The sequence below is a fragment of the Actinomadura sp. KC06 genome, from assembly GCF_004348735.1.
Lineage (GTDB): Bacteria > Actinomycetota > Actinomycetes > Streptosporangiales > Streptosporangiaceae > Spirillospora.
This window is the reverse complement of record NZ_SMKT01000056.1, coordinates 1-48,683: the sequence shown is the minus strand read 5'-3', so window position 1 is coordinate 48,683 and position 48,683 is coordinate 1. Positions and strand designations below refer to the sequence as shown.

41 protein-coding genes are annotated in these 48,683 nt (G+C 71.4%); 16 read left to right on the top strand and 25 right to left on the bottom strand.

The features are described 5' to 3' along the window. Positions 1-27: 27 nt before the first annotated feature. On the bottom strand, positions 28-1,665 hold the full coding sequence (gene mtrB / locus E1287_RS19525; protein WP_131966412.1) for an MtrAB system histidine kinase MtrB: 1,638 nt from the start codon (positions 1,663-1,665) through the stop codon (positions 28-30). Between the two features lie 159 nt (positions 1,666-1,824). Next, entirely contained in the window at positions 1,825-2,502 is a 678-nt protein-coding gene (gene mtrA, locus E1287_RS19520) for an MtrAB system response regulator MtrA (protein ID WP_117357433.1), read from the bottom strand. Between the two features lie 531 nt (positions 2,503-3,033). Between mtrA and E1287_RS19515 the strand changes: the two genes are divergently transcribed. The 5 genes from E1287_RS19515 (at position 3,034) to E1287_RS19495 (ending at position 8,348) form a co-directional block, all read left to right on the top strand. Next, positions 3,034-4,080, top strand: a complete 1,047-nt coding sequence (locus E1287_RS19515) for a glycerophosphoryl diester phosphodiesterase membrane domain-containing protein (RefSeq protein WP_131966411.1) — start codon at positions 3,034-3,036, stop codon at positions 4,078-4,080. Further along, positions 4,077-4,784 (top strand): DUF4129 domain-containing protein, encoded by a 708-nt coding sequence (locus E1287_RS19510; protein ID WP_243719210.1) that lies wholly within the window; start codon positions 4,077-4,079, stop codon positions 4,782-4,784. The genes E1287_RS19515 and E1287_RS19510 overlap by 4 nt, the downstream gene beginning before the upstream one ends. After that, positions 4,778-6,019: a DUF4350 domain-containing protein gene (locus E1287_RS19505; RefSeq protein ID WP_131966409.1), complete on the top strand. Its 1,242-nt coding sequence runs from the start codon at positions 4,778-4,780 to the stop codon at positions 6,017-6,019. Before E1287_RS19510 ends, E1287_RS19505 begins: the two co-directional genes overlap by 7 nt. Positions 6,020-6,087: 68 nt before the next feature. Next, entirely contained in the window at positions 6,088-7,056 is a 969-nt protein-coding gene (locus E1287_RS19500; protein WP_243719217.1) for a MoxR family ATPase, read from the top strand. Next, positions 7,056-8,348 carry a DUF58 domain-containing protein gene (locus E1287_RS19495; protein ID WP_131966405.1) on the top strand — a complete coding sequence of 431 codons (1,293 nt, stop codon included), beginning with the start codon at positions 7,056-7,058 and terminating at the stop codon, positions 8,346-8,348. The genes E1287_RS19500 and E1287_RS19495 overlap by 1 nt, the downstream gene beginning before the upstream one ends. A gap of 195 nt (positions 8,349-8,543) precedes the next feature. Here the strand turns inward: E1287_RS19495 and E1287_RS19490 are convergent, their stop codons facing one another. Beyond that, positions 8,544-9,539 (bottom strand): stage II sporulation protein M, encoded by a 996-nt coding sequence (locus E1287_RS19490; RefSeq protein ID WP_131966404.1) that lies wholly within the window; start codon positions 9,537-9,539, stop codon positions 8,544-8,546. Between the two features lie 74 nt (positions 9,540-9,613). Here E1287_RS19490 and E1287_RS19485 point away from each other — a divergent pair, with 74 nt between their 5' ends. Further along, complete coding sequence (locus tag E1287_RS19485) at positions 9,614-10,708, top strand: RDD family protein (protein WP_131966402.1); 1,095 nt, start codon at positions 9,614-9,616, stop codon at positions 10,706-10,708. A 37-nt stretch (positions 10,709-10,745) separates the two neighbouring features. Here the strand turns inward: E1287_RS19485 and E1287_RS19480 are convergent, their stop codons facing one another. The 3 genes from E1287_RS19480 to ahcY (E1287_RS19470) all read right to left on the bottom strand — a co-directional run bounded on the left by E1287_RS19480 (position 10,746) and on the right by ahcY (E1287_RS19470) (position 14,270). Then, positions 10,746-11,324, bottom strand: coding sequence for a hypothetical protein (locus E1287_RS19480; protein ID WP_131966401.1), 579 nt, complete (start codon positions 11,322-11,324; stop codon positions 10,746-10,748). 3 nt (positions 11,325-11,327) lie between these two features. Continuing rightward, positions 11,328-12,584 carry an adenosylhomocysteinase gene (gene ahcY, locus E1287_RS19475; RefSeq protein ID WP_131966399.1) on the bottom strand — a complete coding sequence of 419 codons (1,257 nt, stop codon included), beginning with the start codon at positions 12,582-12,584 and terminating at the stop codon, positions 11,328-11,330. Between the two features lie 255 nt (positions 12,585-12,839). Further along, complete coding sequence (gene ahcY / locus E1287_RS19470; RefSeq protein WP_131966397.1) at positions 12,840-14,270, bottom strand: adenosylhomocysteinase; 1,431 nt, start codon at positions 14,268-14,270, stop codon at positions 12,840-12,842. A gap of 132 nt (positions 14,271-14,402) precedes the next feature. On the opposite strand from ahcY (E1287_RS19470), the gene E1287_RS19465 reads away from it, so the two are divergent. Further along, on the top strand, positions 14,403-14,756 hold the full coding sequence (locus E1287_RS19465; RefSeq protein ID WP_067905708.1) for a MerR family transcriptional regulator: 354 nt from the start codon (positions 14,403-14,405) through the stop codon (positions 14,754-14,756). 30 nt (positions 14,757-14,786) lie between these two features. On the opposite strand, the gene E1287_RS19460 is transcribed toward E1287_RS19465, so the two are convergent. The 7 genes from E1287_RS19460 to E1287_RS19430 all read right to left on the bottom strand — a co-directional run bounded on the left by E1287_RS19460 (position 14,787) and on the right by E1287_RS19430 (position 21,843). Further along, positions 14,787-15,461: a response regulator transcription factor gene (locus E1287_RS19460; protein ID WP_131966396.1), complete on the bottom strand. Its 675-nt coding sequence runs from the start codon at positions 15,459-15,461 to the stop codon at positions 14,787-14,789. A 48-nt stretch (positions 15,462-15,509) separates the two neighbouring features. Then, positions 15,510-17,132, bottom strand: a complete 1,623-nt coding sequence (locus E1287_RS45735) for a histidine kinase (RefSeq protein ID WP_243719208.1) — start codon at positions 17,130-17,132, stop codon at positions 15,510-15,512. Positions 17,133-17,556: 424 nt separating this feature from the next. Next, positions 17,557-18,516 (bottom strand): cation diffusion facilitator family transporter, encoded by a 960-nt coding sequence (locus tag E1287_RS19450; protein ID WP_131966394.1) that lies wholly within the window; start codon positions 18,514-18,516, stop codon positions 17,557-17,559. A gap of 2 nt (positions 18,517-18,518) precedes the next feature. Continuing rightward, positions 18,519-19,670, bottom strand: a complete 1,152-nt coding sequence (locus E1287_RS19445; RefSeq protein WP_131966392.1) for an SIS domain-containing protein — start codon at positions 19,668-19,670, stop codon at positions 18,519-18,521. 22 nt (positions 19,671-19,692) lie between these two features. Beyond that, a complete protein-coding gene (locus E1287_RS19440) occupies positions 19,693-19,875 on the bottom strand; it encodes a Trm112 family protein (RefSeq protein ID WP_131966390.1) in 183 nt (60 codons plus the stop codon). Positions 19,876-19,974: 99 nt separating this feature from the next. Next, positions 19,975-21,330 carry a phosphomannomutase/phosphoglucomutase gene (locus E1287_RS19435; RefSeq protein WP_131966389.1) on the bottom strand — a complete coding sequence of 452 codons (1,356 nt, stop codon included), beginning with the start codon at positions 21,328-21,330 and terminating at the stop codon, positions 19,975-19,977. A 132-nt stretch (positions 21,331-21,462) separates the two neighbouring features. Next, entirely contained in the window at positions 21,463-21,843 is a 381-nt protein-coding gene (locus E1287_RS19430; RefSeq protein WP_131966387.1) for a DUF3499 domain-containing protein, read from the bottom strand. A 166-nt stretch (positions 21,844-22,009) separates the two neighbouring features. Between E1287_RS19430 and E1287_RS19425 the strand changes: the two genes are divergently transcribed. After that, positions 22,010-22,438: a metallopeptidase family protein gene (locus E1287_RS19425; RefSeq protein ID WP_243719206.1), complete on the top strand. Its 429-nt coding sequence runs from the start codon at positions 22,010-22,012 to the stop codon at positions 22,436-22,438. 16 nt (positions 22,439-22,454) lie between these two features. Here the strand turns inward: E1287_RS19425 and E1287_RS19420 are convergent, their stop codons facing one another. The 4 genes from E1287_RS19420 to E1287_RS19405 form a co-directional block, all read right to left on the bottom strand. After that, positions 22,455-24,017: a DUF5719 family protein gene (locus tag E1287_RS19420; RefSeq protein WP_131966386.1), complete on the bottom strand. Its 1,563-nt coding sequence runs from the start codon at positions 24,015-24,017 to the stop codon at positions 22,455-22,457. Beyond that, positions 24,014-27,316, bottom strand: a complete 3,303-nt coding sequence (locus E1287_RS19415) for a glycosyltransferase family 2 protein (RefSeq protein WP_131966385.1) — start codon at positions 27,314-27,316, stop codon at positions 24,014-24,016. Before E1287_RS19415 ends, E1287_RS19420 begins: the two co-directional genes overlap by 4 nt. Positions 27,317-27,515: 199 nt before the next feature. Then, positions 27,516-27,785, bottom strand: a complete 270-nt coding sequence (locus E1287_RS19410) for a WhiB family transcriptional regulator (RefSeq protein ID WP_131966384.1) — start codon at positions 27,783-27,785, stop codon at positions 27,516-27,518. A gap of 219 nt (positions 27,786-28,004) precedes the next feature. Continuing rightward, positions 28,005-29,009 carry a hypothetical protein gene (locus tag E1287_RS19405; protein WP_131966383.1) on the bottom strand — a complete coding sequence of 335 codons (1,005 nt, stop codon included), beginning with the start codon at positions 29,007-29,009 and terminating at the stop codon, positions 28,005-28,007. 137 nt (positions 29,010-29,146) lie between these two features. Between E1287_RS19405 and cofD the strand changes: the two genes are divergently transcribed. The 3 genes from cofD to E1287_RS19390 all read left to right on the top strand — a co-directional run bounded on the left by cofD (position 29,147) and on the right by E1287_RS19390 (position 34,035). Further along, complete coding sequence (gene cofD, locus E1287_RS19400; RefSeq protein ID WP_131966382.1) at positions 29,147-30,100, top strand: 2-phospho-L-lactate transferase; 954 nt, start codon at positions 29,147-29,149, stop codon at positions 30,098-30,100. Further along, positions 30,097-31,383, top strand: coding sequence for a coenzyme F420-0:L-glutamate ligase (locus E1287_RS19395; protein ID WP_131966381.1), 1,287 nt, complete (start codon positions 30,097-30,099; stop codon positions 31,381-31,383). The genes cofD and E1287_RS19395 overlap by 4 nt, the downstream gene beginning before the upstream one ends. 102 nt (positions 31,384-31,485) lie before the next feature. Beyond that, positions 31,486-34,035 (top strand): bifunctional FO biosynthesis protein CofGH, encoded by a 2,550-nt coding sequence (locus tag E1287_RS19390; RefSeq protein WP_131966380.1) that lies wholly within the window; start codon positions 31,486-31,488, stop codon positions 34,033-34,035. On the opposite strand, the gene E1287_RS19385 is transcribed toward E1287_RS19390, so the two are convergent. The 5 genes from E1287_RS19385 to E1287_RS19365 form a co-directional block, all read right to left on the bottom strand. After that, the gene (locus E1287_RS19385) at positions 34,036-34,980 is read right to left on the bottom strand and encodes a LysR family transcriptional regulator (RefSeq protein WP_131966379.1); all 945 of its coding nucleotides are present in this window, start codon (positions 34,978-34,980) and stop codon (positions 34,036-34,038) included. Between the two features lie 288 nt (positions 34,981-35,268). Further along, positions 35,269-35,970, bottom strand: coding sequence for a DNA-3-methyladenine glycosylase 2 family protein (locus tag E1287_RS19380; RefSeq protein WP_243719205.1), 702 nt, complete (start codon positions 35,968-35,970; stop codon positions 35,269-35,271). 251 nt (positions 35,971-36,221) lie between these two features. Beyond that, positions 36,222-37,289, bottom strand: a complete 1,068-nt coding sequence (locus tag E1287_RS19375; protein WP_131966377.1) for an NDP-sugar synthase — start codon at positions 37,287-37,289, stop codon at positions 36,222-36,224. A 28-nt stretch (positions 37,290-37,317) separates the two neighbouring features. Then, positions 37,318-38,451 (bottom strand): glycosyltransferase family 1 protein, encoded by a 1,134-nt coding sequence (locus tag E1287_RS19370; RefSeq protein ID WP_131966376.1) that lies wholly within the window; start codon positions 38,449-38,451, stop codon positions 37,318-37,320. 88 nt (positions 38,452-38,539) lie between these two features. Beyond that, positions 38,540-39,244: a class I SAM-dependent methyltransferase gene (locus E1287_RS19365; protein ID WP_131966375.1), complete on the bottom strand. Its 705-nt coding sequence runs from the start codon at positions 39,242-39,244 to the stop codon at positions 38,540-38,542. 65 nt (positions 39,245-39,309) lie between these two features. Between E1287_RS19365 and E1287_RS19360 the strand changes: the two genes are divergently transcribed. Both E1287_RS19360 and trxA read left to right on the top strand, forming a co-directional pair. After that, on the top strand, positions 39,310-40,314 hold the full coding sequence (locus E1287_RS19360; RefSeq protein ID WP_243719213.1) for a lysylphosphatidylglycerol synthase transmembrane domain-containing protein: 1,005 nt from the start codon (positions 39,310-39,312) through the stop codon (positions 40,312-40,314). Continuing rightward, positions 40,311-40,634 carry a thioredoxin gene (trxA, locus tag E1287_RS19355; protein ID WP_131966374.1) on the top strand — a complete coding sequence of 108 codons (324 nt, stop codon included), beginning with the start codon at positions 40,311-40,313 and terminating at the stop codon, positions 40,632-40,634. Before E1287_RS19360 ends, trxA begins: the two co-directional genes overlap by 4 nt. On the opposite strand, the gene E1287_RS19350 is transcribed toward trxA, so the two are convergent. From E1287_RS19350 to E1287_RS19340, 3 genes are all read right to left on the bottom strand, one after another. Then, on the bottom strand, positions 40,615-41,706 hold the full coding sequence (locus E1287_RS19350; protein WP_131966373.1) for a glycosyltransferase family 4 protein: 1,092 nt from the start codon (positions 41,704-41,706) through the stop codon (positions 40,615-40,617). The genes trxA and E1287_RS19350 overlap by 20 nt on opposite strands. 10 nt (positions 41,707-41,716) lie before the next feature. Beyond that, entirely contained in the window at positions 41,717-42,634 is a 918-nt protein-coding gene (locus E1287_RS19345) for a glycosyltransferase family 2 protein (protein WP_243719211.1), read from the bottom strand. A gap of 165 nt (positions 42,635-42,799) precedes the next feature. Beyond that, positions 42,800-44,854: a hypothetical protein gene (locus tag E1287_RS19340; RefSeq protein ID WP_131966371.1), complete on the bottom strand. Its 2,055-nt coding sequence runs from the start codon at positions 44,852-44,854 to the stop codon at positions 42,800-42,802. A gap of 99 nt (positions 44,855-44,953) precedes the next feature. Between E1287_RS19340 and E1287_RS19335 the strand changes: the two genes are divergently transcribed. The 3 genes from E1287_RS19335 (at position 44,954) to E1287_RS19325 (ending at position 48,555) form a co-directional block, all read left to right on the top strand. Next, positions 44,954-45,793, top strand: coding sequence for a TIGR03089 family protein (locus tag E1287_RS19335; RefSeq protein WP_131966370.1), 840 nt, complete (start codon positions 44,954-44,956; stop codon positions 45,791-45,793). Positions 45,794-45,926: 133 nt separating this feature from the next. After that, positions 45,927-47,357 (top strand): LCP family protein, encoded by a 1,431-nt coding sequence (locus tag E1287_RS19330; protein ID WP_131966369.1) that lies wholly within the window; start codon positions 45,927-45,929, stop codon positions 47,355-47,357. 13 nt (positions 47,358-47,370) lie between these two features. Then, complete coding sequence (locus tag E1287_RS19325) at positions 47,371-48,555, top strand: acyltransferase family protein (RefSeq protein WP_131966368.1); 1,185 nt, start codon at positions 47,371-47,373, stop codon at positions 48,553-48,555. The last annotated feature ends 128 nt before the right edge of the window (positions 48,556-48,683 follow it).

Below are 48,683 nucleotides of genomic sequence, written 5' to 3'. Positions count from 1 at the left end.
GGTCGGGGGTGGCGGGGCCGTGGGTGGTCACTCGCCGGCCTCCAGTTCGGCGAACAGCGGGCGGGCGTCACCGGCTCCTGGAGGGACGAGCGGAAGTGGGGAGCCCCTGAGCTCGGCCCCGGCCGTGCGAGGCAGCGAGAGGCGGAACTGGGAGCCCGCACCGGGCTCTCCCCACGCCTGCAGCCATCCGCCGTGCAGTTGCGCGTCCTCGCGGGAGATCGAGAGGCCGAGTCCGGTGCCGCCGGTGGTGCGGGCGCGGGCGGGGTCGGCGCGCCAGAAGCGGTCGAAGACCATCTGCCCCTCCCCCGGCTTGAGCCCAACGCCGTGGTCGCGGACGGCGACGGCGACCGCGTCCCTGTCGGCGGCGACGGACACGATGATGTCCTCGCCCTCGCCATGCTCGACGGCGTTGACGAGCAGGTTGCGCAGGATGCGCTCGACCCGGCGGCGGTCGACCTCTGCCATGCACGGCTCGCCGGGCAGTTGCAGGACGACCTTGCTGCCCTTGCGCTCGGACAGCCCCTGGATGTCGCCCACCACGCGCAGGACGAGGTCGCGCATGTCCAGGGACTCGACGTCCAGCGTCGCCGCCCCCGCGTCGTGCCGGCTGATCTCCAGCAGGTCGGCCAGTAGCGACTCGAACCGCTCCAGCTGACTCTGCAACAGCTCCGCAGAGCGTCCCACCGCGGGGTCGTCGAATGTGTCGCGGTTTTCGTAGAGCATGTCCGCGGCGATCCTGATGGTGGTCAGGGGCGTGCGTAGCTCGTGGGAGACGTCCGATACGAATTGGCGCTGCACCTGCGACAGGTCTTCCAGTTCGCCGATCTTTTCCTGCAGGTTCGCGGCCATGTCGTTGAACGAGCGCGCGAGGCGCGCCAGATCGTCCTCACCGCGGACTCTCATGCGCTCTTCGAGCCGTCCGGCGGCGAGCCTCTGCGCCCCCTGTGCGGCCAGCCGAACGGGTATGACGACCTGCCGCGTCACCAGCGAGGCGATCGCCGCCAAGAGCAGCACTAGGACGATGCCCACGCCGGCCATAGAACGCCCCACATTGGTGAGGGTCCGCTGTTCCTCCTCAAGCCGGAACAGGTAGTACAACTCGAACTGGCCGGTCTTGCCGCCGACTATCAGACCGCTCTCGGACGGACGGTCATCGACGTAAGAAAGCTTGCCGTAGGTGTAGGCGCGCGCTCCTGCGGGCGCGTTCTTCAGTTCCTCCCGGAGCCGACGCGGGACGCTCTCTTGCCGCAGTTCATTGGTCGTGTACCCGTCGAAGTACTGCTCGTTGGTGTCGCGGATGTAGACCTCGTACAACCCGGACGGGCCGCTACGGGACTTCAACCGCTCGATCGTCGAATTGAGCCTGCTGCCGTCCCCAGGCGAATTCCCCAAGTCGCGCTGTACCTGCGCCAGGCCGTCGTCCAGCTGGAGACGTGCCGCCTTGACCTTCCCGTCCATGAGGGCAGACGACACCTGCTGCATCAGGAACGCGCCCAGGATTGCCACCACGATCGCCGAAATGAACAGGGTCGACGTAACGATGCGTACCTGGATCGAACGGCGCCACCGTGTGTAACCCGTCCGCGCGGCACTGCGCAGGACGCGCTGAACCGCCCGCAGCCCGCGCCGAGCCGGCCGCATCGCCCTCTTCATGTCGGCTTTCATGAGAGGTCCGCGATGCGGCGCGGCCCTGAACGCAGGGCTCCGGGAGAGTGCTGGACGGTCATCGGCGTGTCACGGGGGATACGGCCCTGGCGGGAATTACGGCGGTGTCATGGAATTCGGCGAATGCGGCGCCGTCGTGTGTCACCGGACACCGCGGGGTCAGGCGGGCCCGGCCTTGTAGCCGACACCGCGCACGGTGACGACGATCTCGGGACGTTCCGGATCTTTCTCGATCTTGGCGCGGAGGCGCTGCACGTGGACGTTCACCAGGCGCGTGTCGGCGGCGTGCCGGTAGCCCCAGACCTGCTCCAGGAGCACCTCGCGGGTGAACACCTGGCGGGGCTTGCGCGCCAGTGCCACCAGGAGGTCGAACTCCAGCGGCGTCAGCGGGATGTGCTTGTCGCCGCGCTTGACCGAGTGGCCGGCGACGTCGATGGCGATGTCGCCGATCTGGAGGGTCTCCGGCGCGGGCTCGTCGGTGCGCCGCAGGCGGGCGCGGACGCGCGCCACCAGCTCCTTCGGCTTGAACGGCTTGACGATGTAGTCGTCGGCGCCGGATTCCAGGCCGAGGACGACGTCGACGGTGTCGCTCTTGGCCGTCAGCATGACGATCGGCACGCCGGACTCGGCGCGGATCTGCCGGCACACGTCGATGCCGTCCGCCCCGGGCAGCATCAGGTCGAGCAGCACGAGGTCCGGCCGGGTCTCCCGGAACGCCTCGAGCGCCTTGTCGCCGTCGTGGACGAACGACGGCTCGAAGCCCTCGCCCCTCAGCACGATGCCGAGCATCTCGGCGAGCGCGAGATCGTCGTCGACGACCAGTACACGTCCTCTCATGGCCCTCATCGTCACAAAGTCGGGGTTCGGTGGGGGGAGCGCTTTCCATCCTCGCCGGGGCCGGCGGGTGCCGGCCCAAGCGTGTCGTCAGGTGAAAAGTTCTCCGCGGCGCTATGCTCCGGCCCCACCTCGCCAGGGAGAGATATGCCTTGGCGTGCAAGGTTACCCGCGTTTGCGTCGTACATGGCTCCCCAAGGATCCGGTGCGCGGCACGGAATTGTAGAGGTGACTCCCGAAACGCGTGCGAGGTTGACCGGGACCGGCAGATTCCGGCGGTCCGGCGGCATCTGGAGCGCGCGGATCGCCACCCGCCCGGCCGGTCACGGCAATCGCGGCACTTCGCCCGTGACAGGATGACCTGACCGGTGGACGTCACGGGCCCGGGAGAGACCCGGCGGGCGCGCCGGAGAGACCCGGGCGGGCGCGTGCCGGAAGACCCCGCCAGAGATCGCAGGGAGCCACGAGATGCCGGGACCGGACGGCTGGGACGACGACGCGGACGTCGACACGCAGGGCGTCCCGTTCCGTCCCATGTCCATCTCGGAGATGCTGGACGGCGCGATCGCCGGGATCCGGCGGCGTCCGCGCACGTCCCTCGGCCTGTCCGTGGGGATCAGCACGGTGATCCAGGTGGCGAGCTCGATCGCCGCGTACTTCTTCATCGGCGATGTGGCCCGCGAGGAGGTCACCCCGGACGTATTGCTGGAATCGCTGGGCGCACAGCTCACCCTGACGGTGATGGGTCTGGTGCTGTCGGCGTATGGGATTTTGCTGCTCTCCGGGCTGCTCGCGCCGATCTACGGCCGGGAATTGGTGGGCATGCCGATCGCGCCCAGGCAGGCGTGGCGGGACGCCAGACCGCGCCTTGGCCGCCTGGCCGCGACCGCAGCGGCCGTCATGGCGATCTCGCTCATCGCTCTGGTCGTGCCGATCGTGCCGTTCGCCCTGCTGATCGCCGCCGACGCGCATCCAGGGCTGAGCGTGCTCGCCGGGATCCTGGGCTTCCCCATTGGCATCGGCCTGATGGTGTGGCTCTACCTGCTGTTCGTCTTGGCCGTTCCTGCGGTCGTCCTGGAACGGCAGACGGTGAGGGGCGCGCTTCGCAGGGCGGTGACTCTGTCCAAGGGCCGCTGGTTCCGGACGTTCGGGACGCTTCTCCTGGCACTGCTCGTGACTGTGTTCATGGGTTTCTTCGCGCTGCGCATCCCGTTCCTGTTCGTGCAGCTGATTTTCTTCGGTGACTCTTCTGGCAGCGATTCGACGATGGCGGCTCTTGCAGTGGACACGCTCGGCCGCATCGTGAGCTGGTCGGTCGTGCTGCCGTTCGACGCCGGTGTCATCGCCTTGCTCTACATGGACAGGCGGATGCGCCGCGAAGGCTTCGACCTCGAGCTGCGTACGCGAGGACGCTCCGTCACCGCCATCTCGGCCGCCCCCGAGACTGGCGTCCAGAGCGTCCAAGGCGTCCAGAACGGACAGGACGCGCAGGACGCACAGGGCGATCAGGAGGAGGGTTTCATCGACCTGTGGCGAACCGGTCCGCTGCCGGCACGTCCGGGAACGGGAGCGAACCCATGATGCGCATGCACATGCTGCTCGATTCCGCGACTCTCGATCCGGTCGGCCGGGACGAGGCACGCGAAATGGCCCGCCGCGAGCTGGAGAAGCAGGTCTACCAGCGCGACAAGCCGTCCTGGCTGGAACGCCTGTGGGACGACTTCTCCGAATGGCTGCAGGACCTGTTTAACGGGTCTCCCGCGCCGGATTCGCAAGGAAGCGGCAGCGGCTGGGCGTCGATCGTCGTCATCGTCGTCGTCGTGCTCATAGCGGCGGCGCTCGTGGCGTGGCTGATGCGGGGCCGCCGCAACCTGCGCTCCCGGAACGAGCCACTGCTGGAGGACGAGACGTCCACCGCGCTCGACCACAGGGCCGCGGCGGAACGTCACGCGGCGGCCGGGCAGTGGGCGGAGGCGATCCGGGAACGGCTCCGCGCGATAGCCCGCGACCTGGAGGAACGGGCGGTGCTGGCCGCGCGTCCCGGCCGTACCGCCGACGAGCTGGCGCAGGAGACGGGCGAGGCCGTGCCGGAGCTGGCCGAGGACCTGCGCGTGGCCGTGCGGATCTTCGACGACGTCTGGTACGGCGACCGTCCGGGTACTGCCGAGGGATACGCGCAGGTCAAGAGCGTGGACGAGAAGCTGCGGGCGGCGAAACCGAAGCCGCTGGAGTCCGACGACCTGACGCCGGTCGGCGCCGGTGAGGACGGAGGCCCGCGATGGTGACGCAGACGCCCCCGCAGAGCGGCCAGGGCACCGGAGCCGGGTCCGGGCAGGGCGCGCCGGCGGCCGCGGAGCCGTCCGCGCGGCAGGTCGCGGGGCGCCGCTGGCGGTCGGCCCGGGGCGTCGTCGCGGTGATCCTGGCCATGATCGTGATCGCGATCATCCTGGCCGCGCTGCGCCCCTCGACGTCGGCGCAGGCGCTCGACCCCGAGTCGCCGAAGCAGGACGGCAGCCGGGCCCTGGTGGAGATCCTCCGGCAGAACGGGACGCAGGTGACCGTGGCCCGGCACGCGGACGACGCCGTCAAGGCGGCCGGTCCCGGGACGGTCATGGTGGTGACCCGCACCGAGCGGCTCACCAACGAGGACCTGATCCTCCTGAGCAACGCGCAGGCCGATCTCCTGCTCGTCCGGCCCACGTCGTTCGCGCTGGCGGACCTGGCCCCGCGGGTGCGCAAGGACGGCGCGACGTTCGAGGGCGCCGACGAGCCCGGCTGCTCCCTCCAGGCGGCGACCCTCGCGGGATCGGTCGCGTTCCACGAGTCGGAGACCTACGAGGTCAAGGGCGGCTCTGCAACAGAGTGCTACAAGACGGAATACGGCAGTTCGCGGGTCGTCCAAGTGCAGAACGGCGCGCACACCGTCACCGTGCTCGGTTCGGCCGCGCCGCTGACCAACCGCCGACTCACAGAGGAGGGCAACGCAGCGCTGGGCATGAATCTGGCGGGCGCCGCCACGGGCTCCTCTGTGGTGTGGCTGGTCCCGGACCTGCCAGAGTCCGGCTCTGGAGCGGGACAGCAGTCGCTCACCGATCTGCTGCCATTCGGCGTCAAGCTTTTCTTCCTCGAACTGCTTGTCGCGGTGGTGCTGGTAGCGCTGTGGCGGTCGCGCCGCCTAGGGCCGGTCGTCGCGGAGGCGCTTCCGGTCGTCGTCCGCTCTGCCGAGACGGTCGAGGGACGCGCCCGCCTCTACCGCGCCGGGCACGCCCGTGACCGCGCGTCCGACGCGCTGCGGTCGGGCGCCCGTGAACGCCTCGTCCCGCTGCTCGGCCTGCCCCGCAGCCGTGCGCAAGACCCCTCGGCCGTGCAGGAGATCGTCTCGGCGGTCGCCCGCCGCACGACGTACGACGAGACGTACGTCGGCGCGGCACTGTACGGTCCTGAACCCTTGGACGACGCGGGGCTCATCGCCCTCAGCGACGTCCTCGACGACCTGGAAAGGCAGGTACGCCAGTCTTGAACCGCCCAGTAGAGCTCGGGAAGGACGACGTGCCCGGCACGAGTACCGAGAGCGATACTCCGCCGGGGCTGTCCGAGGAGACGCAGCGCCAGGCCGAGATCGCCCGCGCGGCGCTGACGGCGCTGCGCGGCGAGGTCGCCAAGACGGTCGTCGGTCAGGACTCCGTGGTGACCGGTCTGGTCATCGCGTTGCTGTGCCGCGGCCACGTCCTGCTGGAGGGCGTTCCCGGTACGGCGAAGACGCTCCTCATAAAGACGCTGTCACGCGCCCTCGACCTGGACTTCAAGCGCGTCCAATTCACCCCTGACCTGATGCCGGGCGACGTGACCGGATCGCTGGTTTACGACAACCGGACATCGGAGTTCGAGTTCCGCGAGGGTCCCGTCTTCACCAACCTCCTGCTCGCCGACGAGATCAACCGGACGCCGCCGAAGACGCAGGCATCCCTCCTGGAGGCAATGGAGGAACGGCAGGTCTCCGTGGAGGGCTCCGCGCGTCCTTTGCCCGACCCGTTCGTGGTGTGCGCGACGCAGAACCCGATCGAGTACGAGGGCACCTATCCGCTGCCGGAGGCCCAGCTCGACCGGTTCCTGGTCAAGCTGACCGTGCCCGTGCCTACGCGGGACGAAGAAATCGCCATGATTCAGCGGCACGCGGCCGGATTCGACCCGCGTGACCTGTCGGCGGTGCAGGCGGTCGCGGGCGCGAGCGAACTGGCCGCTGGACGGGCCGCGGTCAGGGCCGTCCACCTCGACCCCAAGGTCGCGGCCTACGTCGTCGACCTGTGCAGGGCGACCCGCCAGTCGCCGTCACTCCAGCTTGGCGTGTCGCCGCGTGGTGCGACGGCGCTGCTGGCCACGTCCCGCGCGTGGGCGTGGCTGTCCGGCCGCGACTACGTGACGCCGGACGACGTGAAGGCGCTGGCCCGGCCGACGCTGCGGCACCGCGTCCAGCTCCGTCCCGAGGCGGAGCTGGAGGGCGCGACGGCCGACGGCGTGCTGGAGGGCATCCTCGCCCACGTCCCCGCCCCACGCTGATGGCGCTGACCGGACGCCTCGGGCTCCTGGCCCTGCTCAGCGCGGCGGTCCCGCTGTTCGCGCCGAGCTGGTGGACGCTGTTCATCGTCTGGGGCGTCCTGCTGTTCGGCGTCGTCGTCGACCTGGCCCTCGCCGGTAACGTGCGCGCGCTGCGCTTCCACCGCTCCGGCGACACGAACGTCCGCCTCGGCGGGACGGCCCAGGTGTCGCTGATCGTGGAGAACCTCGGACGGCGGCGCCTCAAGGCCCGCCTGCGGGACGTGTGGCCGCCGAGCGCCGGAGCCACGCCCCGAAGCGTGAAAGTGGACGTGCCCGCCGGTGAACGGCGCCGCGTGGAGATGACGCTGACGCCGACAAGGCGCGGCGACCGGAAAGCCGTCACCGTCGTCGTCCGCTCTGTCGGACCGCTCGGACTGGCCGCGCGGCAGCTTTCACGCGCCGCGCCCTGGACGGTCCGCGCTCTCCCGGCGTTTCCGTCCCGCCGCCACCTTCCCGCCAAGCTCGCACGGCTGCGCGAACTCACCGGAGCGCACGTGGCCCTCATCCGCGGGCAGGGCACAGAGTTCGACTCACTGCGCGAGTACGTGGACGGCGACGACGTCCGTTCCATCGACTGGCGCGCCACCGCACGCCGCAACGACATCGTCGTCCGCACCTGGCGTCCCGAACGTGACCGGCGGATCTACCTGGTGCTCGACACCGGCCGCACGTCCGCGGGCCGCGTCGGCGACATTCCCAGGCTCGACTGCTCGATGGACGCGGCGATGCTCCTCGGCGCCCTGGCGTCCCGCGCCGGCGACCGCGTCGACCTGCTCGCCTATGACCGGCGTGTCCGTGCCCGCGTCGAAGGCGCGTCCAGGACGGACCTGCTGCCCGCGATGGTGCACGCCCTGGCGCCGCTGGAGCCGGAGCTGATCGAATGCGACGCCGCCGGGATGGTGTCGACGCTGATGGCCCGCGTCCGGCAGCGGTGCCTCGTCGTGCTGCTCACCGAGCTGAACACGGCCGCGATCGAGGAGGGCCTGCTCCCGCTGCTGCCGCAGCTCACCGCCCGCCACCTCGTCATGATCGCCGCGGTGTCCGATCCGCGGGTCGGCGAGATGGCGGCCGCCCGGGGCGACCTCGCCTCGGTATACGACGCCGCGGCCGCCGAACGCGCGCGCGCCGAACGCCGCCGCCTCACCGCAGAACTACGCGGCCACGGCGTAGAGGTCGTGGACGCACCCCCCGAGGAAATAGCCCCCGCCCTAGCCGACGCCTACCTAGCCCTAAAAGCCGCCGGACGCTTGTAAGAACCTCGGCCAACGCCGCAACCACGCGACAACCTCAACGCCTGCGATCGCGTCCGAAGGCAGGTTTCGAGCCTGCGAGAAACCTGATCGCGCAGCGAGCCGCCAGGCGAGACGAAGCGATGCAGCGATCGCGCGCAGTGCTCGACGATGGAGGGCGCCCAGCGCCCGAAGGAGGAGAGCGCTGCAATAAACACGCTATCCGGCGACGGGGGCGAGGTCGGGTCGTAGGTCTGCGTCGCCGGTTTCGCCCTGGCGGGTGGCGCGGCGGCCTAGGACGATCACGTACGCGAGGAACGCGACCTCGGCGACGACGCCGATGGAGATGCGCAGCCAGGTGGTGTGCACCCAGCCGGTGACGAAGCCTTCGATGAGGCCGGACACGAGCAGGACGGCGACGAGGCCGATAGCGATGCTGACGGCGGCTCGTCCCTCTTCTGCGAGGGCCTGGCCGCGACGGCGGCGGCCCGGGTCGATGACCGTCCAGCCGAGTTTGAGGCCGCCGGCGCACGCCAGATAGACGGCGGTGAGTTCCAGGAGGCCGTGCGGAAGGATCAGCCCGAAGAACACGTCGCCCTTGCCGTAGGCGAACATCAGCCCGCCGGTGAGGCCGAGGTTGATCTGGTTCAGCAGCAGGACGTACACGGTGGGGATGCCGAGAAGGATGCCGAATATCAGCGCGATCGCCGACACCCAGGCGTTGTTGACCCACACCTGGAACGCGAACGACGACGCCGAATGCTCGGTGTAGTAGTTCGCGAAGTCGTGCTCGACGAGTTCGCGGATCTCGTCCGGTGTCGCGATGCTCGCTTGTACTTCGGGGCTGTGCACGACCCATATCGCCAGGGCCAGGGCTAGCAGATTGCCCAGGACGGCGTTGCCGAGCCACCACCACTTCATCCTGTACGCGGCCGCTGGGAACGACACGGTCGCAAAGCGGGTAACGTCCCGCCAGAGAGGGGCCTGAGCACCGGCCACCGCAGCCCTGGCTCGTGCCACGAGGGAGGACAACCGGCCTACGAGCTGAGGGTCGGGAGAGCTCGAACGGACGACCGACAGGTGCGTCGCCGTCCGCTGGTAGAGCTCGACCAGTTCGTCGGCTTCCGCGCCGGTCAGCCTGCGGCCGCGGTTGATGAGCCACTCCAGGCGCTGCCAGTCGGCGTTGTGCGCGGCCACATAGGCGTCGACGTCCACCCGAGGGAGACTAACGCCTCGCTCCGTCCAACCGGCAAAATGGACGGCACCCCAGCCAATTGGAGGACCAGGACATGGCCGAACTCGTCACCGGCGAGGCCGTCGCGCTCGACATCAGGGTCGCGCGCCTGGCCAGCCGTGGCTGCGCCATACTGCTCGACCTGATCTTCCAGATGGTGCTGCTCAACATCGCCATCTACTTCACGGCCATGACGTCGCTCGTCGCGGACGAGGCGTGGACGATAGGGCTGACGCTCCTCGCCGTCGTGACCGTCCTCGTCGGGTATCCGTGCGTGTTCGAGACGCTGTCGCGCGGACGGACGCTGGGCAAGATGGCCGTGGGTCTCCGCGTCGTCGCCGACGACGGCGGGCCGATCCGGTTCCGGCAGGCCCTCGTGCGCGCGCTGGCGGGCGTCATCGAGTTCTGGACGTTCTACGGCTCGCCCGCGCTGATCACCTCGTTCTGCAACCGGCGCGGGAAGCGGCTCGGCGACCTGTTCGCCGGGACGATCGTCATCCAGGAACGCGTCCCGACCTCGGCGTTCTTCGGCCCGGTGGCCGTGATGCCGCCGCAGCTCGCCTGGTGGGGCCGCTCGCTGGAGCTGTCGCAGCTGTCGGACGAGCTGGCGATGACCGCCCGGCAGTACCTGTCGCGCTTCTGGGAGCTGCTGCCGGACGTGCGCGACTCGCTGGGGCAGCGGATCGCGTCGCAGGTCGTCGCGGTGGTGAGCCCGCCTCCGCCGCCGGGCGTCCGGCCGGAGATCCTGCTGTCGGCCGTCCTCGCCGAGCGCCGCCACCGCGAGGAGCAGCGGCTCGCCCAGCGCCGCGCCCGCCGCATGCAGCGCCTCGGCTGGACGGCCTGGGCCCCGGGGCCCGCCCCCGCGATGGCGATGGCCGGGCCGCCGCCGTCCGGCCCGCCCCGGCAGGGCCCTCCGGCGCCGCCGCCGTTCAGCGCTCCCGTGCCGGGCCAGCCGCAGTTCCTGCCGCCGTCCGACTACGGCGCGGGGCCGTACCAGCAGGTCCTGAACGCCCCTCGTCCACCCGCTCAGGGCCCGTACCCGTCCGGGGCCTACCCGGCTCCGGGTCTGGGCCCCAACGGCCCGTATCCGCCTCCTGGGACGGCGCCGCCCGGACCTCCGCCGCAGGGCCCGTACCCGCCCACCCGCTAACGCGCCGCCAGATCGGACGATTCGGTGACCTACTGCGCTAGCCCAGCAGGTTGGGCGGAGACTCCAGATCGGTGAGTTCGATGCCCGGAGCGGCGAGAACGACGTCGCCCGCCAGGTGGACGGTTTCGACTTCCCCTGTGGAGAGGTCCGTGACTTCGTACTGCGAGACCGGGAGCGGCTCCGTTTCGGTCTCATACACGGACGTTCCCGCTCGCCGCCAGCGCCAGGTAGTGGTGAGCGGCGAAAGGGACGGACCGCTCAACTGGACGAGACGGACGTCGTCCTGCGCGTTCTCATCCAATTCCATGGAGCGGGCGACGGCGATGAGGAAACCGGGTGACTCGGCTATGAAGCCGGACGCTCGTTCGGAGTGTTCGGTGCCCGTCTCTCCGGCGGCGCGCACCCAGGCGACCTCGGGACCCGTCACACCGCCCCGGACCCACCAGGTCGGGGTGACGAGTTCGACGCGGATCTGGCGCCACCGCGCGTCCACGACCAGGTCCGTGCGGACGTCGTCCGTGCGCTGGGATGTGTAGCGCCAGCCACCCGGGCCCGGCGCGCACTTGAATCGCTCCTCTAGGCCCTCGCCCGCGTGCAGATACGTCCCGGACGGCACGGCTCAGGACCCGAGACGCCAGGAGTGCAGATAGTCCTCCTGGTCCTGGGTGAGCCGGTCGATGGAGATGGACATCGACGCCAGCTTCAGGCGGGCGACCTCGGTGTCAATGTCCTTCGGGACGTCGTGGACGGCCGCGGACAGCGTCGAATGGGCCGTCGCTAGCCACGCGCACGTGAGGGCCTGGTCGGCGAACGACATGTCCATCACGGCCGCCGGGTGCCCCTCGGCGGCCGCCAGGTTGACGAGGCGACCCTCCGCGAGGAGGACGAGGCGCCGCCCGTCGGCCAGGACGTACTCGGCGGTCTGCGGACGGCTGCCGCTATGCACTTCGACGGCCATATCGCTCAGCGCGCGAACGTCGATCTCGACATCGAAGTGCCCGGAGTTCGCGAGGATCGCGCCGTCTTTCATAACGGCGAGATGCTCCCCGTTAACGACATCACGGTTTCCCGTGACGGTGATGAAGACATCGCCGTTCACGGCCGCCTCTGCCATGGGCTGGACGGCGAAACCCTGCAACGCCGCATCGAGCGCCTTCACAGGGTCGATTTCGGTGATGACGACCCGAGCCCCTAGTCCGCGAGCCCGTTCGGCCAGGCCGCGCCCGCAGAAACCGAAGCCCGCGATGACGACCGTCTTGCCCGCTAGGAGCGTGTTGGTCGCACGGATGATGCCGTCCAGGGTCGATTGGCCCGTGCCGTAGCGGTTGTCGAACATGTGCTTGGTGTCGGTGTCGTTCACCGCGACCATGGGAAAACGCAGCGCGCCTTCAAGCGCCATCTGATGCAGACGGATGACACCGGTGGTCGTCTGCTCGCACCCCGCCTTGACCGTGCCGAGCAGGTCGGTGCGGTCGATGTGCAGCGTGTTGACCAGGTCGCAACCGTCGTCCAGGACGAGGTCGGGCCCCGTCTCCAATGCCTGGTGGATGTGCGCGTAATAACCCTCGCGGTCGGTTCCCGCGCGGGCGAAGACCTCCGCGCCGTACTCCTGGACGAGCGCAGCCGCCGTGTCGTCCTGCGTCGACAGGGGATTGGACGCCGCGAGCGCGACACTCGCACCGCCCGCCTGGAGCGTCCGGATGAGCCCCGCCGTCTCGGTCGTGATGTGCATGCACGCGGCGACCTTCAGCCCGTCCAGAGGACGTTCGTCAGCGAACCGCTCCCGGATCTGGCGCAGCACGGGCATGCTCCGGTCGGCCCACTCGATCCGCTTGACGCCCTCATACGCCAGCGAAGCGTCCGCAATATCGCTCATCCGCGCCCCTCAAAAGGCGGCTGCCGGACGGGTCGGCACCCGCCCGGCAGTACCCGCATCCACACATACCTCAGCCACCGCCGCGACCACGCAACGACCGAAATCGTCGCGATCGCGTGCGAAGCCGGTTTCAAGCGAAGCGAGAAACCGATCGCGCAGCGAGCCGCCAGGCGAGTCGAAGCGATGCTAGCGATCGCCGCGTTTCTCGACGATGGAGGCCCGCCAGGGCCGAAGGAGGAGAGGAATGCAATGAACTCAGTAACGGTAGTGATCCGGCTTGTAGGGGCCTTCGACGTGGACGCCGATGTAGGCGGCCTGCTCCTTGGTCAGCTCGGTGAGCTTGACGCCGAGCGCGTCGAGGTGGAGGCGGGCGACCTTCTCGTCCAGGTGCTTGGGCAGGACGTACACGCCGAGCGGGTACTCCTCGGTCTTGGTGAACAGCTCGATCTGCGCGATGACCTGGTTGGTGAACGAGTTGGACATCACGAACGACGGGTGGCCGGTGGCGCAGCCGAGGTTCATCAGGCGGCCCTCGGCCAGCACGATGATGGAGTGGCCGTCCGGGAAGCGCCACTCGGCGACCTGCGGCTTGACCTCGATCTTCTCGATGCCGGGCGTCTTGGCGAGGCCCGCCATGTCGATCTCGTTGTCGAAGTGCCCGATGTTGGACACGATCGCCTGGTGCTTCATCCGGGCCATGTGGGCGGCCGTGATGATGTTGAAGTTGCCGGTGGTGGTGACGAAGATGTCGGCGGTCTCGACGACGTCGTCCAGGGTGGTGACCTGGAAGCCGTCCATCGCGGCCTGCAGCGCGCAGATCGGGTCGATCTCGGTGACGATCACGCGGGCGCCCTGGCCGCGCAGCGCCTCGGCGCAGCCCTTGCCGACGTCGCCGTAACCGCAGACGACCGCGACCTTGCCGCCGATCAGCACGTCGGTGGCGCGGTTCAGGCCGTCGATCACGCTGTGCCGGCAGCCGTACTTGTTGTCGAACTTCGACTTGGTGACCGAGTCGTTGACGTTGATCGCCGGGAACTGGAGAGTGCCGGCCTTCGCCATCTCGTAGAGGCGGTGGACGCCGGTCGTGGTCTCCTCGGTGACGCCCTTGACGGCGGCGGCGGTCTCCGTCCAGCGGCCCGGCCTCTCCGCGATGGTGCGGCGGAGAGTGTCGAGGACGATGCCGAGCTCCTCGGGGTCGTCCTCGGTGGCGGCCGGGACGGCGCCGGCCTTCTCGTACTCGGCGCCCTTGTGGACGAGGAGGGTCGCGTCGCCGCCGTCGTCCAGGATCATGTTCGGGCCGGTGCCGTCCGGCCACTGCAGGGCCTGGTCGGTGCACCACCAGTACTCTTCGAGCGTCTCGCCCTTCCAGGCGAACACCGGGACGCCCTTCAGGTCGTCCTTGGTGCCGTCCTTGCCGACGACGACCGCGGCGGCGGCGTGGTCCTGGGTGGAGAAGATGTTGCAGGACACCCACCGGACGTCGGCGCCCAGCTCCACCAGCGTCTCGATCAGCACGGCGGTCTGGATCGTCATGTGCAGCGAGCCCATGATCTTGGCGCCGCGCAGCGGCTTGGCGGCGGAGTACTCCTCGCGCACCGCCATCAGGCCCGGCATCTCGTGCTCGGCGAGCCGGATCTCCCGGCGCCCGAAATCGGCCAGCGACAGGTCGGCGACCTTGTAGTCCATGCTTTCGTTGCTCCTTGGTCCGCGCGGATGGCGGGTCGGTACGCGAGGTGACGTCCGCGAGTCTAAGGGCGGCGACCGGCCGCAGGCACGGTCGGAGGCGACTTTCTAACACAAATTTGTCAGAATCGGCTCATGCGCATCACGGAGGCCGCCCGGCGGCTCGGCACCTCGCCCCGCATGCTCCGCTACCGCGAGGCCCTCGGGCTGCTGCCCGTCACCCGGGAGGCGGCGCTGGCCAGGCGCGGCGGCGGCCACCGCCGGTTCGGCGACGCCGAGCTGCGGGCCGTCGCGCTCGCCCTCGCGCTGGAGAAGCGCTACGACATCGGCCCGGCGGAGCTGGCGTTCGGGCTGCGCGTCCTGGCCGAGCCGCAGGTGCAGGCGCACGTCCGCGAGCTGGGCGAACGCATCGGGCGGCTGTCCGCCCCGCCGACCCGCGCGCTCGACTTCGAGAAGGAGAAGGCGATGCGGCTGCTCCGCCGCCGGTGACCGCCGGGCCGGCGTGAGCCGCAGCCGGGGTCAGCCGGGGGCGTTCTCGCCTGGGACGACGACGCCGTACTCGTACGCGAGCATGACCGCCTGTGCGCGGTCGCGCAGGCCGAGCTTGGTGAAGACCCGGGCCACGTGCGTTTTCACGGTGTGCTCGCTGACGACAAGCCGCGCCGCGATCTCGCCGTTGGACAGCCCTCCCGCGATCAGGACGAGCACCTCCGTCTCCCGCGCCGTCAGCGTGGACAGCTCCGACGGCGCCTGCGGCTTGTTGCGCCGCTGCTTGGTGAACTCGCGGATAAGGCGCCCGGTGACCTGCGGGGCGAGGAGGGAGTCGCCGCGCGCCACGACCCGGACGGCGGACACGAGCTCGTCGGCGGTGGCGTCCTTCAGCAGGAAGCCGCTGGCGCCGACGGCGAGCGCCTCGTAGACGTACTCGTCCACGTCGAACGTCGTCAGCACCAGCACCCGGACGTTCTCGGAGCCGGGCAGGGACAGGATGCGCCGGGTGGCCTCGATGCCGTCCATGCCGGGCATCCGGATGTCCATGACGACGACGTCGGGACGGCTGCGCTCGGCGATCCGGACGGCCTCGCGCCCGTCGCCCGCCTCGCCGATGACGGTGATGTCGTCCTGCGCGGCGAGCAGCGCCGCGAACCCGGCCCGGACGATCGTCTGGTCGTCGACGATCAGCACGTTGATCACCGCCGCCGCCTCGCGGGCTCGCCGATGGGGTCGATGGCGATGACGGGGTCAGGCGCCGCCGGGAGGCGCCTCGGAGCCGTGTCCACGGGTGGAATTCCCTTCCCTCGTCAGCGGAAGCTCGGCCTCCACCAGGAACCCGCCCTGTTCGGCCGGGCCGGCGGAGAACCGCCCGCCCAGCATGGTCGCACGTTCCCGCATCCCGACGAGGCCATGTCCGCCACCCGACCCGTGTAGGCCACCTTGCTCTTGCGAGGCGCTCGCCCCCGGCGTCTCCAAGCGGGTGTGCCCGGCGTCCACGGCCGTGGCCCCGGCGGGGTCGTCCAGCACGGCGGTACGGGACGCGGGGTCGTCGCGGTTCAGCACCCTGGTCTGGGACGGCCCGGGCCCCGACGCCCCGCTGTCGTGCACGCGGACCGCCAGCCGGTCGGGCATGAACGTCAGGTCGACGCGGACCCCCGCCCCCGGCGCGTGCCGCCGCGCGTTCGTCAGCGCCTCCTGGACGATCCGGTACGCCGACAGCTCCACCGTCGTCGACAGCATGCGCGGGTCGCCGTGCACGGCGAGGTCGACGTGGCCGCCCGCGCCGCGGTGCTGCTCGATCAGGTCGGGCAGCCGGTCCAGGCGCGGCTGCGGGGAGTTGGCCGCGTCCGGTTCCGGTTTCGCGTCGGCGCGCAGCACGCTGAGCAGCCGCCGCATCTCCACCAGCGCCTCCCGCGCGGTCTTGGCGATCTCGGTGTAGCCGGCGCGGGCCTCGGGCGACAGGTTCTCCATCGTGTACGGGGCCGTCTCCGCCTGCACCGCGATCATGGAGACGGAGTGCGCGACGACGTCGTGCAGCTCGCGGGCGATGCGGGCCCGCTCCCGCATCACCGCCTGCTCCCGCTGGACGGCCGTGAGCCGGGTCAGGGTCTCGTTGGTGCGCTCGGCCGCCTTCGCCTCGGTCTGGCTGGCGGACTCCACGACGCGGCGCGCGTCGCCGAGCCCGATGGCGGCCAGGACGGCGATGAAGACGGCCGGCCACGGGACGTCGTCCAGCGTCGAGGTGGCCAGGTAGACGACCGCGAGCGTGACCACGCTGCCGACCGCGAGGACGCCGGTGGACTGGCGGGGCAGCTGCCGTCCCAGCGCGTACAGCGTGTACAGGGCCGCGAAGCCTGTGGTGACCAGGAGGATCTGCCCGGTGAGCAGGCTCGCCGCGACCGCGCCGAGCACGATGGCCGCGACCGGGCGCAGGTTCTCGCGCCGCCAGCCGAGCGGGAGCGTGGACGCGACCGCGAACCCGCCCGCGAGGCTGAGCGGCGAGTCGGCGCGCGGCGCCAACTCGGCGAGCGCGGCGATGGTGAGGGCGAGCCCGGTCAGCGGCGCGAAGTACCAGGAGCCGACGACCTCGCGCCAGGTGTTGATCCAGCGGGGCAGGGGCGCGGTCGTCCCGTCCGGGACGGCGGAACCCGGCATACCAGGCGGCAGACGCCGTCCGGCGTTGCCGTTCAGCCGCGCGACGAGGCGCACCGCCAGCGGACGCAGCAGGGTGCCGATCCCGGTGAGGATCCACAGCAGCAGCTGGCCCACTCCCGCTACGATCCGGCCGGACAGCCGCCACGCGTGGTGCGCCACGGCAGGGCCGAACCCCGCGGGACCGGGTCCGGTCCGGGCCTTGTCATCGGACGTCACGACTCAATACTGGCCTCTGAGGCTTGCTCTCACCTCACCGCGCGGATGTATGCGGGCGGCGCGGCTCCGTCTGGAGTACCACCCGCTTTCCCTCCTTGAGGGGGACGTATCGGAGACCGCCGCGAACGTAGTGTTCTAACCGTGACCGCGACGGCGGCGGCTCCGGCGTAGGGGGTTCGGGGCGGCTGCCGCGGTCACACCAGAACCGCCCGGTGTTCAGGGGTCCGGGCGGGGAGGCATGGGAAAGCACCTCGCCGGACGGCCGTGGTTCGCGCCTCTTCGGAGGCACTCGCCGGTCTTGCCTGGGCTGGGGTTGGCCGGCACAGCGGCGGCCGCCCGGCGAGGGGTCCCATGTTCCTCCGGCCCCCGCGCGACCGCGCGGCGAGGCCGCCGCGCACATCACGCAGGTGTCCGGAGCGTCGGGTCAGTCTTTCTCCAGCTGCGGGGGCACCGCGCCGGTGACGGTCTTGCGGGGGGCCTCGTCCAGCGCCGGCTCCAGGTAGATCAGCTTCGCCTCCGGGAACTGCGCCCGGATCTTGGCCTCGGCGGCGTCGATGCCGCGGGCCACGTCGGCGGCCGTGTCGTCGTGGTTGACGGCGATCTTGGCGGCGATGAGCAGCTCGTCCGGGCCGAGGTACTCCGTCCGCAGGTGGATGAGGTGGTCGACCTGCTCGACCGACTCCAGCGCGTCGATGATCTCCCGCTCGTGCTCGGGCGTGACGCCCTCGCCGATCAGCAGGCTCTTCGTCTCGATCGCCAGGATCGTCGCGACGACGGCGAGCAGCACGCCGATCGCCACGGTGCCGATGCCGTCCCACACGCCGTCGCCGGTCGCGACGGCCATCGAGACGCCGAACAGGGCGAGGAACAGGCCGACGAGGGCGGCGAGGTCCTCCAGCAGGACGACGGGCAGCTCGGGGGCCTTGGCGCGGCGGATGAACGCCCACCAGGACTGGTCGCCGCGGACCCGGTTCGACTCGACGATCGCGGTGCGGAACGAGAAGATCTCCATGATGATCGCGGCGATCAGCACCCCGAACGCCCAGCCCGGCGCCTTGACCTCCTCCGGGTGGGAGATCTTGTGGTAGCCCTCGTACAGCGAGAACACCGCGCCGACGGTGAACAGCACCACCGCGACGACGAACGCGTAGAAGTAGCGCTCGCGGCCGTAGCCGAACTGGTGCTGCTGCGTCCGCTCGCGCCTGGAGCGCTTGCCGCCGAGGAGCAGGAGCCCCTGGTTCCCCGAGTCCGCCATCGAGTGGATCGACTCGGCGAGCATCGACGACGAACCGGTGAACACGAACGCGACCATCTTCGACGCCGCGATCCCGAGGTTGGCGGCCAGCGCGGCGACGATGGCCTTGGTTCCGCCCTCAGCACTCATCTCTAAGCAATCCTCGCTTTTAGCTCTTGAATGGCAGGCACCGGAGTGGGGTCCACGCCCAGCGCGATAGCCAAGTAAACCGTGACATAGTCAGCGAGCGCGATCAGAGTCGCGATTCGTTCCAGCGGATGCTCGCCCTCGGCCCCGATCTGGGTGACGGCCACGCCCCGGTCACGGGCGATGTCGACGGACGCGTCGCACCGCTTGCGGACCTGCGGATGCTCCTCCACGTCCCGCATCAGGACGAGATGCAGGCCGTGCTCGGGATCGTCCACCCGGTCGCGGAAGAAGTCGTCAGGGTCGGACGACGACGGCGATGGCGCGGCGCCGCGCCCGAAATGACCGTCGAACGCCATCACCTGGTTGTGGCCGGCCTCCGGGACCTCGCCGAAGACGCCCGGGTACTTGGCGTTCTCGTTGAGCTGGCAGCACAGCCGGTACGCCGCCGTGGCCGCCAGCGGCGACGACCCCCACACCAGCGGGACGTCGCCCGCGAGGTCCAGCGCCATCCGCTTGGCCGGGTTGACGAACGGCTCGCTGGACGGACGGCACCGGTGCGCGACGTCCTCCAGCAGCGCGGCCGTCGACTCGAGGACCATCTCGGGCACGTCCGCCAGCCCCAGCGAGCGCGCCGCGAGGACCAGGGGGATCGTGAGGCCCCACAGCGTCGAACGCGGCTGCCCCACCGAACGCACCGGGACGAAAACGCCGCGGCTTCTTTCGGACAGCTCCGCGAGCGGCGAATCCGGCCCGCCGACGAACAGGAGCCGGCATCCGCGGCGGGCCGCCTCCGCGGCGACTTCGAGGGTCTCTTCGGTCTTCCCGGAGCAGGAGACCGCGATGACCAGGTCGGCGGCGCCCACCCAGCCGGGCAGCCGGTAGCCGCGCACCGTCGTCACCGGGACCGCGCAGCCCACGCCGCACACCGCCGCGAGGACGTCGCCGGAGATGCCCGAGCCGCCCATGCCGGCGATCACGATCGCGCGGGGCCTGCCGTCCTCGGCGAGACGGTCGATGCCCGCCTCGGCCGCGGCGCGCTGCGCCTCCCGCACCTGCGCCGCCGACGACGCGACCTGCCGCAGCATCCCCCCGGGATCGGCCGCCTCTGCCGCCGCGACGTCGTCCAGCCGGGAGGGATCGAGCCCTGCGCTCATGGCCCCGCCTCCGCTCGGCGGGTCACGGAGCGGGAGTCCTGGCCTCGTCGACCAGCAGGACGGGGATCTCGTCGCGGACGGGGTAGGCGTAGTGGCACGACCCGGTGCACACCAGCTCCGCGGCCTCCTCGTCGGCGCGCAGGTCGCCGCCGCAGTTGGGGCAGGCGAGGATCTCCAGCAGCCAGGAGTCGAGCTTCAACGTCATAGCAGCGTCACTTCTCCCTCTCGGTCACTTCTCCCGCCACCGGGTCGCTCTCCCCCGCGGCCGGTCGTTCTCGCGAACCCGTCACGTCCTCTGCGGCGGTCACTTCTTCCGCACCAGGGCGAGGACCTCGTCGCGGATCGCCGCCATGGTCGCGTCGTCGGCCGCCTCGGCGTTGAGGCGCAGCAGCGGCTCGGTGTTGGACGGCCGCAGGTTGAACCACCACCCGGCGGCGTCGTCGCTCACGGTGAGGCCGTCGAGCTCGTCGATCGCGATCCCGGGGCGTCCGGCGAAGGCGTCGCGGACGTTCGCGGTGGCGGCGTCCTGGTCGGCGACCTCGCTGTTGATCTCGCCGGACGCGACGTAGCGCGTGTACTCGCCGAGCAGTTCGGAGAGCGGCCCGTCCTGCTCCCCGAGCGCCGCGAGGACGTGGAGGGCGGCCAGCATGCCGGAGTCGGCGAACCAGAAGTCGCGGAAGTAGAAGTGCGCCGAGTGCTCGCCGCCGAACACCGCGCCCGTCTCCGCCATCGTCTGCTTGATGAACGAGTGCCCGACCCGCGTGCGGACCGGCGTCCCGCCGTGCTCGGTGATGATCTCCGGGACGGCCTTCGACGTGATCAGGTTGTGCACGATCGAGGAGCCGGGGTGCTTGGCCAGCTCCCGCGTCGCGACCAGCGCCGTGATCGCGGACGGGGCGACGATCTCGCCGCGCTCGTCCACGACGAAGCAGCGGTCTGCGTCGCCGTCGAAGGCCAGCCCGATGTCGGCGCCCGTCTCGCGGACCTTGGCCTGCAGGTCGCGCAGGTTCTCCGGCTCGATCGGGTTGGCCTCGTGGTTGGGGAAGGTGCCGTCCAGCTCGAAGTACAGCGGCACCAGGTCGATCGGCAGGCCCTCGAAGACGGACGGGACGGTGTGGCCGCCCATGCCGTTGCCGGCGTCCACGACGACCTTGAGCGGACGGATCGACGACAGGTCGACCAGCGTCTTCAGATGGTCGGCGTAGCCCTTGAGGATGTCGCGGCGCGAGACCGTCCCCGGCTCGCCGGCGTAGGCCGGGACACCGTTCTCGATCATGTCGCGGATCTCGGTGAGGCCGGTGTCGCGGCCGACCGGGCGGGCGCCCGAGCGGCAGAGCTTCAGCCCGTTGTACCTGGCGGGGTTGTGGCTCGCGGTGAACATCGCGCCGGGCAGGTCGAGGCTGCCGCTGGCGTAGTACAGCATGTCGGTGGAGCCGAGCCCGGCCTCGATCACGTCCGCGCCCTGGGACGTCGCGCCGCGCGCGAACGCCTCGGCCAGCGGCACGGACGACTCCCGCATGTCGTGGGCGGTGACGATCGCGTCCGCGCCCGTCACCCGCACGAACGCCGCGCCGGCCGCCTCGGCCGTCGCGGGGTCGAGTTCGTCCGGCACGACGCCGCGGATGTCGTACGCCTTGAAGATCTTGGCGAGGTCGCCCACTCCTGCTCCCTGTCCGCTGAGCCCTGTCCCAAAGAAACGGGGTTCACGAGCCTACCGGGAAGGGCGGACGCGCCCCGCCGCGACGCCGCAGAGCCACCGGACGATCTCGCAAGCAGGGCCACGCCCCGGAGATCACTCCTGGGCGGGCTGGGTTCCCGCGGGCTCCGAGCGCAGCACCCGCAGATGGCCGCGGCGGCCGACCTCCGTGCCCTGCCCGACCGGCTCGTGACCGGTTCCGGGGGCGGGCCGCGCGGCCTCGCGGACGGCGTCGGCGAGGGCCTCCAGGTCGTCCGCGCTCGGCTCGGACTCCTCCTCGACGGGCAGCCGAACCAGTTCCCATCCCATCGGGGCGGTGAGCCGCTCCGAATGCTCCGCGCACAGGTCGTAGCAGTGCGGCTCGGCGTACGTGGCGAGCGGACCCAGCACCGCGGTGGAATCGCGGTAGACGTACGTGAGCGTGAACACTGCGGGCGCCTTGCAGGCGGTACGAGAGCAGGTGCGGACGGGGCTCACGATGGCTGACCGTACCTCCCTCCCACCGGCTCCGCCACCACCCGGCCGAACGTGTCGCCGTTACCGGTGGATTTCCGGGGTAACAACTACATTCCGTGTGGTCTCCAACTCTCACCGTGCGGCCACCGCACGCGTGTTCGGCGAGGTGGAGAGGTACTCTTGTGGCGTGCGATCCCGTGTGGCAGGCGTACGGCGCCGCGATCGGCACGGCCGTGGCGTACGTGGTCCTCTGACGCCCCCGCAGGCTCCGATCTCACGCACCCGCGCGGAACGGTTCGACGACCTCGTCGAAGACGAGGTGCGGCGGCTCGGCGGCCGCTGGGGCCGCGAGCTGGCCCGGGTGCGGTTCACCGTCGAGGAGGTTCCCAGCGTCGAGCCCTGGTTCGATGGCCCCGTCCCCCTCGGGCAGACCATTCCGGCCGAAGGCAAGCGTCCGGTGCGTATCACGGTGTTCCGGCGTCCCGTCGAGGCGCGGGCGAAGGGCGAGGCCGAGCTGGCCCGCCTGATCCGCGACCTTCTGGTCGAGGAGGTCGCCGACCTCCTCGGGCTCTCTCCCGAATCCGTCGACCCCAGCTACGACTCGCCTGACGACTAGCCGGGGTCCCTGACGACTAGCCGGGGGTCAAAGCTCCCTGGGTGTCGACGGTGTCGGGGAGGTGGACGGTGATCGCGGCGGGAGTGATCGGCAGGACGGTGAACAGGTAATCGTCGTCCTTGCCCTTGGAGAGCGTCCGGGAGGCGTGGACGGGGCCCGAGCCGGCCTTCGGGACGATCACCACGCCGTAAGCGGTGTCATCCTTGGCGTCCCGGTTCGGGGCGGCCAGCGCGGTCTCCACGGTGCGGCCCGCCGGGATCTCGATCACCTGCGGGGCGCTCTTGCCCGTCGCGTTCACGGTCGTGACCTCGACGGTCGCCGCCCCGGACGGGGCCGTCAGGACGAGCGAGGAGTCGAACCGGTTGTCGGCCACGATGCCGGGCCCCGAACCGTCGAGCGGCGGCGTGGACGTCCCGTAGGCGATGTCGGCGCCGCGGTCGGCGGCGAAGCCCGCGACGATCGGGCGGTCCGCGACGAGCCGGACGGCCCCGGCCTTGCCCACCAGCGCGCCGTCGATCGCCAGGGACGTGACGGTCTTGCCGGGCGCGTCGAGGACGTCCTGGCCCTGCGGGGCGAACGCGCCGTCCTTCGTGATCACCTGCGTCCTGATCCGGGCGTCGGACTCGCCGGGCACGGAGATCAGCAGCCGGCGCTTGCCCGGGCCGCCCGGCACGCCGGGCACGACGACCGACGGCGCGGGCGCCGGCGACCGCGGCAGCCACTCGATGCCCTTCTCCTCCCCGGCGCGGACGCGCAGGGACGCGGTGACCCGTCCGCCGTTGGTGCGGACGCGCAGCGCGAGGTCGGCGGCCGACTTGACGACGTCGCCGAGCCCCTCGGGCGACCCGCCGATCTTCACGACCCGGGTGGTGTACGGCTCGACGCGGGTGCCGCGCCCCTCGATCGTGTCGAGCGGGCCCTCGCCGGACAGCGCGATGACGTCCACGGACGCGGGCTGGGAGTCGACGTTGGTGAGGTACAGGTCGAGTTCGTCGGCGGCGACGGGTCCGGGGCCGATGAACCACTGGTCGGTGGCGGGCGAGGCGCAGCGGGCGCCGGCGAGGCCGCGGTCGTCGCCGCCGTCCTCGTAGGTGGTCTGCTCGGCCTCCAGCCCGGCGGCCATCGCGCCGGTGGCGCGGAGCGTGTAGGAGTCGTCGCCGGATTCGGTGTCCTTCTCCCAGCTCTGGCCGGGCGACGTCATGGACGCGAGCGCGGCGCCGCCCTTCGTCGGCGTCATGTCCACCCGTCCGCCCTTCCTGGGGGAGGCGAGGGACTGGACCGCCAGCCGCCCACCCTCGTGGCCGGGGCAGACCATCACGGCTGACGTGACCGGGGCTTCGCGGCCGTTCGCGTCTACGTCCCCTGGACGGGAGAACGTCGCGGCCCCGTACAGCGCGGCGACGCCGACGAGCATGAGCGCGGCGGACGCGTACCGCATGCCGACGAGGCGCAGCAGCGTGTCGGTGTTCACGAGCTCGTCCGTGTTCACCAGCTTGCGCGGGTTCGGGAGTTTGCGTGCGTTCAGGAGCTTGCGCGGGTTCGGGAACTTGCGCGGGTCCGGCAGCTTGCGCGCGCTCACGAGACCTCCTCCGGCTTCGGTTCCTCCACGGGAGGCGGCGTCTCGTGCTGGACGCGGACGTGGCTCCCGCGGCGGCGTCCTCGCCGTCCACGGCGCCGTTCGCGTTCACCGGGGAACCTGAAGTTCTCCGCCTGCGCGCCCGGCAGGGCCAGGACGGCGACGAGCAGTACGGCGATGCCCTGGACGACGAGCCAGGTGTGCCGCATCGTCATCGACCTCGTCAGCTCGAACTCTCCTCCGGCGGCGGGGATGTCGTAGCCCTGGGCCCAGCCGTCCACTTCGCGTTCTTTGAGGTCTTCGCCGTTCAGGGTGGCGTCCCAGCCGTCGTCGGACGGTTCGGCGAGGAGGAGTGTGCGATTGCCGTTTCCGGGCGGGATCTGCATGCGCGCATCGATCCGTCCGGCGGGAAGGGGCGTGACGGCGGCCCCTTCCAGAAGCATCATGCGGGCGGACGGCGACTGGAGCCGCCAAACGGCGAACGTGTCAGTGCGGCTGAGCCGCGTCAGCTCAGGTGCCGAGTCGAGGACGTCGGTGACGGGGTTCTTCCTGGGATTCGGCACCAGGATGTACTGGACGCCCATGCGCGTCAGCGCGGGCCCGTCATTGCCTTCGCGACCGGCGGCCAGTCCGGCGACGAGGTCGTCCAGGCGGTCGTGGGCTTCGCCGCCGTCCGTGACTTCGGATTCGCCTATGCGTGGACGGGCGTCCCTGAGCAGGGTGTAGGAAATGCGTCCGTTCGGCTCTCTGTGCAGGACGAGCGTCCTCGCCCCGCCAGGCCCGTGGAGGAACGCGGGAACGGCGTCGGGGTCGACCTTGCCCAGCGGGCCGCCCGCTCCCCCGGCCACCCAGAACCCGGCGGCCAGCACGGGCGCGGAGAGGGCGGCGACCACGACGACCGCCCCGCCCGCCTTGTAGATCAGGTGGTCGCCCGCCAGCGCCACGGTCGCGCGCTGGACGACGGCGGTCGCCGCGAGCAGCACCCCGCCCCCCGCGAAGATCAGCGCGACGCCGGGCCAGACGGGCGCCTCGTCCGCGCCCTTGGCCACGGTCGCGGCGCTGATCAGGATCGCGACGAGCAGCCCGTAGACGCCCAGCAGCCAGCCCGCCAGCACGGTGTAGCGGCGTCCGCGCAGCGGCAGCGCGCACACGGCGAGGGCGAGCAGCCCGGCCGCCGCCCACGCCGGGGGCGTGCCGGGCCCGCCCGGGTCGAGCGCGAGCAGGTCGGCCGCGGCGGCGGGCTCGAACCACCGGTGCAGGCCCGCCTCGACCAGGAAGCGCGACGGGTTCAGCAGGAGGCCGACCGTCCACGGGAGCATCAGCAGCGGCGGCACGCCCAGCGCGATGGCGACGTTGCGGCGGGCCCGCCGCCGGGGACGGTCGAACAGCGCCCACACGGTCGCGGCGGCGATCACGGCGATCAGCCAGGTGAGCGGGACGAACGCCATCGCGACGGCGAGCAGCAGCGCGGCCGCCCACGCCGCCCGGCCCGCGCGCTTGCGCCGCGTCCGGACGTCGAACGCGGCGGCCTCCGAGCGCGGCAGCCCGTACACGCGGGCGATGTTCACGGCGATCAGCGGGAGCAGGACGAGGACGACGGCGGTCCCGAGGCGTCCGCCCGCGATGGCGCCGGTCGCGGCGGGCAGCAGCGCGTACGCGGCGGCGAACCAGGCCCGGACGGCGGAGACGGGGACGCGACGGCTCTTGGCGCGGGCGCGGCGCCCCTTCCGTCCCATCCACCTCTTCCGCGGGTTCCGCGGCTCCCGCGGCGGCTCCGGCACCGGCGGCTCCGACACCAGCAGCCGGGACGCGCGGTAGGCGGTGAGGCCCGCGAGCGGCACGCTGCCGAGCAGCAGGACCGACACCGTCAGCCACGGCTTGCCGAGCGTCACCGTCGACAGGACGGCGAGCACCCCCACGTAGGGCGGGCTGCCCGCGTCGCTGCCGAGCCCGACGGGATGCCAGCCCGACAGGTACTGCGCCCACAGGTCGCTCGCGCCGCCCCACGCGGGGACGAGCGCGCCGCCGCCGAGCCGTCCGGCGGCCGTGAGCAGGGAACGCTCCGCGGCGACCGCGACCGCCGCCAGCATCAGGACGATCACGACGCCGGGGCGGGCGAGGAGGCGGCGGATCGGGCCGGGCTCGTCGTCGGACGGGGTCTCGTCGTCGTCGCGGCTCTCGCGTTCCCGTTCGTGGGCGGCGAAGTACTCGGAGATCGCCTCGAACGTCCGGCGCATCACGACCCAGCGGGGCTGGAAGCGCCGGACGGTGCGGTACACGCGTTTCCGGCCGTCCGCGCGGGCCGCCCGCGCCGCCCGCACCCGGCCCGGGTCGCGCAGGACGTCGCCGAGCGCGCGGAGCTCCTCGCGGGCCGCGACCGGCTGCTTGGTGGCCGCCAGGTAGAGCGCGTGGGCGAGGGACGCCCACACGTTGCGGAGCAGCGACCGCAGCATCGCGCCGAGCGGCAGGTTGGCGAGCATCGTCTGGACGGCGTTGCGGCGGTCGCGGCGGGCCGGGTGCTCGGCGGTCATGCCGATCTCGCGGATCCCGCGCCGGGACGCCTCCGCGTGGTACACGACCGCGTCGGTCGCGGTCACGACCCGGTGGTCGGCGGCGTGCACCCGCCAGCAGAAGTCGAGGTCGTCGCGGAAGATGCCGTAGTCGGGGTCGAAGCCGCCGAGGGCGTCCCACACGTCGCGGCGGACCAGCATCCCGGCGCTGCCGACCGACAGCACGTCCCGGACGCCGTCGTGCTGCCCCTGGTCGAACTCGTGCCGGTCCAGGCCCGTCTCGCGGCGTCCGGCGGCGTCGACCGTGACGCCGACCTCCCGCAGGACGCGCCGGTCGTCCCAGTCGCGCACCTTGGGGCCGAGCACCGCGATGCTCGGGTCGGTGTCCGCGGTGCGCAGGAGCTGGGCGAGCGCGTCGTGGGCGGGCGCGGAGTCGTCGTGCAGCAGCCAGATCCACTCGGTGCGGGGCTTGGCGGCCGCCTTGGACTCGGGCTGGTCGGCGGGCCCTGGATCATCGTCGGGGACGGGCGCGGACGCGGCGTCCTGCTGGAGCGCCTCCGCGACGGCCTCCCCGTACCCGGTGGTGCGGGGCAGCGTGAGGATCTTCTCCGCGCCGACGACCTCGGCGAGGACGGCGGGCCCGCGGTCGAGGCTTCCGGTGTCCACGGTCAGGAGGCGCTGCACGGGACGCGCCTGCGTCAGCAGCGCCTTGAGCGTCTCCGGGAGCCACCGCGCACCGTCGTGCGCGACGAGGACGGCCGTGACGACATGGCGATCGAGTGTGGGGGGCAAGGATCGCTCGATCTGTGGGACGACAGGTTCGGGGCTGAATCATCAGCAGCCGTGCCGGCCCAGGGGCCGACACGGCTGATAACTGTACGCGCGGCCGCACGGGACGTACCCCGGATCCCGAAGATCCGCGGGGCGCGACCGGGCTCCCCTTCCCGGCCGCCTCCCTGCCGATCCCGGCGACGGCGTCAGACGTCGAACGTCAAACGGCTTGGCGCTTCAGCTTGCGACGCTCCCTCTCGGAGAGACCTCCCCAGATGCCGAAACGTTCGTCGTGCTGCAGCGCGTACTCCAAGCATTCCGTACGCACCTCGCATGCCCGGCACACCTTCTTGGCCTCGCGAGTGGAGCCGCCCTTCTCCGGAAAGAACGCCTCTGGGTCCGTCTGCGCGCACAGGGCGCGCTCCTGCCAGCCCAACTCTTCGCCGTCGCCGTCTGTGCCGTGCGCCAGCGGGATGACCACCTCGCTCACAGCGCACCTCCCTGCCCGTGGAACCCCCTGGTCAACGCCTGCTCTTCGGTTCCTTCCCCCGAGAAGGCATTGAAACTACACCGACGAAATTACACGCGTGTAGCGCCGTCCCCGTCAAGCCGATAGAGCTTTCCGGGGCGACATAGCGGGTTATGCCGGGATGGGCGGGACGCCCTTTGGACGAAGATCACAAAATCCGGGGCCGGATCTCCGGCCGGATCACTGCGGCGGTGGGGGACGGTTGTCCCGGTACCAGTCGCCCTCCTGCTCGCCGGCGCCCTGCTGCGGCGGAGCGGGCTGGGTGCCCTGCGGCCCCTGCTCCTGGCCGCCGCTGCCGCCGTACGCGCGGGTCCACTCGCCCATCTCGTCCTGTTCGGCGGGCTGCTGCCCCTGCTGGGCCTGCTGCTCGTAACCCTGCTGGGCCTGCTGCTGCTCGTAGCCCTGCTGGCCCGCCTGATAGCCGTACTGCTGCTGGTAGTCCTGCTGCTGGCCGTACTGCTGCTGGGGCTGGCCGTACGCCTGCTGGCCGTACTGTTGCTGCTGCTGGTCGTACTGCTGCTGGTCGTAGCCTTGCTGCTGCTCGTAACCCTGCTGCGCCGCCTGCTGGCCTTCCGCGCCCGGCTGCTGCTGGCCGTACTGCTGATACTGCTGGTACTGCTGCTGCCCGTACGCCTGCTGGCCGTAGCCCTGCTGCCCCGGCTGGACGGGCTGACCCGGCTGACCGGGCTGGCCCTGCTGGTAACCGAATTCGCCGTAGCCCTGCTGCATCGGCATCTGCGGACGCGCCGGCTGCAGACCCTGGAACACGGTGTAGGCGTACCATCCACCGACGCCCACGACGGCGATCTTCCCGGCGCCCAACAGGAACACCGACAATTTCGTGAGGGCTTTCGTGCTGTCGGAGTCGGCGAGCATTCCGGCGAGCCAGCAGATGACGCCGAACAGGGCGACGCCGCCGAGGACGCCGAGCGCCCCCATGACGATCGTCCGGGCCTGCGGTGTGGGCGTCTCGCCCCACGTCACCAGCAGGACCGCGAGGACGAGGAGGCCGACCGTCCCGAACTGGAGGAACATCCCGTCGCGCGTCTCGACCAGCGCGCTGAGCGTGAACGGGCCGTCGTCGCCGAGAAGCGAGATGATGCCCGCGAGCAATTGCAAACCCGCCGCGGCGATCAGTACCCAGGCGGCCGGTTCGCGCAGGCGCTGGACGGCTTCCTTGTTCACGGTGAATTCTCCCAGACCGAGGCAATCCGATTACACAGCAAAGCTTTGCATACTTTATCTCCCAGGGGGACGGCCCCAGGGCCCCTTCACGGCCGGGCCCCGGGCGCCGGGAGCGGGGCAGTGAATAGGGTGATCTTATGAAGATCGTGGCGTTGGCGGGCGGGATCGGCGGGGCCCGGTTCCTGCGCGGGCTCCGGTCGGCGGAGCCCGCGGCCGAGATCACCGTGATCGGGAACACCGGGGACGACATCTCCCTGTTCGGGCTGCGGGTCTGCCCCGATCTGGACACCGTGATGTACACGCTCGGCGGCGGCATCAACGAGGAGCAGGGCTGGGGGCGGGCCGGCGAGACGTTCGCCGTCAAGGAGGAGCTCGGCGCGTACGGCGCCGGGCCGGGCTGGTTCGGGCTGGGCGACCGGGATTTCGCGACGCACATCGTCCGGACGCAGATGCTCGCGGCCGGCTACAAGCTGTCGGCGGTGACCGAGGCGCTGTGCGACCGGTGGAAGCCGGGCGTGCGGCTGATCCCGATGACCGACGACCAGGTCGAGACGCACGTCGTGATCGAGGACGAGCGCGGGCGGCGCGCGATCCATTTCCAGGAATGGTGGGTGCGGCTGCGCGCGTCCGTCCCGGCGCTGTCGATCGCGGCGGTCGGCGCGGAGGAGTCCAAGCCCGCGCCGGGGGTGCTGGAGGCGATCGAGGCCGCCGACGTCGTGCTGTTCCCGCCGTCCAACCCGGTGGTGAGCATCGGGACGATCCTGGCGGTGCCCGGCATCCGGGACGCGATCGCGGCCAAGACCGTCGTCGGCGTCTCGCCGATCATCGGCGGCGCGCCCGTGCGCGGGATGGCGGACGCCTGCCTGACGGCGATCGGCGTGGAGACGTCGGCCCGCGCGGTCGCCGAGCTGTACGGGCTCGGGCTGCTGGACGGCTGGCTCGTCGACGAGGCCGACGGGGACGTGCGGGTGGAGGGCATCGAGGTGCGGCCGCGTCCGCTGCTGATGAGCGACGCGGACGCCACCGCCGCCATCGCCCGCGCGGCCGTCGATCTAGCCGTGGAGCTGAAGCGGGCGGAGGAGTCGCGGTGAGGCTGGAGGTCTTCGGGGTCGCGGGGATGCCGGAGGTCGCGGCGGGCGACGACATCGCCGCGCTGATCCCGGCCGGGACGGTGGCGGACGGCGACGTGCTCGTCGTCACGTCCAAGATCGTCAGCAAGGCGGAGGGGCGGGTCCTGGTCGCCGACGACCGGGAGAAGGCCATCGACGCCGAGACCGTGCGGGTCGTGGCGCGGCGCGCCCACGCGCGCGGCGAGACGCGGATCGTGGAGACGCGGCAGGGCCTCGTGCTGGCCGCCGCCGGGGTGGACGCGTCCAACACGGCGCCGGGCACGGTGCTGCTGCTGCCGGAGGACCCGGACGCCTCCGCCCGCCGCATCCGCGCAAGCGTGCGCGAGCGGACCGGGGCGGACGTCGCCGTGATCGTGTCCGACACGCTCGGGCGGCCGTGGCGGATCGGGCTGACGGACGCGGCCATCGGCGTCGCGGGCCTGGAGCCGCTGAACGACCTGCGCGGCCAGGACGACGCGCACGGGAACCCTCTCGAAGCCACGGTCATCGCGATCGCCGACGAGGTCGCCGCCGCGGCCGAGCTGGTGAAGGGCAAGCTCGACGGGGTGCCGGTCGCGGTCGTGCGCGGCCTGTCCCGGCTGGTCACGCGGGAGGACGGGCCCGGCGCGCGGGCGCTGGTCCGCAGGCCCGAGGAGGACATGTTCCGGTACGGGCCGTCGGAGGTGCTGCGGGCCCGCCGGACGATCCGCGAGTTCACCGCCGACCCCGTCGACCCGGCGGCGGTCCGGCGCGCCGTCGCCGCCGCGATCACCGCCCCGGCGCCGCACCACACCACGCCGTGGCGGTTCGTCCTGCTGGAGTCGGCGGAGTCGCGGACCCGGCTGCTGGACGCGATGCGCGACGCCTGGGAGGCCGACCTGCGCCGCGACGGCTTCTCGGAGGAGTCGATCACCAAGCGGCTGCGGCGCGGCGAGGTGCTGCGGCGCGCTCCGTACCTGGTCGTGCCGTGCCTGGTCATGGACGGTTCGCACGACTACCCGGACGAGCGCCGGTCCCGGGCCGAGCGCGAGATGTTCGTCGTCGCGGCCGGGGCGGGCGTGGAGAACCTGCTGGTCGCGCTGGCGGTGGAGGGGCTCGGCTCCTGCTGGGTGTCGAGCACGATGTTCTGCCGCGACGTCGTCCGCGCGTCGCTGGGCCTGCCGGACGACTGGGACCCCATGGGCGCCGTCGGCGTCGGCCACCCGGCCGCCCCGCCCCGCGAACGTCCGCCGCGGAGCGCGGACGATTTCATCGAGGTCCGCTGAGGCGGGAATAGATCGCGGAAGGCCGGGGCTGATGCCGGATGCCCGGAACTTCCCGGGATCCCAGGTCGGCACTGAATATGACGATTGGCATAGAGTGCCCGCATGGACGCCATGAGCTCCGCGCTTCGCCGGGCGCTGGCCCGCGCGCGTGACGGCAAGACCCTGGACCGATCCGAGGCCACGACATTGCTGGGAGCCCGCGGCGCGGCGCTCGACGATCTGCTCGCCCACGCGGCCCGCACCCGGGACGCCGGTCTGGACGCCGCCGGGCGGCCGGGCGTCATCACCTACAGCCGCAAGGTCTTCATCCCGCTGACCCGCCTGTGCCGGGACCGCTGCGGCTACTGCACGTTCGCGACCGTCCCGCACAAGCTGGACGCGCCCTACCTGAGCCCGGACGAGGTGCTTGAGATCGCGCGGCAAGGCGCGGAGATGGGCTGCAAGGAGGCCCTGTTCACGCTCGGCGACCGTCCCGAGGACCGGTGGAAGCAGGCCCGCGAGTGGCTGGACGCGCACGGCTACGACGACACGCTCTCCTACGTCCGGGCGATGGCGATCCGGGTGCTGGAGGAGACCGGGCTGCTGCCCCACCTGAACCCCGGCGTGCTGACCTGGCGCGACTTCCAGCGGCTGAAGCCGGTCGCGCCGTCCATGGGCATGATGCTGGAGACGACGGCGACGCGGCTGTTCAGCGAGCGCGGCGGCCCGCACTTCGGGTCGCCGGACAAGGACCCGGCCGTCCGCCTGCGGGTGCTGGAGGACGCGGGCCGCACGAACGTGCCGTTCACGACCGGCATCCTCATCGGCATCGGCGAGACGGCCGAGGAGCGCGCGGACGCGATCTTCGAGATCCGGCGGACGATGCGGGAGTACGGCGCGATCCAGGAGGTGATCGTCCAGAACTTCCGCGCGAAGCCCGACACGAAGATGCGCGACACCCCGGACGCCGAGCTTGAGGAGCTGGCCGCGACGATCGCGGTGACGCGGCTCGTCCTCGGCCCGAAGGCGCGGGTGCAGGCGCCGCCGAACCTGGTCGCGGACCAGTTCGCGCTGATGCTGCGCGCCGGAATCGACGACTGGGGCGGCGTGTCCCCGCTGACGCCCGACCATGTGAACCCGGAGCGGCCGTGGCCGCAGATCGACGAGCTGGCCGCGCGGACCGCCGAGTCGGGGTTCGAGCTGCGCGAGCGGCTGACGATCTATCCCGAGTACGTGCGGCGCGGCGAGCCGTGGCTCGACCCGCGGCTGGCCGCGCACGTCGCCGCGCTCGCCGACCCGGCGAGCGGTCTCGCGCGGGAGGACGCCGTCCTTGAGGGACGCCCGTGGCAGGAGCCCGACGGCGGGTTCGAGGCGAGCGGGCGAACGGACCTGCACACCGAGATCGACACGACCGGACGGACCAGCGACCGGCGCGACGATTTCGACGAGGTGTACGGCGACTGGGACGCGCTACGCGACCGCATGTCCGCCCCGCAGCGGTTCGACGCCGACGTCAAGACGGCCCTCGCCCGCGCAGAGCGGAACCCCGCGGGCCTGTCGGACGACGAAGCACTGGCTCTGCTCCACGCAGACGGCCCAGAACTGGACGCCCTCACCAAGCTGGCCGACGACCTGCGTCGTGAAGCGGTCGGCGACGACGTCACCTATGTCGTCACCCGGAACATCAATTTCACAAACGTCTGCTACACCGGCTGCCGTTTCTGCGCGTTCGCGCAGCGCCGCACGGACGCCGACGCCTACACGCTCTCTTTGAGCCAGGTCGGCGACCGCGTGGACGAGGCATGGGCCGCGGGCGCCACCGAAGTCTGCATGCAGGGCGGAATCCATCCCGACCTGCCGGGCACCGCCTATTTCGACCTCGCCCGCGAGGTGAAGCGCCGGGCGCCCGATATCCACCTGCATTCCTACAGCCCGATGGAGGTCGTGAACGGCGCGTCCCGGACCGACCTGTCGATCCGGGAATGGCTGGAGGCGGCGCGGGAGGCCGGCGTCGACTCCCTTCCCGGCACGGCCGCAGAGATCCTGGACGACGACGTCCGGTGGGTGCTGACCAAGGGGAAACTGCCCGCCGACCAGTGGATCGAGGTCGTCACCACCGCGCACGAGATCGGCATTCCGACGACGTCCACGATGATGTACGGGCACGTCGACAACCCGTCGCATTGGGTCGCGCACATCAAGCTGCTCCGCTCGATCCAGGAACGGACGGGCGGGTTCAGCGAGTTCGTCCTGCTGCCGTTCGTCCATCACAACTCGCCCATCTATCTGGCGGGTCTGGCGCGTCCGGGGCCGACCGTCCGGGAGAACGTGGCCGTCCACGCGTTGGCGCGCATTCTGCTGCACGGCGCGATCCGCAACATCCAGACGTCCTGGGTGAAGTTGGGCGACGAACTGTGTACGCGCGTCCTGCAAGGAGGCGTCAACGACCTCGGCGGGACGCTGATGGAAGAGACCATCAGCCGCATGGCCGGGTCGGAGAACGGGTCGTTCAAACCCATCAGCGAATTGGAGGCGATAGCGGCGCGCGCGGGCCGTCCGGCCAAACAGCGCACCACGCTCTATGGCGAGGTGCCCGCCGAACGCCTGGAGGCGTCCCGCCGCACGGACGGCGTCGGCCATTTCGGGAGGCGCCTGCCGCTCGTCGGCACGTGATCACCGCACGCCGCGGATGCAGCTGGGGCGGCGTTCGGCGAGCGCGTCCGCCGAACGGCGAAGCTCCTCCAGGACGGCCCTGACCGACGGCCGCACGTCCGCGCCGACCCGCGTCCACAGGACCATGCGGCGGTCGACGCGGGCGTCGGCCACGTCCCGGACGACGATGCCCTCCTCCCGCTCGGCGAGCGCCAGATCGGGCACCAGGCACACCGCGCCGCCCTCCGCGACCATCGCGAAGATGACCATGAGGTCGTTCGAGCGGTACCGGACGTCGGGCCGGAAGCCGCCGAGCTCCACGCAGGTCCGTTCGAGCAGGTCGCCGTGGTTGGTGCCGACGTGCCCCGTCGCCCACGGGCAGCCGGCGAGGTCGACCATCCGGATCGGGCCGGAGTCCCGGGCGAGCGGATGGTCCTCCGGCAGCCCGACCCGCATGACCTCGGTGATGAGGACCTCCGCCCTCAGCTCGGGACGCCTTGGACGCGGCAGGTGGGAGTACTCGTCCGTCAGCACCACGTCGATCTCCTGGAGCACCAGCGCCTGCAGCACGCGGTGGAACTCCTCGTCGAGGACGTCCACCACCAGCTCCGGATACGCCTCCGCAAGCCGGGGCAACGCGGGCGCCAGAACGTGCAGCAACGCCGTCTGGAACCCGACCAGCCGCACAACGCCCGCGACCCGCCCGCTCGCAGCGAGCGCCGCCTCCTCCGCGCTCTTGGCCCGCGCCAGCAGCACGTCGGCGTGCTCGGCGAGCACCTCGCCCGCCTCGGTCAGCCGCAACCGCCGCCCCGCCCGCTCGACCACCGGGACGCCGACCTCTCTCTGCAGCTGAGCGAGCTGCTGCGACACCGCGGACGGCGTGTACCCGAGCGCGTCGGCCACGGCGCCGAGCGTCCCGCGCAGCTTCAGTTCGCGGAGCACCCGCAACCTGCCGAGATCCAACATAGTGAAGAGATTCTTACACAATCCCTGCAGAAACAGTCGCTGGACCTGAATGTTGGACTGAGTCAAACTGATGGTGCGACGGAAAGCGGCGGAGACCCCGCCCCCACCGATCGCCCCGCGCGGGACGCTGCAAACTGCGATCCCAAAGGAAGAAGACCATGCTGTACGTGCTCGGACTCATCACCGTACTCGCCGTCCTCGGCCCGCTGTTCGGCGCGGACAGCCGCGACGGCCTCGACTGGACCCCGAACCACTTCTGGCTGCGGCGCCGCCCCGACCCGGACTCGGTCAAAAGGAGCGATAGTCCCGGACGGGCAAACGGGGGCCGCGCCTCGGCGGACGCCTGCCGGACGATTCCAGCAGCCGGGTGACCCGGTAGCGATGACCGGCGTAGGGCTCCAGCAGTTCGAGCATCCCGGCGTCGTCGACCCTGCGGCCCGCCAGCGCCCAGCCCACGAGGCCGGGCAGATGGTAGTCGCCGACGGAGACGGCGTCGGGATCGCCGACCGCCCGCTGCCTGATCTCGGCGGCCGTCCAGACCCCGATGCCCGGCAGCGACCGCAGCCGCGCCTCCGCGGCGTCCTCCTCCAGGCGCCCGGCGACGCGCGCGGCGCCGATGATCGTCCGGGCCCGGACGGCCTCCAGCCCGGCCCGATGCCATTCCCACGAGGGAATCCGGACCCACACCCCGGGCGGCGGCGGAACCCGCATGTGCGGTGCGCCGGGCGCGGGCTCCCCGAACCTGCGCAGCAGGTACGCCCAGCCCCGCCAGGCCTCGAGCCCGAGCACCTTCTGCTCCATCACCGCCGGGACGAGCGCCTCGAAGACCCGTCGCGTCCGCCCGATCCGCAGCCCGGGCCGCCGCAGCGCCTGCTCCCGGACGACGTCGTGCCGCGCGACGAACCCGTCCGGCTCGTCGGCGTCCCCGAGTAGCTCCGGGACCCCGTCCAGCAGCCATTCCGCGCCCGCGCCCCAGGCCGTGGCCTCCACGACGTCCCCGCTCCACCGGAGTCGCAACGTTCCCGCCCCGTCCGGCGTGTGGGACGTGCGCCACACGGACCCGTCCCGCTCGATCCGGAACGCCGGATCACGAGCCCCCCGCCTGTGCGGCGAAAGCACCCCTACAAGATCGAGCGGCCACGACGGCCGCCATTCCCGGACCTGGCCGGGGAGACGCCCAGCGGTCTTCTCCCCGGCCGCACCGGACGGCGTATCACGCAAGAAGCGGCTCGCAAGCGGGATCAGGCATCGGTGGAGAACCGGATGGCGGTCGGAGGGAGTTCCACGCCGGGCCAGACGCGCAGGCCGGGGCGGAGTTCGTTGCCTGGGCCGACGATGGCGCCGTCGCCCAGGACGACGCCGTCCAGGACGGCGCCGGGGCCGACGCGGGCACCGCGGCTGAGGACGGAGTCGCGGACGGTCGCGCCCTCGGCGACGAACGCGTCGTCCAGCAGGACGCTGCCGAGCACGGTCGCACCGGCCTCGATCACCGCGTTCCGGCCCACGGTGGTGCCGCCCCGAACGACCGCGCCCGGCGCGACGGTCGCGCCGGGAAGGGTGAGGCGCTCGCCGGGTTCGCCGGGCATCGCGGGGGAACTGAGGGCGCCCATGACGAGGTCGCGCGACCCCTGGACGAACGCCTCCGGAGTGCCGACGTCCAGCCAGTAGCCCGCCTCCACGTGGCCCATCACCGTCGCGCCGGACGCGATGAGCGACGGGAACGTCTCGCGCTCGACGGAGACGACCTCGTCCTCGGGGATCGTGTCGATGGCGGAGCGGCGGAACACGTAGCAGCCGGCGTTGATCTGGTTCGTCACCGGATGGGACGTCTTCTCCAGAAAGGCGGTGACGCGGCCGCCGGCGTCGGTGGGGACGCAGCCGAAGCGGGACGGGTCGTCCACCTCGGTCAGGTGGAGCGTCACCGCGGCGCCGGCTTCCTCGTGCAGCTTGACCTGGGCGCGCACGTCGTGGCCGGACAGGATGTCGCCGTTCAGGATCAGCACCGGGTCGTCCGGGCCGCAGGTGAGGGCGCCCGACGCGTTGCGGATGGCGCCGCCCGTGCCGAGCGGCTCGTCCTCGCTGACGTAGGCGAGGTCGACGCCGTGGGCATGGACGCCGAAGGCCGCCTCGAACATCTCCGCCCGGTACGACGTGGCGAACACGATGCGGTCGACGCCCGCCGCGTGGGCGCGGGCGAGCTGGTGGGCGAGGAACGCCACCCCGGCCGTGGGAAGCAGCGGCTTCGGGGTGGAGATGGTCAGGGGGCGCAGGCGGGTGCCCTGCCCTCCCACCAGGAGGATCGCTTCCACTCGGTTCCTTTCTCGGGTGCGAGCGAGCCTAGCGGGGCGTGTCCACCGCCCGCTGGTAGGAGGCCATGTGCTCCTTCGCGGACGCGGACCAGGAGAACTGCTGCGCGCGGGCGTGCGCGGCGTCGGCAAGTTCGGCGCGGCGGGACGGGTCGTCGATGAGGCCGCCGAGCGCGGTGCCGATCTCGGCCGGTTCCGTCTCGGTGTAGGCGACCGCGTCGCCGCCGACCTCGGGGAGGGGGCCCCGGCGCGTGGTGAGCACGGGCGCGCCGCACGACATGGCCTCAAGGACGGGCAGGCCGAAGCCCTCGCCGCGGCTCGGGAGGGCGACGACCAGCGCGCCGCCGAAGAAGCCGGGAAGCGCCGACCACGGCAGGTAGCCGGGGCGCAGGACGCGCAGCTCCAGCGGAACCGTGGCGAGCGCCGCGTCGACCTCGTCGTCCCAGCCGCCGCTGCCCGCGAGGACGAGCGCGGGCGGGTCGGGACGGTCCTTGCAGGACTGGACCCAGCCGCGGATCAGGTTCGGGACGTTCTTGCGCGGTTCGAGCGCGCCCAGGTACGCGACGTACGGGCGGCCGTGGAGGCCGAGCCGGTCGGAGACGTGCTTGATCTCCGCCTCGGACGGCCGGTGGAACACCTCGTGGTCGACGCCGTGGTACGCCACGTCGATGTGGCCGGGATCGGCGGACAGAACGCGGACCAGCTCGTCGCGGGTCGCGCGGGACGGCGCGATCAGCCGGGTGGCGCGGCGCGCGGCGGTGCGCGTCGCCGACTTGATGTAGCTGGTCCGGACGGGGTCGTGCACCTCGGGCTCGGCGAACAGCGTGACGTCGTGGATCGTCACGACCGTGGGCAGGACCGCGCTCACCGGCATCGTGTAGGTCGGCAGGTGGATGACGTCCGCCTCGACGCGTTCCGCCACGCGCGGCAGGCCCGACTGCTCCCAGGCCAGGCGGGTGGCGCGGTGCGACAGCGTCGCCGGGCCCGCCACGACGCGCGCGCCGGGGATGAGGCCCTGGTAGCGCTCCTCGTCGGCGCGCTGGCAGGCGACGGCGAGATCGGCGCCCAGCTTGTGCAGGGCGACCAGCAGGCCGTCGACGTACCGGCCGAGACCGCCGCGGTCGGCCGGCACGGCGGTGGCGTCGAGCAGAATCCGAGGCGCCACGGTCCACTCCCCCATCCAGCGCGGTGGCGTAGATCACTCTTTACTCTTCGAGCCTACGCCCGCCGATGCCCGCTTCGCGGGACCTCATTCAGCGTTTGCGGGCCTGAACCAAAACGATGCTCCCCCGTTCGTTCGGGGCTTTGCGGTCAGCCAGGGCGACCAGCGGAGTCAGCGGTGCGGCCGCGTTGAAACCGACCTTGCCGCCGTACGTGGACAGCGACAGGTAGAGGCGTTCGGTGGCGGCCGTGCGGAACTGGTAGCTGTGCCTGACCAGGTCGAGGCCCCGCTCGTCCATCAGCTTGCGCAGGCTGTCATGCGTGTAGGTGTGCTGGACGTGGTATTTCGCCTTGTGGGCGTCCCGCAGCTTCGGCCACGCGTCGGCGCGGCTCAGCACGTCGGCGGACATGAAGATCTCGCCGCCGGGCTTGAGGACGCGCGCCATCTCGTCCAGCGACTTGCCGCCGTCGTCGAAGTGCTCGATCGCGCAGACGGACAGGATCGCGTCGAACGATCCGTCGCCGAACGGGAGGCGCAGCGCGTCGCATTCGATCAGCGCGGGCGCGTGCGCGAGCGTCCGGCCGTAGACCATCTTGCCGCGGGCCAGGTCGATCGAGACGGCGTCCGCGCCGCGCCTGCGGGCCTGGCCCGCCCAGTAGCCGTCGCCGCCGGCGACGTCGAGAACTCGCTTGCCGTGCAGCTCACGGCCCATCCAGGCGAGGAGCGTCCCCGCCTCGCGGTACCGGCACACGTGCACCTGGTGGCCCATGAAGGCGACCACATCCGAAATCTTCATCGTCCCCAACTGTAGGCCGCGCGGCGGGTCGCGCGGCCACGTTCGCCTACGCTGGGCGCGTGAAGATGAAGGTCGTCGCCGTGCGGGCCCTGCGCGTACTGCTGGTGATGCTCGCGCTGGCCTTCTGCGCCTACAGCGTGGCGTCCCAGTGGGACGCGACCGTCGAGGCGTTCCGGCAGATGTCGTGGGCGACGCTCGCCGGGGCGCTGGCCGCGGGCCTGGCGGGGCTCTTCGTCTGGATGCTGGGCTGGCGGGAGTTCCTCGGCGGCCTCGGCTCCCCGCTGCCGGTGCGGGCCATCTTCCGGATCTCGGGGATCTCCCAGCTCGGCAAGTACGTGCCGGGCAAGGTGTGGGCGCTGGTCACGCAGATCGAGATGACGCGCGAGCACAAGGTGCCGCCGGAGCGCAGCTTCGGGTCGACGCTTTTGGCGGTGGCGACGTCGGTGGCGTGCGGGCTCGCGGTCGCGGCGGTGACGCTGCCGCTGACGTCCGCCGCGGCCCGCGACAGGTACTGGCCGCTGTTCCTGCTGGCGCCCGTCCTGCTGGCGCTGCTGCACCCGAGGGTCGTGACGTGGTGCCTCGGCCTGATGCTCAAGATCATCCGGCGGCCTGCGCTGGAGCGTCCGGTGAGCCTCGGCGTCACGCTGAAGGCGGTCGGGTGGACGGTCCTCGGATGGGTCCTGTTCGGCGTCCACACGTGGTTGCTGTGCCTGGCGGTGGGCGGTGACGGGACGGGGCTGCCGTTCGTCGCGGCTGGCGCGTACGCGCTGGCGTTCGTCGCGGGCTTCCTGGTGTTCATCGCGCCGGGCGGCATCGGGGCGCGGGAGGCCGTGCTGACGGTGGTGCTGACGCCGGTGCTGCCCGCGGGCGCGCCGGTCGTCGTGGCGATCGCGTCCCGGGTGCTGCTGACCGGCGCCGATCTCATCAACGCGGGCGTCGCGCTCCTCCTCGGCCGGACGACCCCGGACGAGGCCCCGGACGGCGGCTCGGACGGGAGCCAGGACGCCGGGAATGAACAGCCCTCGAAAGAGCTTGTGAGGGGTACGCAGCCTACGAAGGAGAGACCGTGACGGCCCCCATCACCGTGACCGACGCGACGTTCGCGGACGAGGTCCTCAGCAGCGACACCCCGGTACTGGTCGACTTCTGGGCCGACTGGTGCGGGCCCTGCCGCATGATCGCCCCCGTGCTGGAGCAGATCGCGGCGGAGCAGGACGGCAAGATCAAGATCGCCAAGCTGGACTACGACGCGAACCCCGAGACGCCCACCAAGTTCGGCGTGATGGGCCTGCCGACCCTGCTGCTCTTCAAGAAGGGCGAGGTCGTGGAGCAGGTCGTCGGCGCCAAGCCGAAGCGCGCCCTGCTGAAGGTCATCGAACCGCACCTGTGAGCGCGGTGAGCGCGTCGAGGTAGTCGGCCCACAGCGGGCCGTGATCGACCGGGCGGACGCCGGAGCGCAGGCGCTCCGGCTCCCCCGGCGAGTAGAAGCGGCGCAGGGCGGCGGCCAGGGACGGGACGTCGTCGGGCGTGCAGACCAGGCCGTCCACGCCGTCGCGGATCTGCGCGGCGAAACCGCCGACGTCCGTGGCGATGACCGGGAGGCCGTACTCGTGGGCCATCCAGACGTTCTGCGACGCGGTGGCCGTCCGGTAGGGCAGGACTAGCGCGTCGGCGGCGGCGAACAGGCCCGGAACGTCCGCGGCCGGGACGTAGCCGGGACGCAGTTCCACGCGGGACGTCAGATCGAGTGAGTCGATCAGCTCGCGCGTGCCGTCCAGGCCGCCCCAAAATTCGCCCGCGACGGTCAGCGCGACGTCGTCCGGGCCTTCGGCGAGAGCGCGGAGCAGAACGTCCAGGCCCTTGTAGGGGCGGACGATCCCGAAGAACAGCAACCGGCGCCTGACCTTGGCGTCGTGCTCCGGCGGGGCCTCAGAAGTCGGCAGGTGGGCGGGCATCTCCGCGACGCTCACCGGACGTTCCGTGATCGTCCGCGCCAGATCCGCCTGCGCCTCCGAGTGGACGAGAACGCCGTCGACGCCGCGCAGCAGGCGCTTCATCAGCGGCTCGTCGTACGGCTTGCGCTCGTGCGGCAGGACGTTGTGGCACAGCGCCACCACCGGCGTCCGACGGCGAAGACCACCCAGAATCCCCAGATAGGCCGGGACTTGGACCGGTGTCAGCACCGCCAGCACGACCAGGTCGCAGGAGCGCAGCGCGCGGCCGGTGCGCCACCAGCCGTCCGGGCGGCGCCAGTCGAGCCGGCGGTGCGTGCCGGGGAACGGCTCGCCCTCCGGCTCGGAGATCGTCTGCTGCCCCGGATACAGGAACCCGGGGTACTGGGCCCGCCACGACTCGATGACCACGTCGTGCCCGGCGGCGGCCAGCCGGTGCGCCAGCTCGGTGGTGTGGTGGGCGCCGCCCCCCTTGTAGGGGAAGGCCGGGCCGACGATCGCGATGCGCATCCCGCGGCCGCTAGACGTCGCCGCGCGATCGGACGATCAGGTCCGCGAGCAGCGCCAGCGACGCGATGATCAACCCCGTCACGAAGATCATGATGGTGTTGTTGGCGAAGTAGCCGAAGTGCACCACCATGTCGAACACGCCCTTGAGCAGCCCGATCACGATCAGCCACAGCGCGGGCGGCATCAGCACCTTGAGCGGGTTGAAGTACATCACCATCCGCAGCACCTGCAGGATGTAGCGGTAGGCGTCCTTGGTGAAGTGGAACTTCGACTTCCCGGCCCGCTTGGCGTAGTCGATCGGCAGGTACCGGACCGGATGCTGGTTCGACAGGAACGCGATCGTGATCGTCGTCACGCAGGAGAATCCGGGCGGCAGCAGCCGCAGGTACGGCAGCGACACCTCGCGGCGGAACGCGCGCAGCCCCGAGTTCAGGTCGGGGATCTTGGTGTTGGTGAGCCGCTCGGCGACCTTCCGGATGAACCACTTCGCGGGCACGCGCAGCGCCTTGTGCGAGCCCTCCTCGCTGGTGCGCGCCCCGACGACCTGGTCGACGGACGGGTCGGAGTCCAGGACGTCGACGAGCTCGGGGATCCGCTCGTTCGGGTAGGACATGTCGGCGTCCGTCCACACGACGATCTCGCCGCGGGCCTGCTGCGAGCCGATCCGCCGGACGGTCCCGGACCCGCTGTTGTGCTGGAACGCCATGATCCGCATGTGCGGGAAGCGAGGCGCCGCCTCCTCGAGACGGGCGAGCGTGTCGTCGGTGGAGCAGTCGTCCACGGCGAGCAGCTCGTAGGTCTTGCCGCTGCCGTCCATCGCCTTGCAGATGCGCTCGACCTCGTCGATCACGTGGTCCTGCTCGTTGTAGCAGGGCAGGACGATCGTGACGTGGACGGGCCCGGACTCCGGCTCCGCGGGCTTGGGCACCGCCTCGGTCCGGGGCACGTGCGCGGACTCGGGCACGTGCACGGGTTCTGGCACGTGCACGGGCGGCGGCTCCGTGGCGGTCTCGGGAGCGGGCTGGTGCGTCGGCTCGGCAGACTGGGTGCTCACGCAGCGCGAGGATACTCGCCCGGACGGGCTCCGTCCGCCTTAACGTCCGCCTTGACGCGGTCCCGGCTCGGCGATCCAGACCTCCACGGCCAGGCCCCACGTCCCGCCGGGCGGGTGCGCGAGGGTGCGTCCGTCCTGCCGGGTCTTGAGGTACAGGACCCGCTTCGGCGTCCCGTACGGGGCGACCTGATCGGCCTTCGCCGCCATGACCACCGGGCGCCGTCCGGCCGCGGCGACGGCGGCGGCGACGCGCTTCACGTCGGCGGGCGCGGCGCGGCCGGTGGTGCGCGCGGCGGGCACCCCGCACATGCCCCGGACGACCTGCAGGAACCGGTCGGCGGTCGATCGCTCCACGACCACGACGGAACCGCGCGGCCCCAGCGCGTCGCACATGCCGCCGACGGCGGCGACCTCGTGCTGCTCCGTCCGGGTCACCAGGAAGCCGCCGGACGTCAGCACGATCGGGACCAGCATCCCGACGACGCCGGCGACCGCGCCCGTCCGCACCACCCGGCGCCCGTAGCCGAGGCGGCGGACGCGCTTCACCGTCCACGCCGCCGCGAACACGGTGAACAGCAGCAGCCCGGGGACGACCAGCCCGATCAGCCGCCGGGACGCCCACGGATGGTCGGGCGTGATCCCGGGCCTGATCAGCACCTGCGTCGTCGTCCAGACGATCATGGCGTAGGGCAGCAGCCACTCCGGGGCGTGCCCGCGCATGAGCCGCCGTGCCAGCAGCGCCGCGCCGAGCGTCGCGAACAGCAGCGCGGGGATGCCGATGTACCAGGACACCCAGTACAGCGTGTTCTCGGAGTACTGGCGGGTGCCGTCCACCGGAAGGTGCTGGATCCGCTGGACGGTCTCGATGAACTGGACGTTCAGCTCGTCGTCGCGCGTGGACGGCTCACGCCGGACGGTCTGCACCAGCGGCCGGAGCGCGAACCCCAGCATCACCAGCACGGTCAGGACGGCGGCGGCGCCCGGCAGCCTCCCGCGCGCGATCGCGGCCCCGGCGCGGCGCAGCCGCAGGGCGGTCCGGTCCCAGGTCAGCAGCGCCACCATGATCCCCGTCGCCACGACGACCGCCGTCGCGATGGCCAGCAGCGGGCGGAGGGACGGTCCCAGGTACGTCAGGTACGGCCGCGACATCGTGAAGCCCTGCACGAGCCCGGCGCCGACGCCGAGCAGGAGCCCGCCGCCCGCCCAGTACCCGATGCCCCGCCTGTGCGCCACGTAGAGCCCGGCGAAGACGAACACCGGGAGGACGTCCCGGAGCCCGTCGATGCGGACGAGCACGATGAGCCCGAGCGCCAGGCCCGCCAGGAACGCCTTCAGATCGGCGGCCCGGCCGTCCTCCCGCCGGGCGTCGTGCATCAGCGACAGCCCGCCCAGCAGCAGGACGATCGCGGGCAGCTCACTGAAAGTGCTGCGGGAGACGTAGAGCATCGGCAGCGTCAGCGCCAGCAGCAGCGCCCCGGCCGGCGCCCAGCGCGGCCCGACGAGCCGCGCCACCAGCCCGGCGAACGCGAGCACGCAGCACGCGCCGAGCAGCGGCGCCATCAGCAGCATGCCGTGCGTGCCGCCGAGCCAGCCGCCGAGCGCCAGCACCAGCGGCAGCCCCGCCATGAACTGCGGGACGATCGCGCCGCCGTGCTGGTAGAACGCGGGGCTCTCGAAGTTCAGCGCCCGGTCGGGGCCGCCGAACGCCTGCTCCATCAGCGGGATCGGCAGCGACCCGTCGTTCTTCAGCCAGACCGCGTACTGCACGTAGGACGCCGGGTCGCGGCGGACGATGATCTGCTCCGAGCACATCACCACCTGAAGCACCAGGAAGGCGACCGTGATCCCGAGCACGGCGAGAACCGGCCACCAGGGCACGTCGCGGAGGGCCTCGTCGGCCCGGCCGCGGAGAACGTCGGTCCGGCCGCGGAGGCCGAGCCGCAGCGCGACCGCCGCGACGGGCACGAACAGCGCGATCGCCGGGACGGGACGGAACACGCCCGCCATCAGCAGCGGCAGCGAAACGGACAGCCACGCCGCGACGAGCAGTGCCGGGGCCACCGTGACCCGCACGAGCAGCCGACCCGCGTCCATGATTTCCGCCCCGTGGAAGACTCCCTGTTCCGTGCGGAGCGTAGCGGCACCGGCCGGGTGATGGCTCCAGGACGATCATGCGGGCATACGCTCTGACCCATGAGCGCAGACGTCGGGCCCGCCGGGCTGTTGCGGCGGCGGGTGGCGGACGACCCGTCCAGCCCGCTGGTGACCTTCTACGACGACGCGTCGGGCGAGCGCGTCGAGCTGTCGGCCCGGACGTTCGACAACTGGGTCGCCAAGACCGCGAACTTCCTGGTGGACGGTCTCGCCGCCGAACCCGGAACGCGGGTCGTTCTCGTCCTGCCGCCGCACTGGCAGACGGCCGTGTGGCTGATGGCCTGCTGGTCGGCCGGCCTGGTGGCGGAGCCCGTCGACCCCGAGTCGGTACGAAACGGCGCGTCCGCCGAACCGTCCGACACCTCTCAGCCGTACATCCTGGCGGCGGCACAGGAGGTGCTGGACGTGATCGCGGACGACGCGGCGGCGGGCGGGGCCGAGGAGATCGTCGGCCTGTCGCTGCACGCGCTGGGCGGCCCGCTCGCGGACTGCCCGCCCGGCGTCACCGACTACGCGGTGGAAGTCCGCGCTTACGGAGACAGGTTCGTCGCCGGTCCTGAAGTGACGCCGGAGGCGCCCGCGCTCACTGTGACAAACGCCACATTCAGTGCTGCGGAGCTGGTCGGCGCGGCCCGCGAGGCCGCGAAAAAGTGGGATCTTGACGCGCGGGACCGCCTTCTGGTTGACATGTCGTTCACCACATTGGACGGGGTACTGACCGGCTTGCTCGCACCACTAGCCTCGGGTGCTTCCGTCATAATCCAACGAAACTTCGACAAAGCCGTACTAGAGCGGCGCCTGACCCTGGAACATGTGACGGTGGTGGCCGGCCCGCCCGGACGGAATGAAGCATCCGGGCCTCCGCGCCGGCTCGCCTGACCTACGCTTCCCTTGCCCGACGACGCCCCGTGCCCACCAGACGCCCATCCCGACCCCGAAAAGCGGGCCGCTCCCCTTGCAGGGGACGACCCCCACACCCCCGGAACTGCCTTTACCCCGGACCTCGGAGCCGATGAACAGCAACCCGATGTACATGGAGTACGTCGACGACGCCGACCCGCGGCAGCAGCCGGCGGCGCCTCGACGCGGCTGGCGCATCCTCGGATGGGTGTGCATCGGGCTGTCGGCGGTCATGGTGGCCGGCTCCCTCACCGCCTACGGCCTGTACCGCAGAGCGTTCGGGAACATCGCGCACGAGGACGTCAACGCCCAGCTCGGCCCGAACCGGCCGAAGAAGCTGAACAGCGCGCTGAACATCCTGCTGCTCGGGTCCGACACCCGTGAGGGCGCCAACGCCAAGTACGGCCGCTCGATGAAGGGCGAGCCGCCCCGCTCGGACACGATGATCCTGCTGCATCTGTCCCCCGGCGGCGGCCAGGCGATGGGCATCAGCTTCCCCCGCGACCTGATGGTCCGGATGCCGTCCTGCAAGGGCAGGAAGGGCCAGATCATCCCGGCGCAGGCCCGCGCGCAGATCAACTCGGCGTTCACCAACGGCGGCGCGACCTGCGTCATCAAGACGATCGAGAGCATCTCCAACGTCCGGGTCGACCACTTCATGCAGGTCGACTTCAACGGTTTCAAGGCCATCACCAACGCGGTCGGCGGCGTCCCGGTGTGCCTGCCGAAGGCCGTCAACGACCCGAAGTCGAAGCTCAAGCTCGGCAAGGGCCAGCACAACATCAAGGGCGAGCAGGCGCTGGCGTACGTGCGCGTCCGGCACGGCCTCGGGGACGGCTCCGACCTCGACCGCATCAAGCGGCAGCAGAAGTTCATGGGCGCGCTCGCCAACAAGGCGATGAGCGCCGGCGTGCTCAGCAACCCCAAGAAGCTCCTCGACCTGATGAACGCGGTCACCAAGTCGCTCACCACCGACAAGGAGCTGACGCCGCAGGTCATGATGGACATCGCCAAAGAGATGCAGGGCATGACCTCCGGCAAGCTGCGGTTCGTGACCGTCCCGTCCGGGCCGGACCCGCAGGACCCGAACCGGGTGGCGCTCAACGCCGCCGCGCAGCCGTTCTTCGCCGCGATCCGCAACGACAAGACCATCCCGAAGGAGCAGAAGCCGGGCGCCGTGAAGATCCCGCCGAGCCAGATCCGGGTGCGGGTCTACAACGGCAGCGGGATCGACGGGCAGGCCGGCCGCGTCGCCGACGACCTGGAGTCGCAGGGCTTCCACGTCACGGTCGGCGGAAACGCCTCCTCCCCCACGACCGCCACCAAGGTGATGTACGGTTCCGGTGCCGACCAGCAGGCCCAGTCGCTGGCCGCGCTGATCCCGAGCGGGCCGCAGCCCGCCGCGCGGACCAGCGGCGGCACGCCCGGCGTCGTGGACCTGATCGTCGGCAGCGACTGGACGAACCTCAAGAACGCGGGCGGCGGCATCCCCAAGCAGCAGGGCGAGATCCGCGCCAGCGACAACATCTGCAAGGAGACGTGACCGGGCACCCCGTATGAGCTCTACCACCAGGCCCTCCGGGGCCGAGACGGCACACCCTGCAGACCGGCCGCTCACCGAGGACCCCGCGGCGGGTCCGTTCCCGGAGGCACCGGGGCCCTCCCCGGAAGCGCCTGGCGGCGTCCCGCAGGCGCGGGGCCCCGGACCCGGCCCGGAGGCCGGTCCGCGCAAGCAGCGCGACCCCTTCTTCGACAACGCGAAGTACTTCGCGATCCTCCTGGTGGTGGCGGGGCATTCCCTGGCCAACCTGCTGAACGTCCCGCTGGCGAAGGGGCTGTACCTCTTCGTCTACATGTTCCACATGCCGCTGTTCATCGTGATCACCGGCTACTTCTCCCGGAACTGGACGTTCGCCGGCGGCAAGGCCCGAAAGCTGATCACCAATGTCGGCGTTCCTTACGTGGTGTTCGAATTCGCCTACTCGCTGTACGACTGGCTCGCCGGACGCAATGAGCTGGAGATCAGCCTGCTGAACCCGTACTACCTGACGTGGTTCCTGTGCGCGCTGTTCATGTGGCGGCTGTCCACCCCGGTCTGGCAGCAGATCCGCTGGCCGCTCGCGGTCGCGGTGGGGTTCGCGCTGCTGTCGTACATGAGCGACCTCGGTGGAACGTTCGACATCCACCGGGTGCTGGGGCTGCTGCCGTTCTACGTCCTCGGGCTCACGCTGAAGCCGCACCACTTCGAGCTGCTGAAGAAGCCCGTGGCGCGGCCGATCGGCGCGGTCGTGCTCGCCGCCGGGCTCGGCGGCTCCTACCTCGTCATGGACCGCATGGCCCGCAACTGGATCTACTGGAAGCACGCGCACTTCGAGATGGGCGTCGGCAACTTCACCGGCACGCTGATGCGGCTCGCCATGTTCGTGTGCGCGACCGTCCTCGTCGCGGCGTTCCTCACCCAGATCCCGCGCCGCCGGCACTGGTTCACCGGGCTCGGCGCGGCGACGCTGTACGCCTACCTGCTGCACGGGTTCGTCACCCGCCTGCTGCAGTTCACCGGCTGGTGGGACTCGGCCTGGATGCACACCGTCCCGGGCGTCGTCATCGTGCTCGGCGGCGCGCTCGCGGTCGGGACGGCGCTGTGCACAAGGCCGGTCGTCCGGTCCATGAGCTGGGCGCTGGAGCCCAAGATGACCTGGATTTTCACACCCCTGCGCAGACCGGGGGGACGGATGCGCTAGCGTGCCGCCTCACGACATCAGGCCACGGCCGCCCCCGATCGGCGACTAGAGTCGCCGTGCTCCCACGTGCACGTACCCGATGAGACCCCCCGGAGACATGACCGGCATCCTCCGCCCACCCCACCACC

Bases quoted from the DNA above. Each gene is read 5' to 3' on its own strand.
- mtrB (WP_131966412.1), bottom strand. From the start codon at position 1,665: ATGAAAGCCGACATGAAGAGGGCGATGCGGCCGGCTCGGCGCGGGCTG.
- mtrA (WP_117357433.1), bottom strand. From the start codon at position 2,502: ATGAGAGGACGTGTACTGGTCGTCGACGACGATCTCGCGCTCGCCGAG.
- E1287_RS19515 (WP_131966411.1), top strand. From the start codon at position 3,034: ATGTCCATCTCGGAGATGCTGGACGGCGCGATCGCCGGGATCCGGCGG.
- E1287_RS19510 (WP_243719210.1), top strand. From the start codon at position 4,077: ATGATGCGCATGCACATGCTGCTCGATTCCGCGACTCTCGATCCGGTC.
- E1287_RS19505 (WP_131966409.1), top strand. From the start codon at position 4,778: ATGGTGACGCAGACGCCCCCGCAGAGCGGCCAGGGCACCGGAGCCGGG.
- E1287_RS19495 (WP_131966405.1), top strand. From the start codon at position 7,056: ATGGCGCTGACCGGACGCCTCGGGCTCCTGGCCCTGCTCAGCGCGGCG.
- E1287_RS19485 (WP_131966402.1), top strand. From the start codon at position 9,614: ATGGCCGAACTCGTCACCGGCGAGGCCGTCGCGCTCGACATCAGGGTC.
- ahcY (WP_131966399.1), bottom strand. From the start codon at position 12,584: ATGAGCGATATTGCGGACGCTTCGCTGGCGTATGAGGGCGTCAAGCGG.
- ahcY (WP_131966397.1), bottom strand. From the start codon at position 14,270: ATGGACTACAAGGTCGCCGACCTGTCGCTGGCCGATTTCGGGCGCCGG.
- E1287_RS19465 (WP_067905708.1), top strand. From the start codon at position 14,403: ATGCGCATCACGGAGGCCGCCCGGCGGCTCGGCACCTCGCCCCGCATG.
- E1287_RS19450 (WP_131966394.1), bottom strand. From the start codon at position 18,516: ATGAGTGCTGAGGGCGGAACCAAGGCCATCGTCGCCGCGCTGGCCGCC.
- E1287_RS19445 (WP_131966392.1), bottom strand. From the start codon at position 19,670: ATGAGCGCAGGGCTCGATCCCTCCCGGCTGGACGACGTCGCGGCGGCA.
- E1287_RS19440 (WP_131966390.1), bottom strand. From the start codon at position 19,875: ATGACGTTGAAGCTCGACTCCTGGCTGCTGGAGATCCTCGCCTGCCCC.
- cofD (WP_131966382.1), top strand. From the start codon at position 29,147: ATGAAGATCGTGGCGTTGGCGGGCGGGATCGGCGGGGCCCGGTTCCTG.
- E1287_RS19390 (WP_131966380.1), top strand. From the start codon at position 31,486: ATGGACGCCATGAGCTCCGCGCTTCGCCGGGCGCTGGCCCGCGCGCGT.
- E1287_RS19385 (WP_131966379.1), bottom strand. From the start codon at position 34,980: ATGTTGGATCTCGGCAGGTTGCGGGTGCTCCGCGAACTGAAGCTGCGC.
- E1287_RS19365 (WP_131966375.1), bottom strand. From the start codon at position 39,244: ATGAAGATTTCGGATGTGGTCGCCTTCATGGGCCACCAGGTGCACGTG.
- E1287_RS19360 (WP_243719213.1), top strand. From the start codon at position 39,310: ATGAAGGTCGTCGCCGTGCGGGCCCTGCGCGTACTGCTGGTGATGCTC.
- E1287_RS19350 (WP_131966373.1), bottom strand. From the start codon at position 41,706: ATGCGCATCGCGATCGTCGGCCCGGCCTTCCCCTACAAGGGGGGCGGC.
- E1287_RS19340 (WP_131966371.1), bottom strand. From the start codon at position 44,854: ATGGACGCGGGTCGGCTGCTCGTGCGGGTCACGGTGGCCCCGGCACTG.
- E1287_RS19335 (WP_131966370.1), top strand. From the start codon at position 44,954: ATGAGCGCAGACGTCGGGCCCGCCGGGCTGTTGCGGCGGCGGGTGGCG.
- E1287_RS19330 (WP_131966369.1), top strand. From the start codon at position 45,927: ATGAACAGCAACCCGATGTACATGGAGTACGTCGACGACGCCGACCCG.
- E1287_RS19325 (WP_131966368.1), top strand. From the start codon at position 47,371: ATGAGCTCTACCACCAGGCCCTCCGGGGCCGAGACGGCACACCCTGCA.